Source organism: Massilia sp. CF038, assembly GCF_900129765.1.
Lineage (GTDB): Bacteria > Pseudomonadota > Gammaproteobacteria > Burkholderiales > Burkholderiaceae_D > Telluria_A.
In genome coordinates, this window is the sequence record NZ_FQWU01000002.1 from 802,138 (window position 1) to 859,555 (window position 57,418).

The 57,418-nt window shown below is 61.0% G+C and carries 52 protein-coding genes (2 of these 52 running past the window's edge); 23 read left to right on the forward strand and 29 right to left on the reverse strand.

Annotated elements, in window-relative coordinates:
* Positions 1-683: the 3' portion of an AraC family transcriptional regulator gene (locus BUC24_RS14030; RefSeq protein WP_073217175.1), read on the forward strand. The gene continues 319 nt to the left of window position 1, outside the view; 683 of the gene's 1,002 nt are visible here — the last part of the coding sequence; its start codon lies off the left edge, out of view; the stop codon is at positions 681-683.
* Between the two features lie 196 nt (positions 684-879).
* A complete protein-coding gene (locus BUC24_RS14035) occupies positions 880-1,932 on the forward strand; it encodes a M23 family metallopeptidase (protein WP_073217179.1) in 1,053 nt (350 codons plus the stop codon).
* 76 nt (positions 1,933-2,008) lie between these two features.
* Here BUC24_RS14035 and BUC24_RS14040 read toward each other — a convergent pair whose 3' ends face one another.
* The 3 genes from BUC24_RS14040 to BUC24_RS14050 all read right to left on the reverse strand — a co-directional run bounded on the left by BUC24_RS14040 (position 2,009) and on the right by BUC24_RS14050 (position 5,729).
* Positions 2,009-4,195: a metallophosphoesterase family protein gene (locus BUC24_RS14040; RefSeq protein ID WP_073217182.1), complete on the reverse strand. Its 2,187-nt coding sequence runs from the start codon at positions 4,193-4,195 to the stop codon at positions 2,009-2,011.
* Between the two features lie 141 nt (positions 4,196-4,336).
* Complete coding sequence (locus BUC24_RS14045; protein ID WP_073217185.1) at positions 4,337-4,843, reverse strand: AtaL-like protein; 507 nt, start codon at positions 4,841-4,843, stop codon at positions 4,337-4,339.
* A 10-nt stretch (positions 4,844-4,853) separates the two neighbouring features.
* Entirely contained in the window at positions 4,854-5,729 is an 876-nt protein-coding gene (locus tag BUC24_RS14050) for an SDR family oxidoreductase (protein WP_073217188.1), read from the reverse strand.
* A 100-nt stretch (positions 5,730-5,829) separates the two neighbouring features.
* Here BUC24_RS14050 and BUC24_RS14055 point away from each other — a divergent pair, with 100 nt between their 5' ends.
* Together BUC24_RS14055 and BUC24_RS14060 are read left to right on the forward strand one after the other, a co-directional pair.
* On the forward strand, positions 5,830-6,726 hold the full coding sequence (locus BUC24_RS14055) for a LysR family transcriptional regulator (protein ID WP_073217191.1): 897 nt from the start codon (positions 5,830-5,832) through the stop codon (positions 6,724-6,726).
* 95 nt (positions 6,727-6,821) lie between these two features.
* The gene (locus BUC24_RS14060; RefSeq protein WP_073217194.1) at positions 6,822-7,202 is read left to right on the forward strand and encodes a DUF3060 domain-containing protein; all 381 of its coding nucleotides are present in this window, start codon (positions 6,822-6,824) and stop codon (positions 7,200-7,202) included.
* Between the two features lie 50 nt (positions 7,203-7,252).
* On the opposite strand, the gene BUC24_RS14065 is transcribed toward BUC24_RS14060, so the two are convergent.
* Positions 7,253-7,867 carry a LysE/ArgO family amino acid transporter gene (locus tag BUC24_RS14065; RefSeq protein ID WP_307188465.1) on the reverse strand — a complete coding sequence of 205 codons (615 nt, stop codon included), beginning with the start codon at positions 7,865-7,867 and terminating at the stop codon, positions 7,253-7,255.
* A gap of 115 nt (positions 7,868-7,982) precedes the next feature.
* Here BUC24_RS14065 and argP point away from each other — a divergent pair, with 115 nt between their 5' ends.
* The gene (gene argP, locus BUC24_RS14070; protein WP_073217196.1) at positions 7,983-8,903 is read left to right on the forward strand and encodes an HTH-type transcriptional regulator ArgP; all 921 of its coding nucleotides are present in this window, start codon (positions 7,983-7,985) and stop codon (positions 8,901-8,903) included.
* Positions 8,904-8,939: 36 nt separating this feature from the next.
* On the opposite strand, the gene BUC24_RS14075 is transcribed toward argP, so the two are convergent.
* Both BUC24_RS14075 and BUC24_RS14080 read right to left on the reverse strand, forming a co-directional pair.
* Positions 8,940-9,377: a hypothetical protein gene (locus tag BUC24_RS14075; RefSeq protein ID WP_073217199.1), complete on the reverse strand. Its 438-nt coding sequence runs from the start codon at positions 9,375-9,377 to the stop codon at positions 8,940-8,942.
* A gap of 81 nt (positions 9,378-9,458) precedes the next feature.
* Positions 9,459-9,746, reverse strand: coding sequence for a hypothetical protein (locus BUC24_RS14080; RefSeq protein ID WP_073217202.1), 288 nt, complete (start codon positions 9,744-9,746; stop codon positions 9,459-9,461).
* A 191-nt stretch (positions 9,747-9,937) separates the two neighbouring features.
* Between BUC24_RS14080 and BUC24_RS14085 the strand changes: the two genes are divergently transcribed.
* Positions 9,938-12,949, forward strand: a complete 3,012-nt coding sequence (locus BUC24_RS14085) for a sensor histidine kinase (protein WP_178372545.1) — start codon at positions 9,938-9,940, stop codon at positions 12,947-12,949.
* A gap of 133 nt (positions 12,950-13,082) precedes the next feature.
* Positions 13,083-14,057 carry an alpha/beta fold hydrolase gene (locus tag BUC24_RS14090; RefSeq protein WP_073217208.1) on the forward strand — a complete coding sequence of 325 codons (975 nt, stop codon included), beginning with the start codon at positions 13,083-13,085 and terminating at the stop codon, positions 14,055-14,057.
* Positions 14,058-14,102: 45 nt separating this feature from the next.
* Here the strand turns inward: BUC24_RS14090 and BUC24_RS14095 are convergent, their stop codons facing one another.
* The gene (locus BUC24_RS14095) at positions 14,103-14,741 is read right to left on the reverse strand and encodes a response regulator transcription factor (protein WP_073220101.1); all 639 of its coding nucleotides are present in this window, start codon (positions 14,739-14,741) and stop codon (positions 14,103-14,105) included.
* Between the two features lie 269 nt (positions 14,742-15,010).
* On the opposite strand from BUC24_RS14095, the gene BUC24_RS14100 reads away from it, so the two are divergent.
* The 10 genes from BUC24_RS14100 to BUC24_RS26655 all read left to right on the forward strand — a co-directional run bounded on the left by BUC24_RS14100 (position 15,011) and on the right by BUC24_RS26655 (position 21,804).
* A complete protein-coding gene (locus BUC24_RS14100) occupies positions 15,011-15,595 on the forward strand; it encodes a PEP-CTERM sorting domain-containing protein (protein WP_143167516.1) in 585 nt (194 codons plus the stop codon).
* A gap of 349 nt (positions 15,596-15,944) precedes the next feature.
* On the forward strand, positions 15,945-16,505 hold the full coding sequence (locus BUC24_RS14105; RefSeq protein ID WP_073217211.1) for a 3'-5' exonuclease family protein: 561 nt from the start codon (positions 15,945-15,947) through the stop codon (positions 16,503-16,505).
* A gap of 345 nt (positions 16,506-16,850) precedes the next feature.
* Positions 16,851-17,261 (forward strand): DUF6006 family protein, encoded by a 411-nt coding sequence (locus tag BUC24_RS27555; RefSeq protein WP_073220107.1) that lies wholly within the window; start codon positions 16,851-16,853, stop codon positions 17,259-17,261.
* 287 nt (positions 17,262-17,548) lie between these two features.
* Complete coding sequence (locus BUC24_RS14115; protein ID WP_143167517.1) at positions 17,549-17,980, forward strand: hypothetical protein; 432 nt, start codon at positions 17,549-17,551, stop codon at positions 17,978-17,980.
* A gap of 95 nt (positions 17,981-18,075) precedes the next feature.
* On the forward strand, positions 18,076-18,366 hold the full coding sequence (locus BUC24_RS14120; protein ID WP_143167518.1) for a hypothetical protein: 291 nt from the start codon (positions 18,076-18,078) through the stop codon (positions 18,364-18,366).
* Positions 18,367-18,476: 110 nt separating this feature from the next.
* On the forward strand, positions 18,477-18,800 hold the full coding sequence (locus BUC24_RS14125) for a DUF7716 domain-containing protein (RefSeq protein ID WP_143167519.1): 324 nt from the start codon (positions 18,477-18,479) through the stop codon (positions 18,798-18,800).
* Between the two features lie 80 nt (positions 18,801-18,880).
* The gene (locus BUC24_RS14130; protein WP_083598924.1) at positions 18,881-20,059 is read left to right on the forward strand and encodes a GGDEF domain-containing protein; all 1,179 of its coding nucleotides are present in this window, start codon (positions 18,881-18,883) and stop codon (positions 20,057-20,059) included.
* Between the two features lie 414 nt (positions 20,060-20,473).
* Positions 20,474-20,719 carry a hypothetical protein gene (locus tag BUC24_RS14135; RefSeq protein ID WP_073217226.1) on the forward strand — a complete coding sequence of 82 codons (246 nt, stop codon included), beginning with the start codon at positions 20,474-20,476 and terminating at the stop codon, positions 20,717-20,719.
* Positions 20,720-20,996: 277 nt separating this feature from the next.
* Entirely contained in the window at positions 20,997-21,389 is a 393-nt protein-coding gene (locus BUC24_RS14140) for a hypothetical protein (protein ID WP_073217229.1), read from the forward strand.
* 64 nt (positions 21,390-21,453) lie between these two features.
* Positions 21,454-21,804, forward strand: coding sequence for a 4Fe-4S domain-containing protein (locus tag BUC24_RS26655; RefSeq protein WP_178372546.1), 351 nt, complete (start codon positions 21,454-21,456; stop codon positions 21,802-21,804).
* A gap of 198 nt (positions 21,805-22,002) precedes the next feature.
* Here BUC24_RS26655 and BUC24_RS14145 read toward each other — a convergent pair whose 3' ends face one another.
* Positions 22,003-22,278 (reverse strand): hypothetical protein, encoded by a 276-nt coding sequence (locus tag BUC24_RS14145; RefSeq protein ID WP_073217232.1) that lies wholly within the window; start codon positions 22,276-22,278, stop codon positions 22,003-22,005.
* A 309-nt stretch (positions 22,279-22,587) separates the two neighbouring features.
* On the opposite strand from BUC24_RS14145, the gene BUC24_RS14150 reads away from it, so the two are divergent.
* The 4 genes from BUC24_RS14150 (at position 22,588) to BUC24_RS14155 (ending at position 23,950) form a co-directional block, all read left to right on the forward strand.
* Positions 22,588-22,824, forward strand: coding sequence for a hypothetical protein (locus BUC24_RS14150; RefSeq protein WP_073217235.1), 237 nt, complete (start codon positions 22,588-22,590; stop codon positions 22,822-22,824).
* A 97-nt stretch (positions 22,825-22,921) separates the two neighbouring features.
* Positions 22,922-23,095: a hypothetical protein gene (locus tag BUC24_RS26955; RefSeq protein WP_178372547.1), complete on the forward strand. Its 174-nt coding sequence runs from the start codon at positions 22,922-22,924 to the stop codon at positions 23,093-23,095.
* A 15-nt stretch (positions 23,096-23,110) separates the two neighbouring features.
* Complete coding sequence (locus BUC24_RS26960; protein WP_178372548.1) at positions 23,111-23,284, forward strand: hypothetical protein; 174 nt, start codon at positions 23,111-23,113, stop codon at positions 23,282-23,284.
* Between the two features lie 372 nt (positions 23,285-23,656).
* A complete protein-coding gene (locus tag BUC24_RS14155) occupies positions 23,657-23,950 on the forward strand; it encodes a hypothetical protein (protein WP_073217238.1) in 294 nt (97 codons plus the stop codon).
* A gap of 13 nt (positions 23,951-23,963) precedes the next feature.
* On the opposite strand, the gene BUC24_RS14160 is transcribed toward BUC24_RS14155, so the two are convergent.
* The 19 genes from BUC24_RS14160 to BUC24_RS14245 all read right to left on the reverse strand — a co-directional run bounded on the left by BUC24_RS14160 (position 23,964) and on the right by BUC24_RS14245 (position 47,440).
* Complete coding sequence (locus tag BUC24_RS14160) at positions 23,964-24,869, reverse strand: hypothetical protein (RefSeq protein WP_143167521.1); 906 nt, start codon at positions 24,867-24,869, stop codon at positions 23,964-23,966.
* Positions 24,870-26,364: 1,495 nt separating this feature from the next.
* Entirely contained in the window at positions 26,365-27,321 is a 957-nt protein-coding gene (locus tag BUC24_RS14165) for an eCIS core domain-containing protein (RefSeq protein WP_073217243.1), read from the reverse strand.
* Positions 27,318-27,482: a hypothetical protein gene (locus tag BUC24_RS26965; protein ID WP_178372549.1), complete on the reverse strand. Its 165-nt coding sequence runs from the start codon at positions 27,480-27,482 to the stop codon at positions 27,318-27,320. Before BUC24_RS26965 ends, BUC24_RS14165 begins: the two co-directional genes overlap by 4 nt.
* Positions 27,483-27,869, reverse strand: a complete 387-nt coding sequence (locus BUC24_RS14170; RefSeq protein ID WP_073217246.1) for a DUF4280 domain-containing protein — start codon at positions 27,867-27,869, stop codon at positions 27,483-27,485. It lies immediately after the preceding gene.
* A gap of 3 nt (positions 27,870-27,872) precedes the next feature.
* Positions 27,873-28,478, reverse strand: coding sequence for a toxin-antitoxin system YwqK family antitoxin (locus BUC24_RS14175; protein ID WP_073217250.1), 606 nt, complete (start codon positions 28,476-28,478; stop codon positions 27,873-27,875).
* A gap of 1 nt (position 28,479) precedes the next feature.
* Entirely contained in the window at positions 28,480-30,522 is a 2,043-nt protein-coding gene (locus tag BUC24_RS14180; protein WP_073217254.1) for a type VI secretion system Vgr family protein, read from the reverse strand.
* Positions 30,519-33,074, reverse strand: coding sequence for a type VI secretion system ATPase TssH (tssH, locus tag BUC24_RS14185; protein ID WP_073217257.1), 2,556 nt, complete (start codon positions 33,072-33,074; stop codon positions 30,519-30,521). Before tssH ends, BUC24_RS14180 begins: the two co-directional genes overlap by 4 nt.
* Positions 33,071-34,138 carry a type VI secretion system baseplate subunit TssG gene (gene tssG, locus BUC24_RS14190; protein WP_073217260.1) on the reverse strand — a complete coding sequence of 356 codons (1,068 nt, stop codon included), beginning with the start codon at positions 34,136-34,138 and terminating at the stop codon, positions 33,071-33,073. Before tssG ends, tssH begins: the two co-directional genes overlap by 4 nt.
* A complete protein-coding gene (tssF, locus tag BUC24_RS14195; protein ID WP_073217263.1) occupies positions 34,117-35,991 on the reverse strand; it encodes a type VI secretion system baseplate subunit TssF in 1,875 nt (624 codons plus the stop codon). Before tssF ends, tssG begins: the two co-directional genes overlap by 22 nt.
* Positions 35,991-36,476 (reverse strand): type VI secretion system baseplate subunit TssE, encoded by a 486-nt coding sequence (gene tssE, locus BUC24_RS14200; protein ID WP_073217266.1) that lies wholly within the window; start codon positions 36,474-36,476, stop codon positions 35,991-35,993. Before tssE ends, tssF begins: the two co-directional genes overlap by 1 nt.
* Before the next feature lie 3 nt (positions 36,477-36,479).
* Positions 36,480-36,962 carry an Hcp family type VI secretion system effector gene (locus BUC24_RS14205; protein WP_073217271.1) on the reverse strand — a complete coding sequence of 161 codons (483 nt, stop codon included), beginning with the start codon at positions 36,960-36,962 and terminating at the stop codon, positions 36,480-36,482.
* Between the two features lie 61 nt (positions 36,963-37,023).
* Positions 37,024-38,517, reverse strand: coding sequence for a type VI secretion system contractile sheath large subunit (gene tssC / locus BUC24_RS14210; protein WP_073217274.1), 1,494 nt, complete (start codon positions 38,515-38,517; stop codon positions 37,024-37,026).
* Between the two features lie 42 nt (positions 38,518-38,559).
* Positions 38,560-39,150 (reverse strand): type VI secretion system contractile sheath small subunit, encoded by a 591-nt coding sequence (gene tssB, locus BUC24_RS14215; protein ID WP_073217278.1) that lies wholly within the window; start codon positions 39,148-39,150, stop codon positions 38,560-38,562.
* 87 nt (positions 39,151-39,237) lie between these two features.
* Positions 39,238-39,660 (reverse strand): hypothetical protein, encoded by a 423-nt coding sequence (locus BUC24_RS14220; protein WP_073217281.1) that lies wholly within the window; start codon positions 39,658-39,660, stop codon positions 39,238-39,240.
* The gene (gene tssA, locus BUC24_RS14225; protein ID WP_073217284.1) at positions 39,657-40,715 is read right to left on the reverse strand and encodes a type VI secretion system protein TssA; all 1,059 of its coding nucleotides are present in this window, start codon (positions 40,713-40,715) and stop codon (positions 39,657-39,659) included. The genes BUC24_RS14220 and tssA overlap by 4 nt, the downstream gene beginning before the upstream one ends.
* Positions 40,712-44,668, reverse strand: a complete 3,957-nt coding sequence (locus tag BUC24_RS14230) for a type VI secretion system protein (protein WP_073217287.1) — start codon at positions 44,666-44,668, stop codon at positions 40,712-40,714. The genes tssA and BUC24_RS14230 overlap by 4 nt, the downstream gene beginning before the upstream one ends.
* A complete protein-coding gene (locus tag BUC24_RS14235) occupies positions 44,665-45,429 on the reverse strand; it encodes a DotU family type IV/VI secretion system protein (protein WP_073217291.1) in 765 nt (254 codons plus the stop codon). Before BUC24_RS14235 ends, BUC24_RS14230 begins: the two co-directional genes overlap by 4 nt.
* A complete protein-coding gene (gene tssK, locus BUC24_RS14240) occupies positions 45,426-46,868 on the reverse strand; it encodes a type VI secretion system baseplate subunit TssK (RefSeq protein WP_073217293.1) in 1,443 nt (480 codons plus the stop codon). Before tssK ends, BUC24_RS14235 begins: the two co-directional genes overlap by 4 nt.
* A 32-nt stretch (positions 46,869-46,900) precedes the next feature.
* A complete protein-coding gene (locus BUC24_RS14245; RefSeq protein ID WP_073217296.1) occupies positions 46,901-47,440 on the reverse strand; it encodes a hypothetical protein in 540 nt (179 codons plus the stop codon).
* A gap of 212 nt (positions 47,441-47,652) precedes the next feature.
* Here BUC24_RS14245 and BUC24_RS14250 point away from each other — a divergent pair, with 212 nt between their 5' ends.
* Both BUC24_RS14250 and BUC24_RS14255 read left to right on the forward strand, forming a co-directional pair.
* Entirely contained in the window at positions 47,653-50,913 is a 3,261-nt protein-coding gene (locus BUC24_RS14250; protein WP_073217299.1) for an ATP-binding protein, read from the forward strand.
* Between the two features lie 22 nt (positions 50,914-50,935).
* Positions 50,936-52,207, forward strand: a complete 1,272-nt coding sequence (locus BUC24_RS14255; protein ID WP_073217303.1) for a hypothetical protein — start codon at positions 50,936-50,938, stop codon at positions 52,205-52,207.
* 1,625 nt (positions 52,208-53,832) lie between these two features.
* On the opposite strand, the gene BUC24_RS14260 is transcribed toward BUC24_RS14255, so the two are convergent.
* Together BUC24_RS14260 and BUC24_RS14265 are read right to left on the reverse strand one after the other, a co-directional pair.
* Positions 53,833-55,284, reverse strand: a complete 1,452-nt coding sequence (locus BUC24_RS14260) for a hypothetical protein (protein WP_073217306.1) — start codon at positions 55,282-55,284, stop codon at positions 53,833-53,835.
* On the reverse strand, positions 55,284-57,418 hold the 3' portion of the coding sequence (locus BUC24_RS14265) for a sensor histidine kinase (RefSeq protein WP_073217309.1). The gene runs 118 nt beyond the window's last position; the window shows 2,135 of its 2,253 coding nt (coding positions 119-2,253); the start codon falls outside the window, past its right edge — the gene reads right to left on this strand; the stop codon is at positions 55,284-55,286. Before BUC24_RS14265 ends, BUC24_RS14260 begins: the two co-directional genes overlap by 1 nt.

Genomic DNA, 57,418 nt, shown 5'->3' on the forward strand with positions numbered 1-57,418 from the left:
GCTCCGACACGGACGTGGCATCCGTACTCAGCCCGACCGACTCGACCGTGATGCGCTGGAGCGAAGACTGCGATCAATTGATGGTACGGATAGACAGGATGCTGGTCGACCGCGCCGTCGGCGCCTTGCGAGGCCGGATGGAACCGGAGACCGTGCGCTTCCAGCTGGGCTTTCGCTGGCGCGAATGCGCGCCCTGGCGCTGCCTGATTCAGTACCTGAGCGACTGTTCCAACGATCCCTTCGATGCCAGCCAGTACCGTTTGATGGTGGCACAGATCGAACAGCTGGTGGTCTCGACCTTGGTCAGCGCCCAGCCGCATGACCTGCCCGTGCGCAAAATCGCGCGCTGCCCTGCGGTATTGCCGCGCCACGTCAAACGCGTGCAGGAATACCTGCGTGCCAATGCGGGGGAGCCGGTCACCGCCGAACAGATGGCACTGCTGGCTGGCGTGAGCTTGCGCAGTCTGTACGCCGGGTTCAAGGAGTACTGTGGCGTCAGTCCGATGCAGTATCTGCGCAGCTTGCGCCTGGACGCGGCGCGCACCGCCCTGCTCAACGAGCCTGACAGCAATATCGCCAGCGTGGCAATGCGCTGGGGCTTCGGCCATCTGGGCCGCTTCAGCGCTGAATACAAGCAGCGCTTCGGCGAAACCCCCAGCCAAAGCGTGGGCCGGCTCGGCTAACACCCTGGGCGCCGCCGCGCGCGCTCATTTCCCCCTCATTTTTCGCGTTTGGCCAGTTTCTGCAGAAATTGGCCATGCCGCGCATTTTCCGGATAGTTGTCGATAAAACAATAATGCACAATGACTTATGCGTTTCCTCTTCGTGAGGTTTTGCAAACAGCAAATTCCTAAAACATCCTTTTTGAGACAAACAATCATGAAAACCACTCTGCTTAAAGTCGTCGCTCCAGTCCTGTGCATCGGCGCATCCCTCCTGTCCACTTCTGCCATCGCCGACGTATTCCCACTGAAAAGCGACGACATGGGCCTCGATCACCGCTACAAGACGAGCGACCACAAGACTGGCGCCAACCAGGGCATGGGCAAGGACATCGGCGCCGTCCGGCCCATCGGCAACAATAAATGGAGCGACCTGATCGAAGGCGCGACCGACCGCACCGTCAATTCCAACCACCTGATCTACGGCAAAAAAGTGTATGCCATGGCAGCCGGTACCGTGGTCAGCTGCTGGCGCAACGCCCCCAACAATGCCAAGGCAGGCACTATCGACCCGGACGCCGAAAGCCATCTGATTGGCGTGGGCGGTAACAACGTGGTGATCAAGACGGCCAACGGCGTGTATGTGAAGCATTCGCACATGATCCCGGGTTCGATCGCTGAAGCGATCTGCCCGAACAACAAAATCCGCTTCGACAAGCCAAGCGGCAATACGATGCCGGCTGAAGCGGCCGTGATCAACGGGGCAAAAATCGCCAAGGGTCAGTACCTGGGCCTGGCTGGCAACAGCGGCAATTCCAGTGGACCGCACTTGCATGTGCACATGTTCAAGGATGACGCCGCGTTCCCGATGAACTTCGAGCACGGCCAGACAACGCCCTTCACGGATGGCACGGCGCCCCTGTCAGGTCCATGGACGCTGCTGAATGGAAGCACCCTGCCAAGCGGACCGATCCTCATCTGGGCACCGCGGTCGCTGGGCCATTGGTATGTGAATGTGGCCGCCGCCAACATGCAGGGCTGGTTCAATCACATGAAAGACAATGGTCAGATGCCTGAAACCATGGCATGCACGAATGGTGGCGCCATCTACAACACCGAATGGGTGCCGGCGAAAGGTGCATGGTTGTCGCGCTTTGGCATGACGGCCAACGAATTGGCCAGCTTCACCAATACCTATGCCGGGCTGGGCTACTCGCAGTACAAGTCGTGGTATTGCGACTCGGTGCGCACTGCAATCTGGCGCAAGTAATCGCGATACGGTGCTGGCATTGCGCCAGCACCGACGCGACAAGGCGAGTGCCATCGCGGCACTCGCCTTTTTTTCCTTAGTTGAAGCTCAAGGCGCCGCTGTTGGCATTGCTGACCTTCTTGCCTTTCAGGTCAATCGTAAAGCGGTCGCTCGGCTTGGCCGAACCCAGGCCCTTAAAGATCGCAAACACTTGCTTGAACTGTGACTGGAATGCGACTTGCACCGCGTTCTGGTCGGACGGTTTGTCGCCAATCCGCACCAGCGCTGTTGGCGCCGCCGGGAACGCTGCCATCAAGACTTTGTACTGGCTGACGCGTTCCGGGCCCATGTCGCGCAAGGCCAGCTCGCCCGCATACACCGTGCGGTGGAAGTCGCCATAGAAATCATAGGGTGTGATCTTGGCAAAGTCATCGAGCTTCAGAGCGGCTGCCGCGGCCAGTTTGTCGGCTTTCGCGGTGGCGTCAGCCCAGTCGGCAGTCAATTGCGCAGCGGACACTGGCGTACCCGCGACCACCCCTGCCGCCGTGCAGGCCGCAGTGATCGGCAACACGCCAGGGTTATCCTTCAATTGCGCCAGCGTGACACTGCTTTGCAGCTGCGACAGTATCAGCATCTGCTTGCCGTTGAGCGTGGTGGCCGCTTCTTTCATTTCGCATGGCCAGTATTCATCCATGAAACGCAGACGCGACAGCTCGCCGAAGTATTGGCGCGTGTAGTCGCCGTAGGAACGGGTATCAAGAATGGTCCGGTCCCAGCGCTTGGCCACGTCTGCCGGCAGCGTGCTGCCCTTCAGATAATCATTTTCGACCTGGTAGTAGGGGAACAGTTCATTGAAGCGATTCACCGAACTCAAGGCCACGGTTTGCACATCGACCGTATCCAGGTCTTTGTAGGTGACGATCTTGTAGGCAGCGCCATACACAGCAAGCGAGGGCGACTGCACGTTGACGAGGTAGTTACCGTTGGCATCGGCGTAGTCGTTGGTGCCATTAAAGTGCATGTGCCCGCCCACGTGCATGCGCAAGCCAGTGGCTGCAACACCGGCTGATGTTGCCGCGTCCGGTACCCGCGCGGTCTGGAACGCGCCCGACTTGAACACGCCCTTCATCGCGTCGGTCTGGTTGGCATAAAAGTCCATGGTCGGATAGTGGGAGAAGGCCATCAACTGCTTGCCCTCGGCCTTGGCACGCGCCGTCACGGCCTTGATCCACTCGACCAGGAACATCTTGTGCGTCAGCACCTTGTTCCAGCCCGCATTGCCAGCGCCGTCGTAGCCACTGAACTTCTTTGGATTGGCCGGATCGAACTTGGCATTCGGGATGAAGACATTGGCATCAATGGAAAGCAGCCACAAGCCCTTTACTGGCTCCACCAGGTAGCTGCTGTCCACCATGCTGGTGCAGCGGGTAAATGGCTTGCCCAGCTTTGCCTCGCCTGCCGCTTTAAACGCACCGCCCGAGCCTTCGAGGCAGATTTCGAACTCGCGCTTGCTCACGGCCGATTGGGTCACTGCTTCATCGTAGCTGTATTTGTTGGCGGTGTATTTGCTGAAAGGGGTTTCCCAAAGAATGTCGGCCTTGTTGGGGTTAAAGCCAAACTCGCCCAGCTTGGTCATCAGCTTGTCGTAGCCCTGCTCCATCAACTGGTCGGTGCAAACCACGGTCGGGTCCTTGGCCACACAGGCAGCGTTGGAGGTCGCATACACTTTCTGCTCTTTGCCGTCCTTGGTCAAAAAATCGTTCTTGCCCGCTTCCATGTCGTCGAAGGGCTCGTTTGGATCATGGTTGCCCGGCGCCAGAAAGAAGCGCATGCCCTTGGCCTGGTATTCCTTGAGCACCTCGGCAATGCCGTCCACGTTCATGGGCTGGGCGTCGTCCGAGTAGTCGCCCGGAAAGGCGATGTGGCGGATGCCTTTGGCGTACGCGTCGTCCAGCGCTGCGCGGAAGGCGAAGTAGTTTTCGTTAAACAGCCGGGTCGAGGTCAGCTGCGCGTACATGGTGCGAATGGTCGCGTACTTGCCATCCTTGGTCGGAATGCCAGGAAACTGGGCATTCTTGAAATCGCCGTAAACGTTGTGAAAGTGAACGTCCGACATGAAGGCCACGCTGGTATTGGCGGCCACCACGGGCGGGCTGACTGGCTGTTGCGGCAAGGGTGCATTTTGCGCCGGCGGCGGGGAATCATCGCTGCCGCAGGCAGACAGCAAGGCCAGCACAACAGCGCCAGCAAACGGCATCAGGCGAACGCGAAACAATCGGGACATGCAGTACTCCGGTCATTGAAAGTGCCGTGATGGTAGCGATTCCAGATTACCGCTTGATTACACAATACCGTCCCGCGCGCGATTGCCATGCCGTGGAATGCCTCGCAAGGAGGCGATTCCACGCATGCAGCTGCCATTGCCTCAATGGCTTCCCGCCTGCCCAATTGCTGCGGGATGCAGCTTCCCTTCAGCAAGCAGCTCGCGCGTGCGTTTCAAGGTCGACAGCAAGGCAGTCTTGTACCCTTTTTCGCTGTCCATCCAGGCTTGCTCAGCCTGCTCTTCCGCACCGCCGGCGACCATGCCGCGCAGCCCGGTATAACAATAGAACTTGAGCTGTAGCGCCCCTGCTTCATCCTCGAACAGTTCGTTGACAATGACGCCTTCGCGCGGTCCGCTGACCTGAAAGAAGGACACCTTCGCCTCCGCTTCAAAGCCGATGATTTCCCGCAGGTCGTTCCCGGAAATCGTCGCCTCGCGCACGATGTGCGTGGCGCTCTCTTCCACCACATCACACCGGGTGCAAAGACCGGGCGGCAGGAACAAGCGTGCGTCGCGCGCCTTGCGCACCAGCCCCTCCCACACTTGCGCACGGGTCAACACGATTTCGCCCTCGGGGTTGACTGGTACTGTTGCAGTCGAATAGATCATCTTGTTCTCCTTAGTTGTGCGCAGGGGCCGCAATCTGGGCCACAAAGTCGCGGTAGGTGCGCAATGGACGGCCCAGCTTGGTAGTCAGGCGCGCCACATCGCCTTGCGCCGGCACCATGCCATCGCTGAGGAAACGTTCACCCATCATGCGCATGTCGTAAGCCATCCAGCCGGGCATGAAGTTGCGCATGTTTTGTTCGAATGCTGCGGTGTCATCGCCCGCATAGGCAATGGTCCGTCCCAACACCGCGGACCAGATGGCGGCGGCATCTGCGCCGGTCAGCGTATCGGGGCCCACCAGATTGATGCGCTCGAGCGGCATCGGCCGCGTTGCATGGTTGCGGTGCAGCAGTTCGATTGCTGCGATCTCGGCAATGTCGCGCACATCGATCATGGCCAGGCCCTTGCTGCCGACTGGCATTGGATACACGCCATAGCCTTGCACGACATCCTTGATCGTCAGCTCGTTGTCCATGAAGTAGGCAGGACGCAAGATGGTGGCGCTGAAACCCATTTGCTCGATCATGCGCTCGACGCCGTACTTGCCGGCAAAGTGAGGCACGTTGACGTAGCGGTCACTGTGCATGACCGACAGATACACCAGCCGTTCAATACCCGCTTCTTTCGCGATGTTGAGGGCAATGAGCGCCTGCGTGAACTCGTCGGCGGCAACGGCGTTCAGAAGGAACAGCGTTTTAACGCCCTGGAACGCACTGCGCAGGGAATCGGGATCGAGCAGATCGCCCTGCACAACGCTGACGCCGGCCGGGAAATCGGCCTTGGCGGGATCACGCACCAGCGCGCGCACATCGGCGCCGCGCGTGACGAGTTGCTGGATGACTTGGCGGCCGACTTGGCCAGTAGCGCCGGTAACGAGGATGGTCATGTAATTCTCCTTTGTGGTTGAGGTGTAGTGCCAATATAGGACTTCCACAGGTGGACCGAAAGACGGTATATTTAGACATACTGTCTCACTGGTGGAACACATGGACTTGCTCGCCTTAGTTGACTTCAACCTCGTTGCCCGCCACGGCGGCTTTGGCCGCGCCGCGCGCGCCTCGGGCCGCCCCAAGGCCACGCTATCGCGCCGGGTCGCTGAACTGGAAAGCAGCCTGGGCCTGCGCCTGTTCGAGCGCGGCGCGCGCATGCTCAAACTGACGCAGGAAGGACAGGCCCTGCACGCACGCACCGGCGCCCTGCTCAGCGAAATTGATGAAGCCACGTCTGCCATTGCCCTGGGCGGGGAGCAAGTGCGCGGCAGACTGAAAATCAGTGCGCCGGCACTGTTTTCGCAGGCGGCCATGGGCAAGCTGGCTGCGGGATTCGTGCGCAAGTATCCCGACATCCGACTGGAAGTCACGTCCGAAGACCGGGCCGTCGACATGGTGGAGGAAGGCTATGACTTGGCCATTCGGGTGAATCCGCATCCCGATGAAAGTCTGATCGGGCGCGTTTTTTTGCGCGACCGGCTGGTGGTGGTGGCCAGTCCGGACTTGATCCGGCCAAAGGTGGGCGTGTCCGCACCCGCCGTGGTGTATGGCGCCGGCGCAGCGACGACGGTGTGGAAGGTCAAGGGTAAAAGGGATAGCGTCAGCATTGCTGTGGAACCCGTGTTGCGCCTGTCCTCGCTGTTCATGGTGCGCGACGCGGTGCGGCTAGGGGTGGGCGCTGGCCGTCTTCCCCTGTCGCTGATCAGCCATGACCTGGCCAGCGGCAAATTGGTCGCGTGGGGCGAACTCGATGGGCCCGACACCGAGTTATGGGCGCTGTATCCCTCGCGGCGTTTGTTAAGCGCCCGCGTCTCGGCATTCCTGCAGTATTTGAAGGAAGCCTTTCCCAAGGGGATGCCGGAGGAACTAGCGCAATACATCGCAAACGATTGAGTACGCGCGCCGGCGTTTGTGAAAATTTGTAATTCTGATGACCTTGGCTGATCATTCCTATAAGATTGTCGTTCTTATAATCGGAAGGAGCAGGCATGAACTCGACGTCCCACAAATTTGCTGTTGCCGCAGCGGCCATGATCATGATGACCAGCGCCTACGCGCGCCAGGACGATGCCGTTGGCGAAGTCGAAATGACCGACAAAGTCATCAGCATCAGTGGCAGCGGACACCAGCGCACGGTCGCCTGCGATGGCCGCAAACTTGAATTGGCCGGGACCGACAACGTGATCACTGCCACGGGTGTGTGCAGCGCGGTCGAAATCCTGGGCGTGAAAAACACCGTCAGTGTGGAAGTTAAACCGAAAGGCAAGCTGGAAGTTACCGGCGCGGATCACACCGTCACCTGGAAATCGGAAGGCAAGATCACACAAAGCGTCGCCGGCGTCGGGCACAAAATCACGCGGGTAAAATAAGTCGATTGCGGCAAACTGCACTGTCGCTTTTGCCGCATCCCCATCATCGCTCACGCACTGGACGCGACAGAAACCGACAGTGCCAGCATCGTCGTTCCCGCTATCCCATCAATCCATTTCCAGGCAACGGGACGCGCAAACAGACGCGACAGCGCCTTGGCCCCATAGCCAAGCGCAGTGAACCACAGCACCGAGGCGCACATGGCGCCCGCAGCAAAGGCAGGCCGGCCCGCTGGCGCGAAGCCACCACCAATGGCGCCCAGCAGCACCACCGTATCAAGATAAACGTGCGGGTTGAGCAATGACAGCGCGAGCACGCTGAGAAAGGCCTGGCGCCGGCTTGTGCGCACCTGATCCGGCGCTAGCTGCACCGAACCGGTGGCAAATACCGAGCGCCAGCTGCGCACGCCATACCAGAACAGGAAAGCCGCACCACCCCACTTCGCGACGGCCAGCAGCGTCGGCGAGGATTGCACCAGTGTGCCGACGCCAGCCACGCCAAGCGCGATCAGCGATGCATCGACCAGAATGCAGGTGAGTACCGTCAAGCCAATGTGCTCGCGGCGCAGACCGGTCCGGAGCACGTGGATGTTTTGCGCACCAATTGCCATGATCAGGCCCGCGCCCAAGCCCAGCCCATTCAGGAAAATCCTCGATTCAAACACCGTTCACCTCGGCCAAAAAAGTCAATGCGACGATTTTGGCCCCGGCAAAGGACAAAAGACAGAGGATTTAATTTATCTCAGTATAATTAAATTTTCCTAATCTGCGAGGAACTTCATGCTGGATTCACGCAAAGGCGAGGCCCTGCTGGCCGTGATCGACAGTGGCAGTTTTGAGCAGGCTGCCGTGCGCCTGCACCTGACGCCGTCGGCTGTTTCGCAACGGGTAAGCGCCATGGAAAGCGAATTGGGCATGCCGCTGATCATCCGCAGCAAGCCATGCCGGGCCACCGCAGCGGGACAACGGCTGGTGCAATACCTGCGACGCAGCCGTTTGCTGGAAGACGAATTTCTGGCCGACAGCGGCGACGGGCCTGCCCGCCCGCTCAGCGTGGCGCTGGCGGTGAACAACGACACCCTTGCCACCTGGCTGTTGCCGGGCCTGGCACCGTTCCTGATCGCGGAACATATCCTTCTCGACATCCTGCTCGATGATCAGGACCATACCTACACGCTGCTGTCCCAGGGCCTGGCCCTGGCCGGCGTATCAAGCCAGGCAGAACCGATGCGAGGGTGCGAGGTGCAAATGCTGGGCGCGATGCGCTATCGCCTGCTGGCCGCGCCGGCTTTCGCGCAGACCTGGTTCCCGCACGGGCTGCAGCGCGACGCCGCGCGTGTGGCGCCCTTGATGACGTTTGACCGCAAGGACACCTTGCAGTCAGGATTCCTGCTGCGCGAACTGGGCTTGCCGCCAGGGAGTTATCCCAGCCATTACATGCCGGCCAGCGATGCGTTCATGAATGCGATCCGGCACGGACTGGGCTACGGGATGGTGCCCGAACTGCAATACGGGAAGCTGGTCGAGGCCGGGGAATTGATCGACCTGGCGCCGGACAAGCCGACCGATATCATGTTGTACTGGCATGCGTGGCGGGTGCAGTCGCCCAAGCTGGAACGGCTTAGTGCGCAGGTGGTGGCGGCGGCCCGTGCTGTGCTGATCCAGGTTCCCTCACTCGATCAAACGCGGATTGGCAATTGATCTGGCAGCCGACAGGAACTTCAGCGCTCCCAGGTGTTACGGGCGCTGCAACTGCAGATTCTCCACCATCCAGCTAGCCTGGCTGGCTTGCTCGTCAGTGGGCTCTTCACTCGAAATAAACGAAGCGAGGACGAAGTCTTTTCCATTGCTGAGGAACCAGATCTGGAACCACGCGGCCTCATCCGTGGAGGCCAGAACGGTCCCGTACGTTCCGATCGCGCATTCGCCTGTGGCCCGGCCTCGTATATCGGCTTCGCCGTTTCTTTCGATCACTCTCTCTGCCAGCGTCACAAGCTGCGCGGGCGTTGGATCCGGAATTACACCACCGGTATATTCGGCATGAATGGAAATCTGCAATGCAGCATCACAGTCAGAATCCGCAGGCGCAAACGTGGCGGGACCGTCCGGGTTGCCGCTGGAGATATCTTCCCAGTTAGGGGCCAGAACAAGAGACAGCCGCAATTCAGAACGCATTTCGTTTTCCAATTCAAAAGACAGCCTGAAGGAAGTGCACCGCCATGGCCCCTGGTGCAAAAATGGTGCTCGATGCCGCAATTACTCCGGCGCCGGTCCACCCGCTACGAGCGTGATCAATTCGCGCGCTTCCAGGTTACTGGCGAAGCATGGATCACACCATAGCTTCCAATCGGCGATGGCGTTTGCCGCATCACTCCACCCACGCGAACGGACCAGGGCTTCGTCGCATGTTTCACACCACGCCTGCGCCGGCTCGCCCGGCTCGGCTTCAATCAGCAAGTAAGGCAGGCCAGCGTCATTGTGCAAGTTCTGGCAGATCAATGCGTATGCTGCTGATCCGTGTACCTTGCATTCGATATTCGCCATTGCGTGCAACTCCTTGAGGAACGATTTGGAACCCTGCTGACCGGGCTTGATCGGCACTCGGCAGAATCGGCAGATGATACAGCACGCCCAGCCACCAGCAATGGCGCCTGGCGTCCCTCCGTCAACCACATTTCCTCCTAGCGAAGTATTTATCGTTAAACTGTCGTTTGCACCCCGCAATTGGAGTTTCCTTGGCTTGTATTTTGTTTTCGTTTTCCCTCCACCGCAATCGCATACTTGCCCGCGTCGCGTTTGCTCTCTGCCTTCTGTCGGTCAACGCCGCGTTTGCCTTGCCACCGCTGCTTTCGAGCTACAGCCACACCGCGTGGGGCCCGCAGCACGGCGCGCCCAATGATGTACTGAACTTCGCCCAGTCCAACGACGGCTGGCTGTGGATCGCATCGCCCAACGGCTTGTTCCGCTTTGATGGCGTGCGCTTCGAGCGCATGGACAGCGTACAGGGCCAGCCGCTTCATTCGACCAACGTGATGGGCTTGCTGGCTTCGACCGACGGCAGCCTGTGGGTGGGGCACCGCTTTGGCGGTATCAGCCATTTCAAGAACGGTCAGGTGCACCTGCACAAACCCGGCGACGGGCTGCCGGCCGGCGACGTTTACAGCATCGTGCCGGGACCGGATGGCGCTTTGTGGGCAGCCACGACGCAGGGGCTGGGCCACCTGGGGCCCGGTGCAGACAGATTCACCACGGTTGCCCCGGCGACCGGCCTGCCCTCGGGCGGCATCTATAAGGTTATGTTTGACCGCGCCGGCCGCCAATGGGTTGCCACCCTCACCGGCGTGTTCCATCGCGCGCCCGGCGAGCAGCAATACCATCGGGCCTGGCCGCAGCACCGCATGGTCGCACTGGCGCAGGCGCCCGATGGCACCGTGTGGGGTGCGGACGAAACGCGGATGCACTATCGGCTGCGCGAGATGGCACCGCCCGACAATGCGCGCGCCGAAGCAGTCGCGGGCGGGGCTGACCTGCATATCGACCGCGCCGGCACCATGTGGGTGCTCAAGCTCGATGCCGTGGAACGGCGCACGGCGCCCTACCTTGCTTTGCCGCGCAGTGAAGCCGCAAGCCAGCAAGTGGGCCAGAACACCGGCATCAGCGGCCCGCTGCCGCAAGCGTGGTATCAAGACCGGGAGGGCAATATCTGGGTGGGCACCTCGTCGGGGATTGACCGCTTGCGGCCAAATCGCGTGCACACCTTGCCGGTCAAGGACGTTCTTGACCACCCTGGCGTGATTGCCGATGCCGGCGATGGTGTACTGGTGGGCGACATCCAGGGCGTGTTACGCAGCGCGGGAAGCGAAGGCACGCGCAAGGAAGTCGGCCGGATTACCCTCACCGCCGGCTACCGCGCGCCCGACGGTGCGATCTGGATCGGCGACTTGAACGCACGCTGGCTGCGCCAGCCCGACGGCAGCTGGCAGCGCTACCCGCACCCGGCCCGGCTGCACGGTTATGCCACCCACGCCATGCTGCAGAACCGCGATGGCAGCATGTGGGTGGCCATGCAGACCTTTGGCCTGTTCCGGGTCGAAGGCACAGAGTGGCAGGCAAACGGCAATCTGCAAGGTATGCCCGCTTCGGCCGCACGCGCCCTGGCAGCCGGTGCGTCCGGCCAGGTCTGGGTGGGCCACCGCGATGGCTTGATCAGCCGCATAGACGGCAAGCGGATACGGATTTTTGGCCCGGCCGACGGCATCAACATCGGTCCGGTGCAGATTTTGTTCGCTGACGGAGCGCGCATCTGGGCCGGTGGGGAACAGGGTGTGCGCTGCTTCGACAATGGGCGCTGGCTCGCGGTGAACGCGCCGCTGCGTGGCATTGCCGGCATGGCGCGCACGGCCGACGGCGAGCTTTGGCTGCATGGGAGCGAGGGCATTACCCGCATCACGGCCGCCGAAGTCGCGCGCCTGCTGCGCGAGCCCGATGCGCCTGTGGCGTATGAACGCTTCGATGCGCTGGACGGCTTGCGTGGCAGCGCCGAGCAGATCCGCCCTCTTCCCACGCTGACCCAGGCACTGGATGGGCGCTTATGGTTCGCCAGCGCCAGCCACGTCGCGAGCATGGACCCGCGCCATATCCCGCGCAACCCGCTGCCGCCACCGGTCGAGATTCTTGCGCTGCATGCCAACGGCAAGACCCTGGCCGGTCCCGCCCTCAAACTCCCCACCGGCACCAGCCAGCTGCAATTCGACTACACGGCGCTGAGCCTATCAATGCCGGAACGGGTGCGCTTTCGCTACCGCCTGCACGGCGTTGACAGCGACTGGCGCGAGGCGGGCCAACGCCGCGAAGCCTACTACACCAACCTGGCGCCTGGATCCTACCGCTTTGAAGTGACGGCGGCCAACGAGGACGGCCTGTGGAACACTGCCGGCGCCCGCATGACCGTGACGATACCGCCGCGATTTGTACAAACTGGCTGGTTCATTGCTCTGCTGGCGGGCCTGGCAGCGGCGGCCCTGTACTGGCTGTACCGCCTGCGTGTGCAGCGTCTGACCCGGCGCATGGACGACCTGATGCACGCGCGTCTGGCCGAACGCGCCCGCATTGCGCGCGGCCTGCACGACACACTGCTGCAAAGCGTGCAAGGCTTGATCATGTTCTTCAATCAGCAGTCGCGCCGACAGCGCCAGGACGCGGAAGAGCGCCGCAAAATTGATCAGACGCTCGAGCTGGCCGACCAATTGATGCACGAAAGCCGCGACTACATCGCCGACTTGCGCGCGGTCGGCACACCACAGGAACTGGGCGCTGCCTTGCAGGACTATGGGCAGGTGATGCTGCAAGAGCGCCTGGCTGTGTCGATTGTTGGCCGCCCACACGCCTTGACGGCACTGGTGCGCGACGAATTGAATGTGATCGGACGCGAAGCCCTGTTTAACTGTGCCCGCCATGCCAATGCCACCGAGGTGACGCTGATGCTTGAGTATGGCCCCGACCAGCTGCGCCTTCTGGTTCGCGACAACGGTTGTGGCACCGCGGCTGACCGCGAAGGTCACTATGGCCTGGCGTGCATGCGCGAGCGCGCGCAGGCCATTGGCGCGCTCTACCGCTTCAGTTCACGTCCTGCCGACGGCACCGTGGTCGATGTGGTGATTGATGCGGCGCTGGCCTATGCGGTGCATCGGCCCGAGCCATGGCTGACGCGCTTGCGCCGCCGCTGGTCACGATCCGGGACGGCTTGACGCCGCTGCCCTACCTCGATCGAGGTAGGACCCGCGCCCTCTTCTGGGTGATGCTTTCGGTGCGGCGGCGCTTTACGCTGTTGCCTGTTGAGACGCAATCCATGCATCCCATTCATCAACCCGAAAGCACATCATGCCATCTACTCCCGCGGGCGATTCGCCCAACCTGAGCCGCCGCAATGTTCTGGCCACGGCCGCCAGCGCGGCGGTTGCCGCATCCACTTTGACTGTACCTGCTGCCGCCAGCGCAGCGCCGACCAATAAAGGAAACAATACCGTGGCTACCCTGACTACCCGTGACGGCGTCGAACTCTATTACAAAGACTGGGGCCCGCGCACTGGCCAGCCGATCGTGTTCTCGCACGGCTGGCCGCTGAACTCGGACAGCTGGGAATCGCAGATGCTGTTCCTGGCCGACCATGGCTACCGCTGCATCGCCCACGACCGCCGCGGCCACGGCCGCTCCAGCCAGCCATGGGACGGCAACGACATGGATCACTACGCAGATGATCTGGCCCAGCTGATCGAAAAACTGGATTTGAAAAATGCAGTGCTGATCGGCTTTTCGACTGGCGGCGGTGAAGTGGCTCGCTACGTTGGCCGCCATGGCACCAAGCGGGTGGCCAAGCTGGCGCTGATTTCAGCGGTGCCGCCACAGATGATGAAGACGGCCGACTATCCGGACGGCCTGCCAAAAGAAGTATTTGACGGCATTCGCGCCGGCTCGCTGCAGGACCGCTCGCAGTTCTACCTGAACCTGGCGTCGGGCCCGTTCTACGGCTTCAACCGCCCTGGTGCCAAAGTATCGCAAGGCTTGATCAATGCATGGTGGATGCAGGGCATGATGGCCGGGCACAAAAACACCTACGACTGCATCAAGCAGTTTTCGGAGACCGACTTCCGCGGCGATCTGGCCAAGTTTGACCGTCCGACCCTGGTGATCCACGGTGACGACGATCAGATCGTGCCGATCAATGCGTCGGCGCGTGCGGCTGCGCGCCTGGTCAAGCAGTCGACCTTGCTGGTGTACCCCGGTGCGCCGCATGGCTTGTGCGATACCCACAAGGATCGCGTGAATAACGATCTGCTGGCCTTCATCAAAGGCTGATGCCGGCCCTTTATCCAGGCGCAGGTTTGACCGCGCATGGATACATCACAGCACAATAATGCCGCGTTTGAGCGCGATCGTCACCGCGTGGGTGCGGTCGCGCGCATCGAGTTTGGCGAGGATGGTGCGCATGTGCGCCTTGACCGTTTCTTCGGCAATCTCCAGCTGCTGGGCCACGCGCTTGTTGGCATTGCCCAGCGCGACACAGCGCAACACCGCGATCTCCCGCTCGCTGAGCGCGCTTTCACCGAGGTGCTGCGTCAATGCCTGCGCCACGTCCGGCGCGATGCAGCGTTTGCCCGCATGGACATCACGGATTGTGTCGAGCAAGTCCTTGCGCACACTGCTTTTCAGAAGAAACCCCGCCGCACCCGCGTCGATCGCGCGCCGGATCTGCACGTCGCCAACGTATGTTGTGAGCATGATGATTTTCGCGCCCGGATGCACCGCCCGTATCGCGCGTAACGCTTGCACGCCGTCCATGCCTGGCATGGCAATGTCCATGATGGTGACGTCGGGACGGACGCTGTTGAACTGCTGCACCGCCTCTTCCCCGGTGGCGGCCTCGCCGAGCACGCGCATATCGAGTTGGTCGACAATCGTATCGAGCAGCCCGGCGCGCAGCAAAGGATGGTCGTCCACGACCAGTACCCCAATCCGATCAGGGCTGGCAGGAAGATCGATGCTGCTCAATACGGCTCTCCAGGAGGAATTGGGGCACCGAATGGTGCACTTAGGAAACAATGCGATTATTTTAACGAGGACTGCGGGATGGGGCAAGGCGGCGCGGTCCTGCCCTGAAAACCCGCTGCGCATGTCGAGGAAATTTACACCTAGCGTTATGCAACTTGCATATTCGACAAATTTTACAATTCAATCAAATGCTTAAGCAGCACCATTTTGCGCGGCATGATCATTGCTTACTCCATCGGTCCACACTACCTGGAGATATCATGTCCTTAAGTTCATGGAATAAACTGTTGGTCAGCCTGTCGTTTTTTGCATGCACTTCGCTATTCGCCGCGCCGATTACCATTGATGTCAGTGGCATTGAAAGCTATGGCGAACTGGGCGATGCTGGAAACACCGTCCTCAATTTCGACGTGGGCGCCAGCGGGACCGTCACCAGCATCAGCTATTCATTCAACCTGACCGCGATCGATCCAAGCTGGCTGTCTGAAATTGGCTTATCGTTTACGAATTCGAAGGGAACCGAAGGCGTCGTCTTCAATCCAGGCGTGGGCGATGCCTTCCCAGGTACGGACACCTACTCCGGTTCGGCCAATCTGGCTGATCTGGGCCTGTCGTTCACGGTCGGCAGCGACGGCATTCTGCGGCTTGAATTCTATGAAGACTACGACGATTTCGGCGGCCCGGACGGCATTTGGAACTTCGGCTCGATCACCTTCAACATCGAACCGCAAGTCATCGACGTTCCCGAACCGTCGACTGCCTTGCTGCTGGGTGCGGGCGTCATGTTGATCGGTTACAGCCGCCGCAAGGGCGCGCAGAAGAAAAACCAGGCCAGCACGCACTAAGCCTGCTTGCAATCGTTCCTGGCGTGCCATTCGGCGTTGCCAGGAACGGCGCACGATTTTGCACCACAAGTGCGGCGCAGTACACCAGCTGCGCGTCGCCGGCGCCATCACACTCCCCCACCCGTTCCACACTGCTCGTCCACACATTGCCGAGTTATCGTCGACTGAAGCTCCCATGCGGAGAGCAATATCGTCACGCTGACTAGATGACAGCGGGACGTCTTCAAATAGCCAGCAGACCTCGGCAACGGCATAATGCTCGATGCACGGAAATGACCACGTCAGTGATCAGCAGACGAATTCCGCTGGTCCCCACCTTTTATGCGTCGCAAAACGCGCGCAAATCCATATGAGCGAAATCTATATCAGTACCGACGTCGAAACCGACGGCCCCATACCCGGACCACATTCCATGCTGAGCTTCGGCTCAGCGGCTTACACGGCAGACAAAACGCTTGTTTCCACCTTCTCCGCCAATCTGACGACATTGGACGGTGCTACGGCGCATCCCAAAACAGCGGAATGGTGGGCAACCCAACCCGACGCCTGGGCTGCATGCCGAAAAGATCTGCAAGATCCGCACATCGCCATGCACGCGTACGTCGAATGGATCAAGGCACTCAAAGGCAAACCAGTATTCGTCGCCTACCCGGCTGGCTTCGATTTTTTGTTTATCTACTGGTACCTGATGCGCTTCGTTGGAACCAGTCCATTCAGTCACTCGGCCCTGGACATGAAGTCGTATGCCATGGCAGTGCTCAAGAGCGAGTATCGCGAAAGCACGAAGCGCAATATGCCAAAGCAATGGTTCGATAAATTCCCTCACACGCACGTTGCGCTCGACGACGCAATCGAACAAGGTGCCCTGTTCTGCAATATGCTGCGATTCAATCTTGGGCAAGATCGTTAGTCCACGTCCCGACTCGGCAAAATCGTTTCGGTCGACGGACCCGGCTGACAAAAGAACGTTCGTCAGGCCTTGCATACAAAAACGCCGCCGTATCGCAGAGTAAATACATAGGCGTCGTTTGAAGCGATCTGCATTCCCGATAAGAGCCGCAAGCTTTGTCAACAGCGGGAAGCGGTCGCATGAGATGCGCGCTGACTTGCAGCGTTGTATTTAAGGCATCGTTACAATTCAATAGACTGTTCGTGCCTGCGCAGGACTAAGTTGAAGGTAAGCGAAAACGCGACGTCGTGCGCTGGCCCGAAAAGTATCGGAGCGCTGCGCTTCATTAACAATGCAGAGGCGATCATGAATACAAAACCGTTGTGGCGTCATCAGGCAGTATTCTTCTTCCTTATACAAGCGGCACTGAACGTGCCCGCAACAGCCAGTACGGTTTCCGGCTGGTGGGGCGGCACATGGAGTTGCACAATTGATGGACGGCCCGCCAAAATGAAGTGGGCACCGGCCAGCACGGATGAGGGAAGCTGCGACGGGGAAACGTGCTCCTCAGCCAGCGGCGCGACCTGGAAGGGATCGTTTTCCGATAACGGCTCTGCCTGGGTACCGCTGACAAACGCGCGCCCCGGAACAAAAGGCGGCCTGTACTTCAATCATGCCGATGGGAATCGCTGGTACCTCCCCCCTCCCACGCGCGGGCGTTCAACTGGATGGACGACGTGGCAGAACAAGCGCTACAAGCTGGCTTGCTGGAAGTAGGACCGACGCGCGGCCAACTTGCGCCTGCGGCTTGGGATCATTTCCCGAACAGACAGCAGAATGGGCCGTGAATAGCGCTGGCTAGCTTTTTTGGCAACAAGGGGTATTGGATGCTGTATTCTTGAGATCATTATTCTGAATGATGCGATCCCCGATGACCATTTCCAAATTTTTTTTACGCCCTGCCGCTGTTCTTAATCGTGAATGTCGCTGCCGCCCAATCGAATCCAACTGTCACCATTGAGCCGATGTCCGTTGTCCCGCCAGCGGGCAATGGATGGCAGATCATGCGCAAGGAAACCGGGATCACTTATCAAAAGGTTGATCCGGTCGCGAAGGAGCAACGGACCGCATATGCCAGTGTCATCAAATTCCAGGCTTCGAATGATGTGGCGAAGATTGAGGCGGAGCTCAAATCCGAACTCGCCGGCGCCTTTCCGCGCGAGCTGGTCCTCGGCAAGGTGACTTATGAAACCAGCCGCAAGCGCGGGTATCCTTGTATAACGGCCTTTTCGGAAGCGACGCAATCGGTGCCGCTTCCGCAGGAGAATCGGGTTATCGCCTTGCCCGTTTCGCTGGCTATCATGGCTTGTCGCAATGCCGGCGCGGTCCCATTGGGATTTCTGACGGGGTACTCCTATGCAGCCATGCAGCGGTCCAAACTGGCGCAACAGGAAGCCCGGGCGTTTTTCGACGGCGTGCAGCTGGACATGCGATAAGGTCACGCTTTTCTTTCCCGTGCATGTCACACCTGAGTCAGAGTGGGTCTGGAGTGGGTCTGGACAGGGGATGACGAGCCAGCAAAGGTAGAAAAGTGTCCACAGCACGGCGTCTATCTCAATTCGGCTGGGTGCTGGCTGTGTCATCGCACCTGATCATGCAGGCATTAAAGGAACATATGGAAATTACGCACGAAGCGCTGCACGAACTGCTGAAAACGGCGGCAGATCAGCTGGAAACTGCAGCTGAGCTAATCAGGGATCTTGACCTTGCGCCCGATTCCAACATCCCGAAGGTCGGTGCCTCTCTCGTCAATATCTTTGAAATTCAGGACGACATCTACGCTGTTCGACCGGATCTTCAAGCCAACTTCCTAAAAAATTAGGCCGACTTGTTAATGAGGTTCGTTAAATCGATTTTAAGACGAAGGTACTCGATGTCTGGTCCCGTTTTCTCCCGTAGCTCTTCTGCCCCAGGCGCCGAATGAAGAGCAGCATGGGAATCACCAAATTCTCCGGAGGAGCGGTGACGCTTGGCGACATACTGGCAAAAGTCGGAGAAATTTCCGATGAAGAGACGATCCTATCTCGCCGTCCTTGGCAAACCGACGGAGATGTTTTGTTGATCCGATTGGATGAAGAATGTCGCGTTCCCCTTCCAGCGAAGAACGCGGGATGGGAATATTTCATGGAGATAGCCACTGCAAAGGAGGTTCTGGAAGTATTCGTCGGCGCGCCACCGGCGCCTGAGGAGCGTGTTCAGCTCCTGCTTTTCTACGGCGAAAATGATGCATTCCCAGACTGGGTGTTCGAGCGTTAGATTTTTCGGCGGTATCCCGCACGGTTGCAAATGTACTTACCACGCAGGTTTCAGTAGAATGGGCCGCACTCGGTTGAACGATGAAAGCGGTTAACGGGATGCTCAATGCAAATCAAAACGGATTCACCGTCGCCGACAAATCGCGCCTTCGCTTGCGCTTATCCAAGCTGATATTCACTGACGATTTCAAACAAGGTCGTCGCGTCGCGATTGTGCTGATGACAGCTGCCGTTTATGCAGTTTGCGCTGCATTACTGTACTTCGGCGCCGCGAAAGGGATGTTCGACCCAATGGCGAAAGCACTTGCTGCAGTCGCATTAACGGTCGCGACGGTATTCTTCCTGATTATCCGAAGCGGCTTCAATCTCAGGTTTGAGCACCCGTCGCTCGCCCTCCCCCAAGCGCTCTGTGCGCAATTTGTCGTCGTCGCCGGTTATGCAGTTCTTGGCGCGGCCCACTCCGCCGCGCTCGCGCTGCTTGCGATGGTGATGGTGTTTGGAATGTTCGAGATGGATACCAAACGGGTCTGGATACTGCTGGGCTGCACGCTCTGTCTGACCGTAGCAATTATGCTTTACTGCGTGGCGATCAATCCGTCAGTCTACGATTATCGCGTCGAGCTGGTTCACTTCATTGTAATGGCTGCCGTGCTGACCTCCATCGCCTCGCTATCCATACAACTTGGTAATTTGCGCCAGCGCATGCGCCGGCAAAAGGTCGAACTCGAATCGGCGATGGAACAATTGCGCAACGTCGCAACGCACGACGAGCTGACCGGCCTGCCGAACCGGCGCCAGATGCTGACGCTGCTGGCCGAGCACATCGCGCGGCACACCCGCGGCGGCGCCTCATTTTCCATCGCACTGGCAGACCTGGACCATTTCAAGACTGTGAATGATCAGTTTGGCCATCGGGTTGGCGATGATGCATTGCGGTGTTTCGCGCGCCAGGCCCGCACCCACCTGCGCAGTACCGACATTGCCGGTCGCTGGGGTGGCGAAGAATTTCTGCTGCTGTTGCCCGAGTCGCGTGCCGGCGATCCAAACATTGGTATCGAACGGTTGCGCGGGGCGCTGACGGTTGCGCAAATCAATCCGCAAGCGCCACATCTGCGGATTGCTTTCTCGACGGGCATGACCTCCTATATCGATGGAGAGTCCGTTGATGATTTGGTGGAGCGGGCGGACAAGGCGCTGTATCTGGCGAAAAGCGGCGGTCGCAATCAGACCAAAATTATCAGTGGTGAGCAGAAGGTGTAATAGCGCCAGCCCGCTTTAGGACCGGAGCGTCGGGGTCAGGTGCATCTACAGCTTTTCTTGTTCGCCTTGATATAGGCTTATGGGAGCCCATCCCGGCAAAAGGCCGACTGCTTGCACCTCCAAAAAATGCCATACCGTTGAAATCTCGAGGGTAGTCGAACAGATTGGCTTCGAATTTGAGGTGCGCGGCGACGTCCTCAGGATCTGGGGTTGCATGCCCAAATCGTACGAGGGCTTCCCGCCCGTCTAACACCAATCTGATCTGATCTGAAGATTTTCGTGGCAACTGGCTCTGTTTTCTCACTTGCAAGAGCGCGATACTGGCGCGGCGCAACTATTCCGCCGGTTCCAAAGCATCAAAGCAGTTAGCGCCTGTCGTATTGCCCGTAGGTTCAAGAGCAGGAAACACCCACAATGATCGATCTGATTCCCGTCGTCTTAGTTATATTCAAGCTATTCGTGCTCGGCACGGGCATGTTCTTCGCCATCAAATGGCATTACGATCAAGGGCCGAAGGCGCACGAGAAAAAGAAGGAAAAACGCGCCGTGCTAAGCGCGGCCGTCAAGTTGAGTGCAGTCTTCGTGCTTTTGCTTTTGGGGCTGTTGTTCTTCACCTTCGTCCTGAGCAGAAGGCTTGGTTTGGATTTGTCCATCCCGTAACACTGTCCATACTTATTTCCAAAGCAAGGGTGCAAGCCTAGCCATGGCGCCGTATGGTACCCGTCTAGTACAATCAGCCACGATCGGCGAGGCGAATACGGTCGATGAACCTTTGATGTTAATGGTGCGTCTTGATAGGAATGGACGAACGGAATGAAAAAATATGCGCTAAGCGCTGATCAGCTGAAGCCCCTTGCAACTGGTCGCGGCGAGTGTATTGCGACGGACAGAATCACTGTTGACGGAATGTCTGTTATGCCTCCAGCGATAGAACCACATGATTAGCTATCTCACCCATTTCGCCGTCATCGCTTGCCTGATTGTCTTTTTTCGGTTTTTAAAATACATCTGGACGGCGCCGATCTGTGTCGTAGGAACCGACATTGAACTTGAGCGCACCATTCCTCGGACAATGATGTATCTTTTGAATTTTCCTGGCGAAACCAATGCGCGTCGGGCATCTGGATTTCTCGGCTATTTTTTTTCAGATGTAGAATCGGAAGCGCTTCTGAACGGCCGCTGGAATGTCGAATGCAAACGCCGAGTCAAGCCCAGAAGGTCAACTTTTTTGATGCTGAATCTGGTCGCAAACTTTGCTGCCATTGTTTACCAAGGTAGTTTGACATTCGTCGGGGTACAAATGGAAAGCCTGGAATCGCATCCCTCTTAACCACCAACGAAATAAAGCGCCGTCCCTTGCACCAAGAACTATGCCGCTCTTAGAGTCGCCACAAATGACAAGCACAAGATTTCCATTTCCTGAAAACGCGCCTGGCGCTTTCTATGTCGAAGATGGTTGCTGTACTTCCTGCGGAATGCCATCCAAAGTGGCACCGGGACTTTTTTCATATGCCAAAGATGGTCACTGTTTCGTTAGCAAGCAACCGTCAAATGGAAAAGAAATTTTTCAAATGATTCAGGCATTTGAGGTGCAAGATATTGGCTGTATTCGTTACAAGGGAGCGAATCGCGTCATCAAGATCAAGCTTATTGCAATAGGTGAAGGTGACCAATGCGATCAACTGGAACCGGATCTGCAAGCGCTGAATCAAGAAGTCCAGACGGATCGTCTTGGACTCCGTTAGCCTGGCCTTGCAATGCACATTCGCTTAGCGCACGAGCGCAGCAGCAACTAATGGCGGAGATTCAGTGTCTCCTCAAGAAGTGCGCAAAGAGCGAACTCGAAAATTAGAACGAGCCGTTCTGGCGATTGCAGTCAAACGACGCGTTCTGGATTTTCCCAACGTCCACTGTTCGACTGCCGCTTTCAGCCAGTGCCGTTTTCATTTTCCGAAAATTGCGGTGGCAATGAAAGCCATCCCGATTACCGTAGCGAAGCAAAACAATATAGACAGAATACCGATAAAGATTCTGGAAATCGAAACATCGCCGGGGTGCGCCGCCGCAGGTTCTTTGCCTCGAATCACCCGATAACCGCCGACGGCAAAAAATGCGTACGCAATCAGGCCAGGAACGAGGAAGAACCTGGATGCAGACTTAGTTGTCACGACCAAGCCAAAACTGATCGCCACGCAAAACATGCCGATCAGGACGCACATCAAGCCGTCATCCGAATCGAACGCGCCGATCCTGTGGCTGGGGGAGAAAACGAGTGCGAGACCGAATCGAGCGACTTTTCAAACAGGGTGCGGAGCGATTTAAGAAAATCCATGTTCTTTCACAATTCTGATGGGGGACATGCGCGCAGCGACAGTGTAAATATGACGCCTGATGTTTAGCAGCGCGTTTGACTTCCGAACCTATTAGCGCGACTACAACGATGTAGAATGCGTAGCTCCGGTGGGCCTGTTCGCCCAGACCCAAGTGTTCGCATCATATTTACGCTCCCAGAAATAGAAAAAATTTAGATGAACGATAGAGAAAAAACAGTGAATGCCGAGTTAGTTTTTCAGCTGGGCAAAGCAACACGACGCGCCATCGATGACGCTGGCAACAACCTCGCCCCGGCTGATCTGACGATGATTGCCACCAATTTACTCGAGGCGGGACACGAGAAGGTGGCGAGCGACTTGTTGATGTTGTTTGTTGCTGGTTTTGAGGAGGGTTCCCCTCCTGAACGACGTACTGATCCAGAAAATCGCTAGCAGGCAGATCAAGGGGCCCACCATCCTATCGGCACGACGCTGTGCGCGCAACATATCCTGAGGGCGGCCCGGCTTGCATCCATAAAGAGGTGACTACGTGAGCTTAAACGAACTGGAATCGCTATTGCAGGACGCGCTCGGTCACGCTCCAAGCGATCTCGTGGCGTATTTTGAGGAAATGACGAGCGAAGCTTTCATCGTGTCCGACGCTATGGAATGTGGCAACTTGTTGACCGCCGACGCTGCCATATCGCTGACGCGGCAGTTGTAAGGCGCCCATCCTTTAATGTCCATGCTCGGTGCACTGGTACTGGACGAATCGAATACCAGCGATTACCAGGTGTATCTGGCAAACCCGCCGCTCCAGGGATGCATCATGTACCTGTCACATGACGGGGATAGCCGCATCGTCTACGACTCGCCCCAGGCACTGCCGCTCGCATTTGAGGCCGGCAGATAGCCTGGACTGACGGCGCACTTCTCGTTGACACCGGAGACAGGTGGCGCAACGGCCCGCGCGATTGGTCTGGATAATCGCTAGATTTTGCCTGGAACGGTACGACTTTCATGGCGAGTACACGACCGGCATTCAGTTGGAATCCAGCGGGAGGAAAAGGTCGTTGGGGCTTGTTCATCAGCGGTAACCTCTCATTCTAAGAATTTACGAACGCGTTCGATGAAACCGACATGACCCCGAAATATGCGGGGTCAAAGTATACAGGGTCAGGTTGCGGCAAACCGACACCGGACCTTGGCCCCGCGCATCAAGGCCCGCGGCTGCGATCGAGTTGGGAGACCGCCGCATAGCTTGCGTAGATCAGATCGTGTACGATTGCCGCACCTGACCCTGGCGCTCACGGATCGGCTTCGAAAACTGCAGCATCGTTTGGTAAATCACGCCATGGCGCAAAAGCTCCCCGAGACAACGGCCCCCATGTCGGCGATTCACCACGCGACGGGGATCACGCTTAAGAGCGAATTGAGCTTTGTGCAAACGATGGCTGCTGCGAAGGATGTTGCCCTCGCTGTTCCGCACACTTCGGAATTGCTGCTTGAACTTAATCTGATGCAAACTGCACCGCCGTCGGGAGGCTATGCCATCGCTACCAGCCGAAAAATCATCTAAGTTAAACGGCAAGTCAGGCGTTTTCGGCCCCCACAGGCACTGGCTGCGGTGCCGAGGAACGCGTCGCATTCTTGATTGCCACGAGCAATTCGTAGAATTCATAATGCCAGCCGCTAGGCAAGAATACGTATTTTCCGCCCGACCAGCTCAACTCGACTGCGAGTTGAACAAACGAGATCGTAACGAAGGCGCCATTCCGCATATGGGGCTTGAACTTTGATTCTCTCCTCCTTTCGGCCCCACGAACGTCGTATGCCCACTTGAAGAGTCGCGCTACCAAAGTGCCTATACTGCCGAGCCGACTTGCGGCGGAGACCCATGCCGGCATACTGAAGGTGATGAAGGTAGCACCGATCGTAACGATTGCGCCGACACCAAGCGTCAAGCCGATCATCTTGGCTGCATATGCGAGGTTCGCACTACTTTCCGGGCCCATCTGTTGTTCGACATTCTCCATCGTGGGTTGGCGTGCAATACTTTGCACACTTGAAATCGCGCTTTCAAGCAAAGGACTTTGGGCGGTAGCGGCGTTAAATAGGGTCTTACGTTCCCAGACGCCGTATGTGCCGCTAAAAATCCAGCCATTTCCGGGTTTCGTTTCCTGCACTCTAGTCATCAAATCAATCCGCTCTTTCCAGATTCTCGTGACGGGACCGGTGTGCCATATATACGCACCCTGTGGCGTTCTCTCCCAAAACTTGGCCTGTATCGCCGTTTGTGCCGGCAGGCCATGTTGCTGTCGGCGCTCTTTCGCATGCTGCGGCGCGCGTGTCCTTGCGCTCATGACATTCGCATGCGCTCCTAGTTCCTTATTGTGGTTCGTCCCTATCCCGCTCTTAGGCTGAATGGTCAAATTGAGCCGCTCCTGCTGTTTCGATGCGGGTGGAAATGTCATTCTTACCGGTGTATCGTTTGCCATTTTTGATTGCGTCAAAGTCGCTCGCGTTGGAGGCCGGCAGAAAGCCTGCACTGGCGGCGCACTCCGTGTTGACACCGGAGACAGGTTGCACAACGGCCCACGCAATCCGTCAGGATGATTGCTGGATTTGGCCTGGAGCGGTACGAATGGCATGGCGAGTGCACGACCGGCGTACGGTTGGAATACGCCGGGCGAAAAAGATCGTTGGGGCTTGTTCATTAGCGGTACCCCTTTCATTCTAAGAAATTACGAACGCGTGCAATTGAACCGACCTTCGGCAAGCCGACATCTGGCTTTGGAAGTCTGCATCGACGCCCGCGGCTGCGATCGAGTTGGGAGACTGCAGCAAACCTGCATAAATCAGATTTAGTACGGTTGCCGCACCTGACATTGGCGCCCACGATTGCCGCATCTGCTCTAACGCCCAATTAGACTTCGCATTCATCCGGGCCCGGACATTTCCCTGTGTGTGTCACGTTTGTATATAACCCCTTGGCACCGCTCTTGCTTGAGTTGCACTGGGTGCACGACCAGCGTAAGTTGGCGAGGTCGTTGTACGCTGTCTTGACAACGTCGAGCGGTACACCCTCCCAATGATCGTTCCCGTCGCAATATTCCACGGGCTCCAATCCCGCCGAAACAGTCGCAAAATCATCTATATGGTCAATCCCATCTGCTTTTCCGGTGCAAATACTTGATGAAATTTGACATCCGCTACCCTTACTCTGGTTCATGTGATTTTGGGTTGCGGTAGTCCAGCCCAATCCGTTGCGAAAACCCGTCCAGTATTTGTTACCGGCCTTGTCAGTATGTTGCGGCGATGGTTTAACGCCTTTTGCTGCAAGCCGTTCCGACTTCTTGACCCCGCCAGCTGCGGCCGACGCCTGCAGAACGGGTGATCGCGAGAGCTGTGCATACTGGCCAGCGGAATTGAGTTGACGGGCTTTGAACACGGGCGGGGCGGGCCGATACAATGGCGGCTGCGGGGTAGTTCCTTTTGCCCTCATGCTCTGGCTTAATTTTTCAGACGGTCCTGTTCTTCCACCAACCAGAGTCTTCAAGTGCTTTTGCGGCGGAACATAGAGGCCGAATTGGTGTTTCCCTTGCAACGCCCTCATTTCGCTCAGTGCCCCGTATCCCGGGCCGAGTATTCCCCTAGCGGGCGGCACTGTCTTCGGCCTCGATTGCTCTACTATATTGCGACTCGACTGGAAAGAGGGAGGTATCGGCGGAAGTGTGCGATTCCCCCTTCCTTGATCGGCCTGAGGACCATTAGATCGAAATCCTGGATGCGGTGGCAAAACGACGGTATTCTTGCGACCATGGATCGACACCTGTTGCGCGATAATGTTTAGTTTCCGACCTTGAATTGGCTTGTACATTAAATCCTCGCATGTTTAGATGTAATTCGTCGGCCCGCTTACAGTTCCAATTTAACCGGCCACTCGGAATTCAATCCTCAGTGACAAAATTGGGGCTAATTTTTATTCTGAGCTCACACTTTGCGATACAAGTCACTTGGCAGCTTGCCGCTCACCGCGCCATCGACGTGGGCGGCACGCAGCACATCGCTAGCAAACGTGGTGCACTGGCGTGACTGCGCGCTGAATTTGTACTGCCGCGTCTTGTATTCATCGATCTTCGCCATTGCCGCCTTCGCCTGCGCCGGCGTCAGCGTGTAGCTGCGCGTTTTTACGCCCGGCTTGGAAAACGCCTGATCATCGCGATGCACCAGCCCCGGCACCCCGGTGCGTAACTTGCCGATGTCCGTCTGCGGATTGTAGCGACCATAATTGGCTGGCGAAAAGCCCCAAGTCTCCTGCTTCCCTGTAGGACTTTGCACCGACACGAAAGCGTGCCCGGCCAAGTCAGGCGGCACGCCACCACCGGCAGCCCCCTGGTGCATGTATGCGCCGATGACCAGCTTGTGCGACGCCGGTTTCGCCTGCACGCTCGGTCGCACGGGCGCCGCCATCTTCGCCTGCACCGGCGGGCGAAACGACGCGGCGATGACACCCATGCGATCGGCCTCCGCCTCCAGCGCGTGATCGTTAACCACCACCATCCCGCCGCCGGCCGGCGTGCGCACCCGCCCGCTGCGTTGCTGCAACACATGCGCCAATTCGTGTCCAAGCAGTTGCTGCCCTCGCGCAGTGTCCGGCGAATACTGACCCGGCGCGAAGTAGATGCGCGACCCCATGGTGAACGCATGCGCGCCGATCGACCCCGCCTGCGGTCCCTGGTAAATGCGCACATCGGAAAAGTCGGCCTTGAACACTTGCTCCATCTTGCGCAAGACGCCTTCGGGCATGCTGCGTCCAACGCTGCCGGCCAGATTCAGGCGGCCGGGATCGAGCGCGAAGTTCTCGCTCGCCCCTGCGGGATGGCCCGGCTTGCACTGGAGCTGCCCGAACCCATGGGTAAAAAAGGCCTGAATGACTGTGGAACTCATTTCGCCACTCCCTTCGCTTGCTGCTTGAGCACAGGCGCCGCAGGCACCGCGCGCGACTGTTCCACCACCATTCCGAGACCGAAACTGAGCCCCATCAGCAGCGCCAGCACCACGCCAAGCATCAGGAGCATCCGCCCGTTAAACGAAAATGTGTAATCCATTCAGGCCACCTGCACGGTTGCTTGCCCGGCAAACGAAAACGCGATCATGCCGCCCCACATGCAGGTCAGTTTGCAGGTATTGTTCAGGGCGGGCATATTCCCGATCATCACAGTCGGCGAACCTGGCGCCCATGGCGCCACCGTCGCCGGAATGCAAGGCATGGGCGTCGGCACCCCAAGCGCCGCCGCCGTCGCCGCAATCACCATGGGGTTGGCCATGCTGGTGCACATTCCAAACGTGGGCACATTGACCATCGGCGCGTGATCCATAATGGTCGCCGCCGGCGTGCCAGTCAGCACGGCGTTGGCCGGCAGTACGGCCAGCGGACCCGGCGCCACCCCGAAGCTGCACTGCATGAGCGCTCCCGCGCACACCTGTTCACCCATGATCTACCCCTCGATTAGTTTGTCCAGCCATGTCATCTTGCGCCCAGGCTTGCCGTTCGGGCCGTATTTGCGTACCTCGCCCACAGGTTTGCCGTCCACAAAATGCGCTTCCTCCCGCACCCGCCCATTGGCGTGGTATTGGACCGCCACGCCGTGCTTTTTACCCATCTTGTAGACGGTGCGGGCCAGCAGCGCACCATCGGGCGCGTAATCGCAGGCTTCGCCGTCAAGCAAGCCGGCCACATGATGAACGCTGCGCACCAGCGCGCCGCCGGGCAAAAAGTAGTTCGCAGGGCCGTCCGGTTTGCCCGCGCGGTAGCGCACTTCGCTGCTGGCCGCGCCATCGGGTCCGAACACGACAAACTGCCCCTCGCGCAGCCCGCCCACGTACTCGGCCCGCGCCAGCAAGGCGCCTTCGACGTAGGTCGTCATCGTCCCTTCGATCAAGCCGGCGTTGTACGGAACCGATTGCTCCAAGCGCCCGGCGGCGTCATAGCGTTCGGTCACGCCGTCCAGCAGGCCGTCGACAAAATGGGCGCGGCAGGTCAGCGCGCCCTGCGCGTTCCGGGTGCAGACCTCGCCCTGCAAAGTGGTGACAGCTTGGCTCATCTCAATTGATCTTGACGATCCCTCCCTTGATAGTCAGGGCGCCGCCGCCATCGATCGTTTGCGAGGCGCTGCCCTTGTTGGTCAGGCTGACCCCGGCGTCGTTGAGCATTGTGGTCCCCGCCTTGTTTTCGAACGCGGTGCCGGCGCTGTTATTGATGGTGGTACCGGCCTTGCATGCCATGCTGGTCGCCGCTTCGATCGCGACATCCTTGTCCGACTTGATGCTCAGCGAGCCGGTCACCGTGATGGTCAGGTTACCGTCCACCTTGAGCTCATAGTTCTTGGTCACTGTGTGGGTAAAATTGGCTTTGCTGGTGTGGGTCTCGTCCGCCTCCACCGTCACGCTGCGGGTGCCCTTTTCCACCAGCAGCACCTCATTGCCTTCCGTGACCGTGCAACTGCGATTGCCCTTGCTCACGACCAGCGTGTCGTTGCCTTCCCCGACCGTGCAGCTGCGATTGCCCTTGCTGACAACCAGCGTGTCATTGCCCTCTCCGACCGTGCAGCTGCGATTGCCCTTTTCCACCAGCATCGTGTCGTTGCCCTTGGCGACGGTGCAGCTGCGGTCGTTCTCGACCAGGGTCAACATGTCCTTTTGCGCATGCAGGTACAACTCCTCGGCGTCCTTCTTGTCCTCGAAGCGCAGCTCGTTGGACCCGCCCCCGCCCTTGGACGACTGACTGCGGATGCCGCTGCGGGTCTGGTTGGCCGGCAGCGGCTCGGGATAGGTCTGGGTGGCGTTGTAGACGCCGCCGGTGACAATCGGCCGGTCCGGATCGCCATCGAGGAAGCTGACCAATACTTCCTGCCCCATACGGGGCAAGAAAAAGGCCCCGAAGCCCAGTCCCGCCGAGCCGTGAGCGACCCGGATCCAGCACGAGCTGTCTTCATCGCGCTTGCCGCGCTGGTCCCAATGAAACTGGACCTTGACGCGCCCAAATTCATCGGTCCAGATTTCCTCGCCGCTCTTGCCCACCACCGTCGCGGTCTGGGTTCCGACAATGCGCGCCTTCGGCGTTCTCAGCGGCGCCCGGAATGGCAACGCCAACGGGAACGCCTCGAAGCTGTTGCTGTAGTCCTCGGCGCTCAGCTCATGGGCCACGCGCCGCAGCACATAGCTGCTGTTCAAGTCGTCGCGGAAGTGTCCACTCAGATCGAACTTGCCGCCAGCGGTGAACGCGCGGCAGGTGCTGGCGCCACGCAGCGCCCGGCTTGGCTGCGCCAGCGCCTGCATGCGCAAGCTGGCCAAGGCAGTGCCGCCGCCCGCGTCCATGTACCCGCCCGGATACTGGTACACACGCGTGTCCCCGCCCGCGCCTTCCGCGCTGGCGCTCAGCGCGGCCGCCGGCGTCTTGAAGTGAAAATCGCCCGACGCGTATTTGCCGGGCACGGCGCTCTGCTCCATCTCGCAGCGAAACACCAGGTCGAGCCGGTCGCGCGAACTGCTGGTGTCCTGATAGCGCGCCTGCGCCAGTCCCGTACACGGGCGGTAATGGTCCGCGTCGTCCAGCAGCACCATGGTATGGCTGGCGCCTTCATGCTCGAAGCAATAGAAAATACCTTCTTCTTCCATCAGGCGCGAAACGAAGTCGAATGCGCTCTCGTTGTACTGCACGCAGTAGTCGCGCTCGGCATAAGTGCCGCTCAAGGCATTCTTGAAGCCCGAGAAGCCCAGCTCGGCGAACAGCGCGCAGATAATGTCCGGCACCGTTTTGCGCTGGTAGATGCGCGCATCGGCGTCCAGCGTCAACCACCATAGCCAGGGCCGCAATTCGGCCCGGTAGGTGGCGCTGCCCGCGCTGCCCCCCGTCTGCACGAAGCGCGTCACCACCCCGTTGAAGGTGCGCAGCGCGCCGTCAGCCAGCGCGACCGACACCGTGGCCGCCTTGCCGACCATGGCCTGGAGGTCGATGGCGACATCGGCCGAATGCAGCTCGAGGTGGTACACGAACAATTCACTGAGCGCCTCTTCGCCGTGCATGCGGGACAATTGCAGCTGGTCGGCTCCCAGCGCCGTGCTGAGCGAAACAACATTGGTCGTCATGCCGTCACCTCGCTGTCGAAGCTGTAGTCGAACGCGACGCCATCGCCTGCCCCCACCCGCACACTGGCGAAGGGGCGTTGACACGCCAACCGCTCGAGCACCCGTTCAGCCAGTTCCGGCAACAAGGTCTGGGTCAGGATCTGGTCGATATGGCGCGCCCCGCCGAGCGCAGCACCGCAGCGCTGCCCGATCAGTGGCGCCAGCGACGTATCGTAGTGCAAGCGGGCGCCGTGGCTGCGCTCGAAACGCAGGCGGATCCGCTCCAGCTTGAGTGCGACAATGCGCGCGATCTGTACCGCTCCCAACGCAGCGTAGGGAACGACCACCATGCGCGCCAGCAGGGCCGGCGCGAAGTGGGCCTGCAATGCCGCTTGCAGCGCGTCGCCCGCGGCGCCTTCGCCTGGCTGCGCGTGTCCCAGGTTCGATGTCATCAGGATCACCGCATTCCTGAAATCGACCGCCAGACCCTGCCCGTCCTCCATGCTGCCTTTGTCGAATACCTTGTAAAACAGCTCCATCACATCGGCATGGGCCTTTTCTACCTCGTCGAGCAGCAGCACGCAATACGGGCGGCGCCGCACCGCCTCGGTGAGCACCCCGCCGCGCCCGTAGCCAACATAGCCGGGCGGCGCGCCCTGCAGGCGGGCCACGCTGTGGGCTTCCTGGAATTCCGACATATTGACCACTATCATGTTGCGTTCGCCGCCGTACAGCAGATCGGCCAGGGCCCCCGCCGTCTCGCTCTTGCCAACGCCGGACGGGCCGACCAGCAGGAACACCCCAACCGGCTTGTGCGGATCGTCCAGCTCCGCATGAAAGGTGCGCAGGCGGCGCGCAATGGTGTCGAGCGCGCTGTCCTGCCCCACCACGCGTTCGGCCAGGCGGTCCTTCAAATGCAGCATGGTATGCAGCTCGTCGCTGAGCATCTTCCCGACCGGCACCCCGGTCCAGGCGCCCACCACGGCCGCCACCGCCGCCGAATCGACGCACAGCGGCACCATCGGCTGCTCGTTCTGGATCACGGCCAAGCCAGTCTCTAGGCGTTCGAGCTCGATCGACAGCCGCGCAACGCTGTCGGGCGCGTCATCCTCGTCATGATCGCCATCGTCGGCCGCCAGCTGCAATTGCGCGCGCTTGTCCAGCACCGCCTGCACGGCGCTGCGTTCGAGCGTCAGGCGCGGCCCCAGTTCGGCTTCGCGTGCGCGGCTGTGCGCCAGGCGCGCGCGCAACTCGTCGATGCGTGCGGCGTAGTCGGTCCCGGCCAGCGCCTCGCGGCCCAGGGCACGCAATTCGAGCTCGCACGCTCCAATCGTGTGCCGCAGCGTTTCCAGTTCCGCCGGGGCGCCGGTCTGCCCCAGGCCCACCCGCGCGCACGCGGTGTCGAGTACATTGATCGCCTTGTCGGGCAACTTGCGTTCGCTGATGTAGCGCTGCGACAGGCGCACCGCGTCGCGCACGGCGGCGTCGAGCACTGTGACGCCATGGTGGCGCTCCAGCGTGGCGACCACGCCGCGCAGCATCGTCACGGCCGCCTCTTCGTCCGGCTCATCGACGCGGATCACCTGGAAGCGGCGCGCCAGCGCCGCATCCCTGTCGACATACTGCTTGTATTCACTCCAGGTGGTGGCAGCGATGGTGCGCAGTTCGCCCCGCGCCAGGGCCGGCTTGAGCAGGTTGGCAGCGTCGCCCTGCCCTTCGGCGCCGCCAGCGCCGATCAGCTGGTGCGCCTCGTCGATAAACAGGATCACCGCGCCGCGCGCCGCGGCCACCTCGCCGATCACCTGCTTGAGCCGGCTCTCGAACTCGCCGCGCATGCCTGCACCGGCCTGCAACAGGCCCAGGTCGAGCGCCAGGACGGCGACCCCGGCCAGCGCGGGCGGCACGTCGCCAGCGGCCACGCGAGCGGCGAAGCCCTCGACGACGGCGGTTTTGCCCACACCGGGCTCGCCGACGAGCATCGGGTTATTCTGGCGCCGGCGCATCAGGATATCGATAATCTGGCGCACTTCCGCTTCGCGCCCGCTGATCGGGTCGTAGCCACGCGCGCGCGCCTGCGCGGTCAAGTCGACGGTGAAACGCTCCAGCGGCGACGTGCCGGCGCCGCTGTTGCAAAGCTCGCCCAGGCGCGCCCGATCGATTGCCGCCAGCGCGGGCGCGGCACGCAGCAGAGCGGCGCACTGGTCGCCTTCGCGCAGCAGCGCGGCCAGCAAAATAGGCGGCGTCACCTGCGCCTCGTTGTGCTCGAGCGACGCGATCAGCCAGGCGTTTTGCAGCCATGGCAGGATAGCGGGCGCCATGGCGGGAATGCACGGTGCGCCCGCGCCCATGCCGTCGATGGCCAGCCGCAACTGGCCAAGCGCCGCCGCGTGGCCAACGTTCAAGCGCATCAGAATTGCCTTCAACGGGCACGCATCGGCCGCCAGCATCCGTTCCAGCACGTGTTCCACCTGCACCGCGGCATGACGGCGCTGCTGGCACGCATCCGCCGCCTGCTCGAAGGCCAGACGCGCGGGGCCATCGAGCCGCCCGATCAAGGTGCGCAGCGCGATCATCGGTCTTCCCATCGGCCCAGCGCGAAGCGGGTGGTACGCGCGCTCCCGCTATGCTGCCCGAGCCACGCAGTGCGCGACAGCACCCCCAGCGCTTCCTCGCGCACCGCATCGGGCGCCAACGTCAACACGATGTCGACGTCGACATCGTCGCGCAGGTAGAAGCGGGTCATGAAGGTCAGCCGGGGGGCATCGGCCCCGCCAGGCATCAGGGCCTGATAGGCGGCCATCGACAGGGGCCCGAACGTGAGCACGATCTTGCCCCTGGCATCCCAGGCGCGCCGGCCAAGCATGGTTTGCTGGCCCAGCACGCAATTCCGGCCGCGCGCACCAAGCACGCTCTGGAATGCGGCGTCCACCGGCATCCAGCACCCATGATGCTGGCTGCCGCGCACGCCGGTGCCGAAGGCATCGCTCAGCATGGTCTCCAGGCCGGCCATCGCGCGGTTGCGCCTGGCCAGGATGCCGGCGTAGCGCAGCAGGCAACGCGGATCGACTTGCGGTTGCGGGAGCGATCCGCCCTGCTGGCGCACGCCCTCGTTGTAGCCGATCAGCTGAAACAGAATGCGCTCGAGCAGTGCCGTGCGGTGGCGCGATTCAGCCCCCAGCGCGATGCTGTGCTTGCGCCGGCCCCGATAGAAATACGACAGCAGGCGGTGATTGAAGATGTCGAGGAAGTCGCGCGCGTCGTCGTCCGCCTGGCCGGGCGCGGGCCGGTGCAACTGGTGCGCGCCCGCCGGGCGCGCGCGCTGCAACACCATTTCGGAATATGGCTGCGGCAGCGGCCCCTCGTTGCCGGCCAACCCCATGAACGCGACTTCAACCTGGGTGCCGCCCAGCGCCGAGAGCCTGGCCGCCCCGAGCACATCGCTGGTCGAGAACGCAAAGCCGACCTTGGCCCGAAAGCGCACCGCTTCGTGCGCCGGTTCGGCCCCGCCGCCGATCTCGGTGGCTCCCGGCACCGCCCGCTCCAGCAGGCGCACGAGTTGCACGAATTCATAGCGATCGGCCTGCTCGCGCAGATGCGATGGCAGCGTATGCGTGTTTAATTGATCGAAGGCGCCCATGCTTTCACCTTGTTGAGTCCATCCATCACGGTCACGCTGGCGAAGGAATTGACCGACACGTACATCGGCAAGAAGCGCTGCAGCACAGCGGCCAGCATGAGCGGCGTGCCTTCACTGAAGTCGCCCCGCTTGAACGCCAACACCAGCTCAATCCCGCGCCGGAACCCGGGTGCCGGTCCGCTGCGCACCGCACGCACCACCGACTTGTACTCGACGCTCTTGAGCGCCCGGATCTGGCGCGCGCCCGCCACGCTGTCGCCGCTGTTGCACAGATCGAGCAACTGCTGCAGTGCCGCGCAAGCGTCGTTCTGCCCGGGGTCATGATTGAGCGAGAGCTGGTTCAGATTGAGCAAGGACGCCAGGCGCCACAGCGACTCGCCGTCCAGCGGCGGTGCAATCTGGCGCGTGGGCTGGTACAGGCAGGCCGCGGGCAGCACGCCGATGCTGGCGTCGGCCTGGAAGCAGGCCCGCGCGGGCGGCGTGTCGATCTGGTCGGGGCGGATCGCCGCCGCCAGGTCGCGGTTGGTACACAGGACCGTGGCGCTGATCAGGGGCGCCGCCTCGGCCACACCGTCGATGCCGACCGCACCGACAAACGACAGGAACATGTCGGTGCCGCTGTGCCCTGCGGCCAGCGCATGGTCGCGCCGCGCCACCCAGAACGGCGCCTGGGCCGCCGCACCCAGCTGCGCTGCCAGGGCGTACGCGGTGAGCGGCTTGCCGCGCTGGCCGTCCGCGTAGCCAGCCTGCAGCGCCAGGACGGAATGAATTTCCGTGCTCGCTTCGCGCCGTTGATCGGCCACCAGGCGGTATTCGACGCTGCGCTGGTCGAGCCGGATCGCTTCGCTGGTGCGCTCGAACAAGTTGACGGCGGGCGTGCAGCCAAGCTGAAACTGGCTGGCCCGGATCTGCATCGATTGGTCGGCCTGGCCGCTGAACAGGATCAGCAGCTCGACGCAGTCGCGCAGCGGTTCCGGGGCCAGCATGTCGAGCGCGGTGCCGAAGCCGCTCGCGTTGAAGAACATGAACTTGCGCGGAAAGCAAAAGTACTCCTGCAGCAGGCGATAAGCCGGATCGCCGTTGGCGGCAGCAGGCAGCAGCGCTTCATCGGGCCCGAAGCCGACCTCCTGCCAGCCGATGCGGGCGCCGCGCGCCGCGGCGAATCCGCCCCTGGCCACCACTTGCACCTCCGTCAAATTACACAACAGCATGTCATACAGCGGATTGACCTGCCCCCAGTCGCCATACAGATGAAAACGCAGATCGTCCGGCGCGATCTGTCCTTCCTGGCGTCCAAAGCCGGTGCCGCTGCATTGCAGGCGCACGCGCAGCACCTGGGTCACGTCGGACCGCTCCTTGATGGCCGGGTGCAGGCGCGCATCTTCCATCGTCGCTTCGGTCACCGCAATCGGCCAGACGTCGACCGGATAGCAGGTGCGGAACTGGCACGGCACGTCGGCCAGGTCCGGGGTGCGCTCGCGCCGTCCGAACGCGTGCAAGGGCGTGCCGCGTGCCACCGTGCGGCGGGCGCTGGCCAGCCCCTGGCTCAGGTCCGGCGCGAAACGCACCACCGTCATGGCCGGCAAGGGCGCCATGAAGCCCGGCTGCAGCGCTTCGAGCAGCGCCCCGGCGATTTGCGGAAATTCGCTGTCGAGATCGCGCCGCAGGCGGCCGGTGAGGAAGGCGAACGACTCGATCAGTCGTTCCACATGCGGATCGGGTGACTCCAGCCCGCCCAGCTCCAGCCGGCCCGCCATTTCCGGATGCTTGCGCGCGAACTCGCGTCCGGCGTTGCGCAGGTAGTCCAGCTCGCGCCGGTAGTAGGCAAGCGGATCGTCGGCGCTGCGGCTCATCACGCCGCCAGCCCGGCGCCATCGCCATTCGCGCTCAGATTAAAGCGCACCGGCTCGAGCCGGCCGTTGACCAGCACCGCGCCGCGTATGCCCACCTGCAGCGCATGGCGGCAATTGGGCAGCAGCGCGATCTCGACCTCCACCTGGCGCAGGCGCGGCTCGAAGGCGACGATGGTGTCGCGCACCAGCGACACCAGGCGTGCCCGGTCGGCGCTGCTGCCGCTGCACAGGGCCGAGTAATCGGGCAGCCCATAGTCGATCACCGACCGTTCGCGCGTGGCCAGCACCGCCAGCGGGCAGGCGCAGCGCGTGTTGAGCAAGCGCGTGAGCTCCTGCTCGATCGAACACTCCAGCGGTGACAGGTTCACCTCGGTGCCGTCCTGGCGCGCTCCATGCCAGGCCAGCACCGAGGCGTCGCCGCCGCGCGCGTGGAAGCGCTCGAACAGGGGCACGCGGCCGCCCAGGACGTGGTTGAGCGTGCCCATCGCTTAGGCCGCCGTATTGGTCTTCATGTCCCAAATCCCCGGCGCCACGCCCTGCTTGGTCGAATCGGGGTTTTGCGACGTGTAGTCCCACTGGATGCCGGTGAAGTTGAGCGTCATCGTCTCGGACGGCTTGTCGCCTCCCGACGAGGCCGCGCTGATGCTCGACACCATGGCGTCGCGCAGCTTGTAGATCATCAGCGGCATGACAGCGCCGTTCTCGTTGCGGCCGATGGTCACGGTCGCGTCGCCGATCTTCTTGCCTTCGCAGCAGGTCTGGTTGAGCACCGGTGACGCTTGGTCCATGTACTTGGAAATCGTCATGTCCTGGACGTTGGGCTTGCCCGACGTGCGTTCGCGGTTGCTGGGGTCGCTGGTCAGCTGCATGGCGACGGCGTGGCTGAACGACAGACATTCGATCTTGTCTTCAAAGCCTTTGAGCAGGCATTCGCCTTTGATGCCTGGCAAGTCAAGGATAATCACATCCACGGTAATTCCTTTCAATAGTCGTTGTTGTGGCGCGGCCTGCAACAGGCCGCAGTCGGGTCGGTTACGCCGTCACGGGCTGGGGCAGCTCGGCCACCAGGCGGATCGACGCCGTCAGTTCTTCGAGCTGGAAATGCGGCCGCAGGAACACGGTGGCGCGAAATACCCCTGGCTTGGCCGCGTCTTCGGTCACGTCGATGCGCGCTTCGCGCAAGGGGTACTGGGCCTTGAGCGATTGCGACGCATTGTCATTGACCAGTACGTAGTCGGCAATCCAGGTATTGAGGTAGTTCGACACGCTTTCGCGCGAGGCGAAGCTGCCGATCTTGTCGCGCATGATGACCTTGATGTAATGGGCAAAGCGCGAAGCGGCCAGAATGCACGGCAGCTGGGCCGACAGGCGCGCATTGGCGGTGGCCAGCGGCTTGTTGTAGACGGCTGGCTTGTTGACGGTCTGGCCGCCGAAGAAGGCCGCGAAATTTTCGTTCTTCTTGTGGACCACCGCGATGAAGCCCAGGTCATTGAGCTCCTTTTCGCGCCGGTCCGTGATCAACACTTCGGTCGGGCACTTGGCGGCGATATCGCCTTCGGCGGTGTCGAAGGTGTGGATCGGCAGCCCGGCCACGACGCCGCCGCCTTCGACCCCGCGAATGGCGGCCGACCAGCCGTACTGGGCGAATGCCTCGGTGATCCGCTGCGTGAGCAGATAAGCCGAATTACCCCACAGGTAAGCGTCGTGGGCCATGCCTTCGCACGTTTCTTCATACCTGAAGGTGGGAACCGGAACCGTCTTTTCGCCGTACGGCAGGCGCAGCAGGTAGCGCGGCAGCGTCAACGCGACATAGCGTGCATCTTCGGTCTCGCGGAAAGCGCGCCAGGCCGACAGTTCGGCACTCTCGAACGTCTTGGCCAGGTCGCGCGGCACGCCCAGACCGGTAAACGACGCCATGTCGAACAGCTCAGGCGCGGCCGCGGTGATGAATGGCGCGTGCGCCATGGCGGCCACGCCGGCGATTTTGGCCAGCATGCCCAGGTCGGCCACGCTGCGGCTGATGTGGTAATCGCCCACCAGCACGCTGAACGGATTGCCACCGAAGGTGCCGTATTCGTCTTCGTACACCTTCTTGAACATATTGCTTTGATCGTGATCGACCGCCTTCTTGAGGTCGGTGGCCAGCTCCTCCTTGGTCATGTTAATGACGCGCAATTTGAGGCGGGTGCTGGTCTCGCTGTTCTGCACCAGGTCGTGCAAGCCGCGCCAGGATTGTTCCAGCGCCTGGAACTGCGGGGCATGCATGATCTGGTTCAGGCTCTCGGTCAGCTTGGCGTCGATCGCATCGATGCGTTCCTGCAGCGTCTGCATCAAGCTCTTTTCGGCAGGCCGTGGGACGATTTCTCCTTTGACCGACTGGTCGACAAAGCGCTCAAGTAATTTCTTGGCGACCGGATGCTGTTCCTTTTGCAGCGCCATGCGGCCTTCGGTGATGATATCGTCCAGCAAATCCCAGTTGGCAGCGCTGGCGGCCGGCGCGCCGGCCGATGTCTGTGTCTCATTCATGTCGATTCCTCTTGTCGTGGTGTTGATCGTGGGCAGCGTTTATTACGGCGCCTCGGGCGTGGCGGGCGGTGCCTCAGGCGTGGCGGGCGGCGCCGCTTCGGTGGCAGCGCCGGCATCGCGCTTGAGCATGCTGTCCAGGGTGGCCGCGTCGGCGCCCTTGAGCAGGGCGGTGCCGTTGGCATCGGTATACAGCGCGGTCAGGCGCCCTTCCAGCTTGGCATTGCCATCGAGCTTGGCCATCAGGTCGCGCAATTCATTGCGCGTGTCGAACAGTTCGCTCAAGCCGGCGATGGAACGGACGATATGTTCCGGCTCGAAGTCATCAATCTTGTTGAAAGAGATCGTCCCGCCCAGCTCCACGCCTTCGACCGGCCGCATGCGCAGCCTGGCCACGTCCAGGCGCGGGCCGATCTTGGCTAGCACCTGGTCGAAATTGTCGCGGTCGATCTCGACGAAACGGCGCTCATGGATCGGCACCACCGTTTCCGGCATGCCCGACAGGTCGGCGAAAATGCCCACTACCAGCGGCAATTCCTTCTTTTCGATTGCCCCGGCTGTCTCCACATCGTAAGAAATCTGGACCCGGGGCGGGCGATTCCGTTCCAACCACTTCTGTTTGCTTGGCGTATGCATTGCTGCCTCCTCATTCGATGAACCTGATGGACCCACAAACCGGCACGAGACCGGCGCAAAAAACGACTGACCTGCTGTGTCTGGCGGTTAGGGTGGCGCCTGCGCGGCGGGCCGGCTACCGCGCCGCACCACGTCATCCCAGGTGCGGAACAAGGCCATCGGCAGGCCGGCCTGAGGCGCATGGTCGGGGTCGGGCCGGTAATGGCCGGAGCCGTTGCTCCACCAACGCAGGCTGCCGCATTCGAAATACGCTTCACCCGCATACATCACCGCCGCGCCCTGTGCCAGGACGGGATGGCGCAGGCGCGGGTGCATGCGCGTTTCGCCCTCGCGCGTGCGCACGAACAGGTAGCGCGCGTTCGGTACGTAGTGGCCGCGCCCGCCGCGCCCGCGCAAGCCGTAGTGACCGTACCAGTGCTGCAGGGTGAAAATCTGTTCGCGTCCAGTATCGGGCTGGGCCAACGGGCGCAAGTTGGGGTACAGACGCGTCTGGGTCGCAGGCGCGCTCATGGCCGATCGGTTCCCAGCAGGCGGAACACCTGCTTCAAATGCGATTCGTTGTCGAGCAATTCGGTCAGCAATTCTTCGAGCGGCATGTCGCCCCAGGCGCAGGCGCGCCGCACCAGGTAGGGCACAGGGCTGTGCGGCTCGGTGTGGTGCAGGTAGTCGGCCACTTCTTCGAGCAGCAGATAGGCCTGGGCGCGACTGACTATCCCGTGCTGAGCCGGCGCGCTCGGCGCGGGCATGCCGTCGGCGTACGGCAGGTCCGGGGCCAGGTTGCTCCCCAGTTCGGCCAGCGCGTCACCGCAGGCACCCAACACATCCCACAGTGCGCTCAGCGACGGCGCCTCCTTGCCGAGCAAGGCCTCGAGCGACTGGGCCAGCCGCTGCCCGTTCTGCGCGGCGCGCGCCAGCTCCTGTTCCAGCTGCGGGTAATAATCGTGCGCGGCCAGAGCGGCAGCGGCGGCAAAGTGAATCCGTCCGGTCTGCGCGCCCGCGGCTGCCGGCGCCGGGCCCGTCCGCCCGGGCCGGGCGGCGGCCGTGGCGAGCTGGCGTTCGGCGCGCAGCATCGCATCCCATTCGGCCAGCGTGTAGCGGTTGCCGCCCGGCCCCTCGCCCGGGGCCAGTTGCGCCGCGCGCAGGGCCAGCGGCAAATTCCGGTTTAGCCATTCGAACGGCGCGCTGCGAAACCCCAGGTCGCCGCCCTCGGGCAAGGGATGCACCGCGTCCCAGTAGTGGGTGAGCATGGCGTCCATCAGGCACAGGCCGTCGGCCAGCCCCGCCAGGCCGCGCCGGTGGATCCACGCTTCGCACAGCCAGCCGCAAACATTGAGGTCCTTGCTCTCCTCGCGCAGGCAGGTTGTGCACAGCTGCTCGGCCTGGTCCCAGGCGGCGCGTTTGGCTACCGGCTTTTCCCACACGCCCTGGTTGGGGCCGTCGGCCCGGCGCGCCTCGCGGATGCTGGCGTAGGTCATGCCGCCGTTGATGTCGGCGCCGCACGGCTGCGCTGCCGAGATTGGGGCCAGCAGGTCGTCGAGTCCGGCTTGGTCCAGTACGTCGTTCATTTGGCGAGTCCCGTCTGTAAGAGAGGCGGCCTGGCGCGCCGCGCGCCGTCGGCCAGTACCGTGTTCTCGAAGGCCGGCGCGTCCAGCGGGAAAGCGGGATAGGCCAGCAGTGTCTTTTTGTTGGCGGGACTGAGCGCCAGGCGCAGGAACACGCGGGCCGCGCCGGACGCGGGCGCGCCCGTGAGCGGTATCCTCAACTGCAGCGTGTCGTCTTGCGCACCGTTGACCCGGTAGCTGCCCAGCAGGCGCAGCAAGGACCAGGTTTCGTCGAACTCGTACTGCACTTCGCGTCCGGCCACGCGCATATGGGGATCGCCGGGATCGGCCAACGGCAAGGCCGGCGCATTGTCGGCCCAGCGCAGCGTCAGGCGGATCTTCATGCCGATACGCCAGCGCAGTGTGGGCGCCTCGCCTGGCTCGCCATTGCCCGAACGCACAGTCCGGTCGCCGATCTGCAGCGTCCAGGCGCCGATCCGGTTGCCGCCGATTTCACCGGGCAGCGCATTGTTGGCATTGCTCTGGCCCAGTTCGCTGACCCGGAAACGGACCCGTACGTCGTACCCGGCTTCGGCGCCGGGCTCGGGCGCCACCAGCGGTGTCAGGAATGCCACCACCTTGTCGCCACTGGCGAGGAAGCGGCGCGCGCCGATCAGGGCGGCGCTGTCGTCCGCCTCGGCGCGCTCGGTGCGCTGGCGCGCCGCCACGCCCAGCCGGTCCCAGTTCTGGACAAAACTGGCCACCGCCTCGGCTGTGGCCGCCGTGCCCTGACGCTCGCCCACCGGGGCGAACGGGAACCGGTTGGCCAGGTCGGTGCGAAATGCGCGCGCCAGCTCGCCGTAGGCGGATGCGCCGCTGCTGCGCACCAGTTCGCGGCAGCGCATCCCGATGCGCTGGCTCAGCTCGCGCAGGCGGCCGCTGAAGAAATCGTTCCCTGGCCCCGCGGCATGCGACGGCATGTGCGCTTGGCAATTTTGCTGATCCCATTCGGCCAGCTCGGTGCGGATGAAGCTGTGCAGTTTGGCAGCATGGGAGCCCGGTATCTTTTGTGCGAACTGCTGGAGCTCCTTGTCGATCGCGTTCCATTGCTGCGCAAGCCGCACGTCGGCGTGCGCGCCGCTTTCCGTCAGGAGCAGCACGAGCGGCCGCGCCAGCGCCGCGTGCTTTTCCACCACGGCCAGCTGGGCCTGGAGGTAGTCGTCGAGCGTCGCCGAATCGCCCCCGCCGAACAGTTGGGCGAACGGATGGCGGCGTCCATCCCAGCGGCTGAAATCACGGCCTTCGGGCAAATACACGGCCCCGTTCTTGAATGCCTCGTCAATCCCGGCCAACGCCAGATTGGCCTGCTCGCCCAGGCGGGCGGCCAGCAGCTCGCGTTCGGCGTCGCCGTCGAGCCGCTTCAATTCTTCCAGCAGGGCGACCAGGTCCGGCTGGGCCTGTCCCAGGCGCAGATAGGCCTGCGGGAGGTCATTCGTGGCGGACTGGGCGCGTTCGATTTCCGTGATCAGCAGCGCCTTCAGGCGCGCATTGGCGAACTTGCGCAAGCCGAGTTGGAAGTCCGGTGGAAATGCCCCCAGGGACTGGGCCTGATAGGCGTGCCAATCGGCGGCCAGGACGCGCAATCCGGCCAGGGCATTCACATCCCACAACGGCAGTCCCGCCTGGTCCGGGCGCTCGGCCGGGACGGCGGCTTTCTGCATGAAACGTTGTTGCATCAAGGAACTCAGCGATTGTTCCATGTGGGCTAACGCTGGCGTCATTTCCAGATGCGCGCCGTCGGCGCTGCGCTGCAAGACCGCGCTGCCCGTGCCAGCTGCGCCGGTCAGCACCAGGCCAACGGCGTCATGCGCCTCCCGGGCCTTCTTTTTCAACGCGTCCGTGCGCTGGTCACCCAGTATGCCGAGCGCATCGATGCGTCCCATCAGCGCGATATACGGGGCGCTCAGCTGCAACTTCGCGGGATGGAGCCAGGCGCTGCCCGATCCAGCCAGCCATTGCTTCACGTTCGCGAGGTCCGTTTGCAGCGAGCCAAAGCCGTCTTCCGGGCTCGAGGCGCGCAATTGCGCCTGGACCAGGGCGACCCGGGCCGACAGCGGATGCTCCTCAAACACGGTCGACAGCAGCCGGCTGTGACGCGCATCGAGACCGCAGTTGAAGGCCACCTGGTAACCTTCGACCGAGGGCAAGCCTTTGACTTGCTCCACCTTGTGCAGAGCCTGCTTGAGATAGTAGGTGTTCAAGCCGCTGTCCGGCACCGTAAAGGCGCCGGTGAAACGCGCCATGTCTGCGAGCTGTTCCGGCTCGCCTTTGCCGCGCTGCTGGAACTGTGCCAACGCGTCCAGGTGGTGGGTAATCTGCTCCATCTCGCCAACATAGCTGGCCAGATCGAGAAAGGCCGGCAACTGCTCGACGACGTCGTTGGGCTGTATCGCCGGGTCGCCCACGACTTCCGCCGGTCTGTCGCAAGCCCCTTTTTTCAAGCGCAGCGTCACTTCATTGATCGGCGCCCCGGTCAATTTCGCCACCTGCGCGCTGAGCTTCTTGCCGATCGCCGGCAACAAGATTCGGCGCAAGGCGTCGGCGAAACGTTGTTCGATCTGTTCGTCGAGATTGTCATCCGTCCAATGCCAGGACGCGGGAACGGCAAGCAGAAGCAAGGTATCCGAAAAGCGGCTGATCGAAGCCATGCTGTGCTCAGCGGCGGCGCTGTAAAAGGCGGGCCGGACTGATTTCCCTTCCTGGTGCATGCGCGCGACGATATCGACATTTTTCTGGATGCCCACCAGCGCCTTATCCATGTCGGGCACCAGACGAGCAAGCCGGTAATTCGACCAGGCCAGTGCCGGCACCCACACGGCCAGCAAGATGACGGTGGCGAGACGCCATTGGCGCACCTGGCGGTCGCGCGCCCAGACCTGGCCTGGCAAGGGCGCAGCAATCCCGGTTTCGGCAAATAGTTTGGACACCAGCAAGTCGCGCGTGAACACGACACGCTCGCCATCGCTCCCGCACAGATACACACCGCGCAGCAAGGGACTGCGCTGCGAGTCAGGCGTAGCCATCACTTGCGCGATGAAGGCGCTGGCGGGCGCACGCAGATCGGCCAGCGCCGCGCCGAGCCCGAGCAGACCGCCATGCGCTGGCGACGGCGTGCCCGCGGCCAGGATTTCGCAGCTCAGCTCGGCGACGGTGCTGCCGATGGCGTCGAATGCGTCGTCCACCCAGCGCGCGTGGAAGGTGGCGCCGCCCTGCGGGTTGGACCACCCCAGCATGCCGCAGCGCAGCGCGGGCGGCAGGGAATCGGCCAGCGCCGCGAAGCCGGGCACCAGATCGGCCTTGGTCACCAGGACGTATAAAGGCAGACGCAAGCCGAACTGCCACTGCAGATGGGCCACGCGGCGCTGCAGGTGCTCGGCCAAGCGTTCAAGCGCGTCGCGCGGCCCCGACAGGACGTCGGCCCCGACCGCGATCACGATGGCGTCGAGTGGACGGCGCGGGCGATAACGCTGGATGGCCTCGGCCAGCGCATCCCACGCCCGGGCCGGCGCGCCGGGCCGCTGCGCCAGGTCCAGATAGTCGGCGCCTACTTCGAGCACCACGCCGCGGTCAAAAGCGTGCCAGGTCAGCGCGCCGCCGCCAGGGCTGTGCTGCGCCGTGGCCCGCTCCAGGCCACAGGTGGCCAGCAAGTGACTCTTGCCGCTGGCGTTGTCGCCGGCCAGCAAGACCAGCGGCACATCGTAGCGTTGCGCCGTTTCCGGCAGCAGCGCGCCCAGCCCGGAAAAGGCGGCGCTGGCCGCGTGGCGTGTGAGCGCGGCAGGTGCGCCGGTCTCGCTGGCGCCGCCGGGTGCGCCCTCGGTCCCGCGCTGAGCCCGCCTGCGGGCCGCGCGCAGCAGCAGCCACAGCAGCAATAAGCTCAGCACCAGCGCCGCGCCCAGCAGTATGGCAATGGTGCTCATGGACGCGACTCCGCGACCTCATCGGGCGCTTCCAGATGCATGCGCAGCCCATGCGTGTGGACTACCCAGATCAGGTGGCCGGCCGCCAGCATGAGCAGAAAGGCGAACACGAAGCGCGTGCGCCAGCGATTCGGACTGGGCAACAGCACCGGCGCCCCGCCGGCGGCGATGGTCTGATACGGGCGGAACATCACGCGCCGCGCCGCGTTGGAGTCCAGATCGTCGCGCGCCTCGCCAAAGGCCGGATCGGGATTGCGCTCCTGGACCAGCTGAAAGAGCGCATGGCGCAGCCGTTCCAGCTCGCGGTCGCCCTGGGTTCCGCTGGGGACGCTGCCGCGAAAGCCCAGCGCCAGCGCGCACAGATAGGGCAAGGCCATGGGGCGCCGCCGCGCCGCGCCGCCGTGCAGCACGGCGGCAATGCAGTCGAACACGCGCTCGCCCGCGTGACGGCTGCCGAACAGCGCATCCTCCACCAGCCAATCGAGCCAGCACGCGCGGTGCGGCCAGTCGCGCCTGAGCAGGATCTCATCGGCGAAGGCGGCCAACAGGTAGCGCAGCTCGCTGGCCTGGTCGGCTTGCGGACCGCCGCGCCCGGGCGCGGCCAGCGTATCGATGCGGGCCACGATGTCGGCGCGGATCAGGGCCGGTGCGCGCAAGGCGGGATCGGCGTCGGACAGTGCACACAAGGTGCCCATCAATTGATCGAGCCAGGTGTGGAACACGCTGAACTGGTCAATTGGGCTGCGGGCAAGCGCGTTCATGCGTGTTCCTGGTGCCGGAACAGCACTGCGTCGATGGCCCCGTTGCGGGTGCCGTTTTCGAGCACAATGTCGGTGTCGCCCGGATAGTCGCGCTCGGGATCGATGGCGAACAGGGTCAGACCGGGCGTGGACATGCCATGCAACTGGACCTTGCGTCCGCTGTCGCGCAGTGCGTCCGACAGCGGCGCCAGGCTGCCGTCGGAGCGGATCAGGCTGCGTGCAGCGCCAACCCGGCGCCCGGCGCGCCAGTCGGCCTGGCGGCAGGCGGCCGTGATGACGGCGCGCTCCATCCAGCGCACCGCCTGCTCTTCGGACAAACCGCGCAGGCCGATGATGAGGACGCTGCCCGTGTCCCCGGTCAGCGGCCAGCGGTACCGCGCCTGTTCCTGGAATGGATGCAGATAGTATTGTTCCTGCTCCTGGAAGGTGAACGCACTTTCGGTGAACGGCAAGTCGGCCATGCGCAGCAGCGCCTCGGCGCGGGCAAAGATGGCGTCGAAGGTGGCGGCCGGATCGAGGTGGCGGTAGACCGGGAGCGGCTGGCCGAGCACGGCGCCCGCTGCGTCGAGCGCGCCCAGTGCGCCGAGCGCGGCGCACCAGGCCAGATACAGGTCCACCGGGGCGGCCGCGTCGAGCCCGAGCACCCCGCGCAGCGGCGCGATGGCGGCGCCAAAGGCGCACACGCGCTGGCGCAACTCGAGCCAGCGCAACTGGTCTTCAAGGCCGACCGGGCGCACACGGGTAGCCACCAGCAGGTAATTGAGCGTGCGTTGCATGGCATCGGCCAACGCCGCGCTACGCGCGTGGAACGATAGGCCGTCCGGCCACGGCGGCGCCACCCGGCTGTCCAGCGCGGGCGGCATGAAGCGCTCGATCGTGCAACGCCCCTCCACACAGCGAATACGCGCCAGCGGCAGCACGGCATCGCTGGCTTGCTTGGCCAATTCACTGTCGAGTGCCAGACGCATCTGCGGCCGCACCCGTGCCAGGCCGGTCAGCGCTTCGTCGTCGCCGTCGCCGGGCAGCGGCACTGGCATCGAACGGGCACTCCTGCCGCTGCGGTCCATGGCGTCGTTGAGCGGGACGGCCAGGCAAATGGTGGCGTGCTGGGCGCTGGCGCTAAGCTGGGCGCGCAAGGCTTCCGACAGCACCAGTTCCAGGCTGCCGGTGCCAGGACGGTGCGCCACCAGCAGGCCGTCCGGCATGATCGCTTCGAGCGCACTGAGCGAAAAGACGTTGGTGGCCAGCGTCCTGTCGCCGATGACCAACTGACGCACGCCCCAGTTGTACGGGGCCGCGCTGCGCACATGATAGGACACCAATTGTTCCTGGCGCTGGCACATTTGCTGGAAATGGGTGGGTTCGAGCAACAGCCCGTCGTGCCACAGCAAGGCCGCGTCCGGCTGCGCCACCAGGCGCCCCTCGTTCAACTCGCTCATGCAAAATCCTTGTCAGTGATGGGACGCGGGTGTCACGACGCGCGTGTGCCGCAATGCATATCGGGCGGACCGTTCTTTTTGTTGGCAGGCGCCGTTGCCGGCGCCGCCGTCCAGTCCTCGCGCGCGACCGCGACCGCGCCGCCGCCGCGCCATTGGTCGATGCGGGCGCGTCGTTCTTCGGCGCCGAGCACCGTAAACAGGAAGACCGCATGCGCACGCCGGTCAGCCAGCAAGGTGCGCGGCAGGCGCATTTCCTGGCCAGGACTGAATTCGCAGTAGAAGGCTTGCAGCACGGACGGGTAGGTCGCGGCCAGATCGGCGCCGGCGGCGAACCATTTCAGCTCGGGGCTGGCCAGCCGCGCGACCAGCGCCGGGTCGGACACCATCACCACCGCCAGGGTCACCGGACTGTTGTAATTGGCGTCGGCGCTGGCAGCCACCCGGATCTCGCCGATATGCACGGCGGGTACGCCCGCGCTGAACATGCTGCAGGCACACATAGCGCCGCCCACAAGCCAGGCGGCCAGCAGGCGCAGCGACGCGCGCAATAGGTTCAACTGAGCGATTGCCATGACAGATCTCCTGGTGACACCGACAATATGCTGCTGGCGGCGGGTTTATGCCGCGAGCTGGTAGTCACCATTTTGGCCAGTCTATGGACATCCTGACAGCTCAGTTCGGGCTCACCTCAGGATCAGACCGGGATCAGGCGGTGCCTGGCGGCGGCTGTGCCACAGGCAAAAATACCCAAATCTAGATTTTTAACAATGTTATATTGGATACAATGGAAACCGATCCCGCCCTGCTCGCGACCCCGCCCGGCATTCCGGCCGACGGCCGGGTTTTGCTGGACGCGGTGCTATTGAAGCGCTTGCGCAAGGGGCGCGCGTTGAGCCAGGAAGCGCTGGCCAGTCTGTGCTTCGGGCGCCAGCTGTGCGTCTCGATCGCCTCCATCAAACGTGCCGAGGCCGGCAAGCACGTGCTGTATCGCACGGCCCGCCATTTGGCGACCGTGTTCGACATAGATCCCGAGCAACTGCGCTGTTCCACGGCGCCCGGCGCAGTGGCGCCGCCACCGACAGGTCCGCTTGCCGGTTTGGAGCCGGCGCTCGGTGCCGACCACGGCGCCGCGCGCTATGTGATCGAAGTGCACGCGGAATTGGCGGCGTCGCCTGACGAGCGCGACACCAGCACGCTGGTGCTGCGCGTTAGCCAGTTCGGGGGACGGGTGTCGATCTGCCAAGACGGGCGTTTGATCGCCGTGTTCGGGTTGCCCCAGGCCTATCTGAGCGATGCCGAACGGGCCATGCGCTGCGCGCTCGAGCTGGCACGCCATCCGGCCCTGGAAGGCAGCGCCAGCGTTGCCGTGCAACTGGCGCGCTGGGCCGATGCCACCGAGCCGGCAGCCGAGCGCATCCGTCTCCCGCTGTCGGTCAAGGCCGGCGAACCGAGCATCTGGGTCGCGCATGCGCTCGCACTACAGTTACGCAACACCTTCGTCTTTGCGCCAGCGCCGCCGCGGGCCGCGCAGTACCAGCGCTTCGTCGCCATGGCCGCTGGCGCCGCCGGCGCGGCCGGTCCGATGATCGGGCGCTACGCTGAAATGCGTCAGTTCAAGGGCGTGATCGAAACCTTGCACGAGTTTCAGAGCGGTCACATCATCTATGTGCGCGGCCAGGCGGGCATCGGAAAGAGCCGTCTGTTGCAAGAATTCGCCGATGTGGGCCGCCAGGCCGGTAGCGCTTGCCACCACTGCGCGGTGCAAGACCTGGCGCTGCACGGCGCCAGTGCCACGCTGAGCCAGCTGGCGCGTACCCTGCTGGGCGCGGCCGGCGGCAGCGCTGCCATCGACACCGTCATCGGCGCCACCGTGCAGCGCCTGCAGTTGGCGGCCCCAACGGCGTTGTTCCTGAGTTTGCTGACCGACGCGTCGATGCGCAGCGACGATATGGCGCTTCTGGCCGCGATGTCGGTGGCCTCGCGCGAAAACGGCATGCTGCACGCGCTGCAAGACTTGATCGTGGGATCGTCCATCAGCGCCCCCTTGCTCATCACGGTGGAAGACATCCATTGGGGCGACAGCGCGCTGTGCGCCGCCTTGGGCGCGCTTATCACCGGCACGCGCGACGCACCGGTGGTGTGGGTCCTTAGTGCGCGCAGCGAATGCGATATGCTGGAAACGTCCTTGCGGCCGTATCTCGACGAGCTGCCATTGAGCGTGTTCGAACTGGCGCCCCTGTGCGAACGCGAAGCGGCGGTGCTGGCCAACCAGTTTGCGGCGGTCGACCAGGAGCATCAGCGCCATTGCGTGGTGCTGGCACGCGGCAATCCCCTGTTCCTGACCCAGCTGCTGACCAATCCCGGCCATGGTTTGCCGGACAGCCTCATGCACCTGATCCAGATCCGCATGGATGCGCTCAATGCCGAACACCGGCAAGCGCTGCGCATGGCTGCCGTGATCGGGCCCCGGTTCACGCTGTCGATGCTGCGCGCGGCCTTGCGCCAATCCGCTTACCTGCCCGAGAGTGCCGGCCGCCACTGTCTGGTACGGCGCTGCGGCGCCGACAGCTATACCTTCGTGCACGACCTGCTGCGGCGCTGCATTTATGATGCGATCGAACCGGCCCAGCGTCGGCGCCTGCATGGCACGGTGGCCGACCTGTATCGCGACAGCGATTCGGCCCTGCATGCGCATCATTTGTGGTGCGCCAACGATGCCAGCGCGTTCGAAGTTGCGCTGGGCGCCTTGCGCGACAATCTGGCGGCACGGCGCTTTGGCGCCGCGCTTGACTTGAGCGCGCGCTGGCTCCCCACCCAGGCCACCAGCTTCGCGCTGGCACGCCTGCATGCGGACGCGCTGCACGGGACGGGCCAGATTGCCGATGCCCGTCGGGCCTACGAGCAGGCGCTCAGATTGGCGTGCTCGGCCGAGGAACGGATCGACGCGACCGTGGGCCTGGCGCGCGTGCTTAATATCCTGGAAATGCTCGACGAAGCGCAACATGTGCTCGAAGCGGTCTTGCCCGATGCGCTAGCACTCAAGAGCGACATTGCCCTGGCCCAGCTGCTGCACTTGAAGGGGAATATCTATTTCCCGCGAGGTAACTACGTCGCATGCCGCCACTACCAGGAACAATCGGTCTACCATGCGCGCGCGGGCAAGCATGTCGAAACCGAGATTTGCGCCTTGAGCGGCATGGGCGATTCGTACTACGCGCAAGGCGACATGCACCATGCGCGCGCGCTGTACGGTCAATGCTTGGACATCGCGTCGCAGCAACGCCTGCTGCAATATGACGCGCCCAACCGCAGCGCGCTGGCCTCGACCTTGCACTATCTGGGCCAGAGCGCCGCGGCCGACAGCGGCGCGCGCGAAGCGGCCGCCCTGGCCAAGCAGCTCGGCAATCGGCGCGCGGAAATTTTCGCGCGCATGACCTCGGGCTGGATTTTGCTAGGATGCGGCAATACCGACGCGGCACAGGAAGAAGTGGCGACGGCGCTGGACGTGAGCCGCAGCATGGGCGCCGCCCGCTTCGAACCCTTTCTCATGGAAAGCATGGCGCGCATCTCGTGGGCCCAGGGCGACAGTGCGCTGGCGCGGCGGCAAATCCAGTGGGCCGCCGACCAGATCACGCCGCTGCAGCTGCAGGGTTTCCTCGGCGCCTGGCTGCTGGGGACCCTGGCCCTGTTCTCGGACCGGCCGGCAGTGCGCAAAAAGGCGCTGCGCCAGGGCGAGACCATGCTGGCCGGCGACTGCCTGGCGCACAACAGCTACCGCTTCCGCGTGGCAGCGGCGGAAGTGGCCTTACTCGACGGCGACCTGCGCGCCGCACAGCGCCACGCGGGCCACCTAAGCACGATGAACACGACAGGCGCCTGTGCCTGGCTTAACCATCATGCCGCTCTGATCGAGACCTACACGCGCTGGCTGCTCACGCCGGGCGACCAGGTACGCACGCAGTTGCAGCAGTTGCGTGAGCGCGCGCTCGACTTCGGTTTCAGCCACACCATGCCGCGCCTGCACAATGTGCTGGCGCCCCTTTGAGCTTCCTGTTCGGAGCATGCCCATGTCCGTAGCCCAGCCGCACCGCGCCACCGTCGACCAGCATTTGGCGTTGGCCGAGAAAAAACTTGCGCGCCTGCGTGCGCTGACCCCGATATTGCTGGATGTATCTCTGCGCGAGCCCTGCTTCGCGGCACCGATCGGCCATACCTTGCAAAACAAACTGGACTTGTTGCGCCTGGTTGACGAATTTGGCGTGCAAGACAAGATCATCGCCACGCTCGATTACCAGTTCGCACAGCATCCGCAAGTGGAAGACGATTTTTGCCGCCACCTGCAGCAGCATGGCTACGACCGGCGGCGCTGTTACGCGATGACGGCGATCGGCACGCACGCGGCTGGCGCGTTCGTGCCCGGCGCGGGCATGTGCAAACTGGTCGAGTACGGCATTCCCAACACCATCCTGGAATTGGAATTGCTGCCCCGCCACAGCGATCCGGACCAGATGTGGGCCGACCTTGCGGCGAGCGCCGCATGGCTGCGGGCTCGGCTGGCGCCAGTCGATGGCAAGCCGGGACGCATTCTTGTCAATATCGTGGACTTGGTCGACACCTTCATGCAAGAGCGCGATCTGGCTTGCGCGGCGCTGGCACTGCTGGCCACGCTGGCGCTCGATGGTGTGTCGTTCGAGGATGACCGCGGCACCTATTTCCCGTTCCAGGTTGGTGCCGTCGCCGCGGCCGCCAAGGCGATGCTGCGCGCGGACCAGCAAGTGCTGTGCCACGTCCACACCGGCAATGGCATGGAAAACGCCTCGGTGATTGAGGCCTTGCTGCAAGGGGCCGATGGCTACTGGGGCGGGCTGGAACGCACATCGTCGACAATCGGCCACGCCAGTCTGGGCGAGCTGATCGCCAACTTGACGCGCGCAGGCAATCGGCACATGGGTCGCCAGTATCGGATGGAGCGGCTGGCGCCGATCTGCGCCGAGATGCATGAGATCAACACCGGCGCGCCCGTGCCGGACAATTGGCCCATCTTTGGTGCCAGCGCGTACCGTTCGGTGCTGTCCGACTTCGATCAATGCAGCGAGCGCGCCATGGACCTGGCGCCGGAAGCGATCGGCGCCCGCTACCTGCACCGCGTTGCCCCAGTGGGCAGCGACATTCCGGTATTGCAGGCGCGGGTATGGGAAGCGCTGCAGATCACGATCGACGCGGACATGGCGCGCAAGATGATCTTGCTGATGCGCGCTGATCTGCGCGAGAACCGGCGCATTGTCTACGACGAAGTGCCGCAATTGCGCGAACTGCACCGGCGTGCCAGTGCAGCTTGAGGCCGAACGTGAGGGGCAGATTCAGGCGCAGCAAGCGGCGTGGCGCACAGGATGAAGCGAAGTGAGCGTCGTCGCAGTACCGACGTGCGCCGTCCATCGCCTTGCGTGTTAAACGTGCTGCGATGCTGGGATGTCGATCTGTGCTCCTCCCATCGCAAACCTCGTATCAGGGCGGCGAGTAGCTGCCCGACGGTGGGTCAGTTTCCGTCGCGCACCCTGGGTTAATTCGGCGCCTGGGCCAACGAATGAAGATTAAAAAGAACTTCCTGGCTACCGCCCTGCCCGCGAAAATCCCGCAATCAGGGCGGCCTCAGGTCGAACCGAAAGTCCTGGCAAGAGCGCCAGCTTAAATCCGGCGGATTGGGTCAGAAGGAGGTTACACATTTTTAACACGGCCATGCTATCTCCGTCACAAGGGGCTTGATGCCTTGGGCACTGGCGTCAGTACTGCTGGGCTTTGGTGTAGTAGGTATATCGAGAGCTTATAAATGTATCCTGGGCGGAAGCGGTGTCCGCCGAGCACAAACATAAGCCGTTGTTTTTATTGATTTTATTTTTCCCTCAAAAAGCCAACCCACAAGCCCACCCCCGCGTGTTCAATAAGTCCCTTTGGTCAATTTACTGAACGTAAAAACGACGCCCATGCGTTAGAGTCTTCATAGGGAGAGAGGTTCAATTGTTTTTTCGGGCACTTCGCCTGCGTTGACAGCGTTCAATGTCCGGAAAGAATATCGAGCATTGACCAGTTGCAACATGATTCAAGAAAATTAAAACTCGGAAATCACAATATTGCAAAACTTAAGCCAATCTCCAATGCCTGGATCGATGCCTCGACCATCGGCAACTGGATTCGAACTGTCAAATTATTGGGCACTGCGGATTAACAATATAGATGCCAGTCTGCAAAGTCAAACCGCCTTCAGATAGGTTGTAGCCCCTTAAATCCGAGTTGACATCACAGAGTTGTGGAAAGCGGGCGGTCCGACGGAGCACGATGTTTTCGAGTTCGAGGGTGCTGGTGTCAGCCCCGGCTCGATATAAGCCGTTGATTTTAAAGCCCCATTTTATTTATTTCGCTTTTTCCACCCACAAAACTACCCCTGTTTCTATAACTCTCTTGTTGAGCAAATTACGCCCGCCCTTCGTTGATGAACGAAAATGACCAAAGAGTTGGATTCAGTCCAACGTCCTCGGCGCAAACAATTTCTTTTAACGCCTACTTTTCATCTAACACGATTCGGCAATGCAACAATACGACAGTTCGTCCTCTCAAATCAGCTTAGCAAACCGCTGGCGGCTTTCAAATTCAGATGCCTCCGTCGCGTACGGTGTCTCCTGAAGTAGCCTACGGCACAAAGTTCAATGGTCGGCACTCCACGGCAGCCCTTGTCTCTTTATAACGGCTGTGCAAGCCGCTGGCTGCCTTTTGCGATGAAACCGCTGCGCTTCTACCTCGCAGGAGACAGCGCCGCGATTAACCGTTTGCGCACTCGCGGACCAAGGACTCATGAAAGTCTCGTAGAGAAAGTATCATGCTTGCTCATGCAGCATAAATTCGTGGTTTTTCATTCAGAAAGTGAAAAACTTCTGCAGCCATCGATGAATTCGGGCGCTCAGGATCTGAATCATTCCGGCTTTGGGCGTTTACTATCGATCTCCCCTTGCCCCTTAACGCCTTGGTCAGGGAGCACGTCCATACCTGCTCGTTCATCTCCACGCTTTTCGGCAGCTACAATATTGCCAATCACTTCTCGGTCAATGAGTATTGAGCTACGGCCTGCGGGCATCGCTGCGGGCGTCGGCACCTCGTCGGAATTCGCCTTGACACTCGGCTCTCGTGCTGCGGATTCGGCCACGCGCACTAGGTCTACGGGCATGGCCGCCTTAGGGATTTTGGGAAGCCCGGGTCGTTGTAGGTAACCCGCATAACGCTGCTGCACGCGAGTCAAAAACGGCGCAAGTAAACGCCCGATGCGATTACCTTTCATACCAGCCCACGGCAAGACATGTATTTCCTTAAGTTTGAAACACACGGAAGCGCCGTCATACATCGCAAAAACGACCACTTCATCTTCCCGCTCAGAAAAATTTCCCCTCTCGACACTTAAATTTTTTGCAATTTCGCCATTGCTAACCCTAGCCCCCTTTAAAAGGTAGAGATCCAAATCCCCCTCATCTCCTCGAACGACGCAGTCGCAATCGGGTCTTATGTTGATCCAGTAATTCTTGCCATCTTTGAAAACGTCTCCAGGGGCAATGGAGTCGTCGTGGAGTCCTTCCTTTCTAACGAACCGTTCCCCTTCGAGCACTTGAAGAAGCGTTTTTCTATAGGCCTCAGGATCGCTCTTCTGTTGGCGATTCATCTCGTCAGAAAAGGAATCTAATTCGAGGTGAAAAGGGGTCATTCGAGAGAACAAATTCCGGGTGATAACACGTCCCAACTCATCCGAAGCAGGAATTCCGTCGGCATCAAATGTTCCCCAGAGAATTGCAGGCCAATATACGCTACGGCTATAAAAATCAGAAAACATCGAATTCTTGGCCCGCTCGTACTCCTGCTCCCACGTTTTAAGTACCAAAACAGAAGGCGTGGACTGAATCCACTCATTTAGTACTACGAATACACCTTTTTTTAAAACATCGTCTTTACTGTAAACGAAGATGTGAGAGGGCTGATCTCTCTGATACAGATGAGCAAATTTATGCAACGCGTCCTTAACCACATCCGGATCGTCATTTGTAAAGATGAACACCGGTGCCAACCTGCTATTCTTCAGCTTTACAAGAAACTCAACTTTCTCGTTGAGTTGTTGCTTCGCGAGCTGCGACGGAATTTTTACAGGGTTACCAGTTTCCGCATCAATTGGTATTACATGGAGCTGCCAATCCATAATGAAAAACGCGGCACCACTAAAATTCTGAAAATCAATATCGGCCGCGGGTAATGCATTAAGACCAACAACGTGTCCCCCGTGCCCTTTTATCGACTCGATAATTTCCTCAATCTCAGAGCCTGCCTGCGCCAGTTCATCATCGATTACAACAGCCAACCCTTTAAATAAGCCTTGTGCGGACATTATTCTTCTTCCTTAACAAAAGAAACGAGAAAATTAGCTCCGGACAAAAGTCTCTGCGATTTTAGATCACAGTATTCTATGGAATACTCGTGACGTTCGAGCAGCTGCCGTGCGATGTACAATCCCAGGCCGCGCCCATCTTGTCCCTTGCCAGAGAAGAAAGGGTCAAAGATATAAGGTACATCATCGGACTTTATTCCAGGACCATTATCTGAGAATATTAAAGTTCCTTCCTCGCCATCCATCGATATCAGGATTTTCCGTTCCCCGATTTTACTTTCAAGCCAATAAGCAGCATTGTCAAACAAATTCAAGAAAAGCTGTAGCAATACGGCATCGGTAGTTTTAGCCACAAGAGGCGTTGCAGTCTCGTCAATTTCCAAGTCAATTTTCGCCGCATCCAATGCCGATTGGAATAAACGGACAACCTTGTCGAGAACGTCAGAAACTCGAATATCTTTACGGCGTTGCTTAGTCGACTTAAACAACAGCTGCAAATCTTTCATTTGTGCTTGAATAAAGGAGAGAGTGCCGCGAACCATGGAGAGATCCCGAACAACAATCTCTTTGTCGAGCTCGCCCGGGCGTTGACTCTCGGAAATGAGCGAATCGACAACAGCCAATGTACGGTGCATTGCAACCATCAGGTCATGCGATGCTGTCTCGACGGAAAGTCCCACACCTGCCAAGTGCTCGGTCGTTTCTGCCCGTTGCACCAGATATTTGCGCTCTGCCTTGTATAGCTTCGCGGCAGTTGCAATGTCTTGCTGAACCTTTTGCGGCGCGGCCAAGGCACTAACGGCAGCCACATCCAAAGCGGTCTGGACTTGCTCTTTCTTGAATACCTCTACTTCGCGCACGACACTAGATTTCTTGCGATACAGTTCAAATGGGCCCTTACGAACCCAAGCTAAAATGAGCCGCAGTAGCGCAACAAAATCGGCCGTGGCATAACCCGTATCGATTAACCCTTCTCGACTTGTTTTGTCTTTTAAATCAGGATTGGCTTTTTGAGTAATATTAACGTAGCCGACAACTTGATCGTTACTTAGAAATTCACTCGCACGGATAGTGCCTCGCGTGACATCAATCTGCAGCCAATCGTCCTCTGGATCCCCATATGGATACACCCGAATTCCGTCGCGATAAAGATATATACGGTGCTCTTTGATTAACTTCTTCTGCTCACCATCAAGCTCATACCGGCCTTTAGCATCATTACTAAAATCAAATACATAAAAAGCAAACGAAAAGGGACCGCAGTTGACACCACGCTGCTCCAACACGCCGCCATCCTTTCCGAAGTAATTTCGGAAGGCAGTCATTCCGGACAACTCTGCATCTTTTAAACTGAGGACAGTCGGCACTCCATCGAGTTCAAAATCGAATTGCAGTCGCTCTTGATCAAACCCCCCTACTACCTTAAGTACGGTTTGATTTTCAATTATATTTTCGAGCTTTTCCTTGTGAGCCACAGAAAATGGCTGATACTCCTCATCTCGGAAAATAGAGACCACAAATTCATCACTGGACTCTCTATCCGTGAGATTGTCGCTCCCTACGGCTTCGTTACCAACAAATATCGACTGCAACCTAGTCAAATCTTCGTAGACTTTTGCTACCTTAGCCCGAGACCACGCGCTTGCAAGAGCAGAAATTTGGATGCGCGTCCCATGATTGGCTCGCGTAACCCTACGAGTACCAATCGATATTTGTGCAGGCTTTATATATGCTGGAGTCTCTGTTGAAGACAGCGTAATTCCGATGTCATCTAAGAAAAGCGCCGACTCAGTTTTGCCTAAAAAATTCTCGTCATACGAAGAGACATCAAGCGTGAGGGATTGCTCTGACTTTTGCCGCACCGCGCGAGTGCTGATTTCAATTTTACGGCCAAGCTTGAGTAGCGCAAAGCGACCTATTCCTTTCTCTCCCTGGATCACTCGACCCTTTTTTGTAACCGGACTGCCTTGTTTCCCGATGAACTTTAATGGGGTCGCGGGGTTGACCCAGTGGTCCTCGATAATAGATTCGGTCATGCCAATGCCGTCATCTTCGATAATTATCCTCGACGTACTATTGGCTCCAAAATCCGGATCAAATCCCTCGAACGTGACCTTTACCCATGAGGCGTCCG

What these genes read in the sequence shown, in the direction of transcription:
- BUC24_RS14035 (WP_073217179.1), top strand. Translation starts at nt 880, where the DNA reads ATGAAAACCACTCTGCTTAAAGTCGTCGCTCCAGTCCTGTGCATCGGC.
- BUC24_RS14040 (WP_073217182.1), bottom strand. Translation starts at nt 4,195, where the DNA reads ATGTCCCGATTGTTTCGCGTTCGCCTGATGCCGTTTGCTGGCGCTGTT.
- BUC24_RS14045 (WP_073217185.1), bottom strand. Translation starts at nt 4,843, where the DNA reads ATGATCTATTCGACTGCAACAGTACCAGTCAACCCCGAGGGCGAAATC.
- BUC24_RS14050 (WP_073217188.1), bottom strand. Translation starts at nt 5,729, where the DNA reads ATGACCATCCTCGTTACCGGCGCTACTGGCCAAGTCGGCCGCCAAGTC.
- BUC24_RS14055 (WP_073217191.1), top strand. Translation starts at nt 5,830, where the DNA reads ATGGACTTGCTCGCCTTAGTTGACTTCAACCTCGTTGCCCGCCACGGC.
- BUC24_RS14060 (WP_073217194.1), top strand. Translation starts at nt 6,822, where the DNA reads ATGAACTCGACGTCCCACAAATTTGCTGTTGCCGCAGCGGCCATGATC.
- argP (WP_073217196.1), top strand. Translation starts at nt 7,983, where the DNA reads ATGCTGGATTCACGCAAAGGCGAGGCCCTGCTGGCCGTGATCGACAGT.
- BUC24_RS14075 (WP_073217199.1), bottom strand. Translation starts at nt 9,377, where the DNA reads ATGCGTTCTGAATTGCGGCTGTCTCTTGTTCTGGCCCCTAACTGGGAA.
- BUC24_RS14080 (WP_073217202.1), bottom strand. Translation starts at nt 9,746, where the DNA reads ATGGCGAATATCGAATGCAAGGTACACGGATCAGCAGCATACGCATTG.
- BUC24_RS14090 (WP_073217208.1), top strand. Translation starts at nt 13,083, where the DNA reads ATGCCATCTACTCCCGCGGGCGATTCGCCCAACCTGAGCCGCCGCAAT.
- BUC24_RS14100 (WP_143167516.1), top strand. Translation starts at nt 15,011, where the DNA reads ATGTCCTTAAGTTCATGGAATAAACTGTTGGTCAGCCTGTCGTTTTTT.
- BUC24_RS14105 (WP_073217211.1), top strand. Translation starts at nt 15,945, where the DNA reads ATGAGCGAAATCTATATCAGTACCGACGTCGAAACCGACGGCCCCATA.
- BUC24_RS27555 (WP_073220107.1), top strand. Translation starts at nt 16,851, where the DNA reads ATGAATACAAAACCGTTGTGGCGTCATCAGGCAGTATTCTTCTTCCTT.
- BUC24_RS14115 (WP_143167517.1), top strand. Translation starts at nt 17,549, where the DNA reads ATGCGCAAGGAAACCGGGATCACTTATCAAAAGGTTGATCCGGTCGCG.
- BUC24_RS14125 (WP_143167519.1), top strand. Translation starts at nt 18,477, where the DNA reads ATGGGAATCACCAAATTCTCCGGAGGAGCGGTGACGCTTGGCGACATA.
- BUC24_RS14130 (WP_083598924.1), top strand. Translation starts at nt 18,881, where the DNA reads ATGAAAGCGGTTAACGGGATGCTCAATGCAAATCAAAACGGATTCACC.
- BUC24_RS14135 (WP_073217226.1), top strand. Translation starts at nt 20,474, where the DNA reads ATGATCGATCTGATTCCCGTCGTCTTAGTTATATTCAAGCTATTCGTG.
- BUC24_RS14140 (WP_073217229.1), top strand. Translation starts at nt 20,997, where the DNA reads ATGATTAGCTATCTCACCCATTTCGCCGTCATCGCTTGCCTGATTGTC.
- BUC24_RS26655 (WP_178372546.1), top strand. Translation starts at nt 21,454, where the DNA reads ATGACAAGCACAAGATTTCCATTTCCTGAAAACGCGCCTGGCGCTTTC.
- BUC24_RS14145 (WP_073217232.1), bottom strand. Translation starts at nt 22,278, where the DNA reads ATGTGCGTCCTGATCGGCATGTTTTGCGTGGCGATCAGTTTTGGCTTG.
- BUC24_RS14150 (WP_073217235.1), top strand. Translation starts at nt 22,588, where the DNA reads ATGAACGATAGAGAAAAAACAGTGAATGCCGAGTTAGTTTTTCAGCTG.
- BUC24_RS26960 (WP_178372548.1), top strand. Translation starts at nt 23,111, where the DNA reads ATGTCCATGCTCGGTGCACTGGTACTGGACGAATCGAATACCAGCGAT.
- BUC24_RS14160 (WP_143167521.1), bottom strand. Translation starts at nt 24,869, where the DNA reads ATGGCAAACGATACACCGGTAAGAATGACATTTCCACCCGCATCGAAA.
- BUC24_RS14165 (WP_073217243.1), bottom strand. Translation starts at nt 27,321, where the DNA reads ATGAGTTCCACAGTCATTCAGGCCTTTTTTACCCATGGGTTCGGGCAG.
- BUC24_RS26965 (WP_178372549.1), bottom strand. Translation starts at nt 27,482, where the DNA reads ATGGATTACACATTTTCGTTTAACGGGCGGATGCTCCTGATGCTTGGC.
- BUC24_RS14170 (WP_073217246.1), bottom strand. Translation starts at nt 27,869, where the DNA reads ATGGGTGAACAGGTGTGCGCGGGAGCGCTCATGCAGTGCAGCTTCGGG.
- BUC24_RS14175 (WP_073217250.1), bottom strand. Translation starts at nt 28,478, where the DNA reads ATGAGCCAAGCTGTCACCACTTTGCAGGGCGAGGTCTGCACCCGGAAC.
- BUC24_RS14180 (WP_073217254.1), bottom strand. Translation starts at nt 30,522, where the DNA reads ATGACGACCAATGTTGTTTCGCTCAGCACGGCGCTGGGAGCCGACCAG.
- tssH (WP_073217257.1), bottom strand. Translation starts at nt 33,074, where the DNA reads ATGATCGCGCTGCGCACCTTGATCGGGCGGCTCGATGGCCCCGCGCGT.
- tssG (WP_073217260.1), bottom strand. Translation starts at nt 34,138, where the DNA reads ATGGGCGCCTTCGATCAATTAAACACGCATACGCTGCCATCGCATCTG.
- tssF (WP_073217263.1), bottom strand. Translation starts at nt 35,991, where the DNA reads ATGAGCCGCAGCGCCGACGATCCGCTTGCCTACTACCGGCGCGAGCTG.
- tssE (WP_073217266.1), bottom strand. Translation starts at nt 36,476, where the DNA reads ATGGGCACGCTCAACCACGTCCTGGGCGGCCGCGTGCCCCTGTTCGAG.
- tssC (WP_073217274.1), bottom strand. Translation starts at nt 38,517, where the DNA reads ATGAATGAGACACAGACATCGGCCGGCGCGCCGGCCGCCAGCGCTGCC.
- tssB (WP_073217278.1), bottom strand. Translation starts at nt 39,150, where the DNA reads ATGCATACGCCAAGCAAACAGAAGTGGTTGGAACGGAATCGCCCGCCC.
- BUC24_RS14220 (WP_073217281.1), bottom strand. Translation starts at nt 39,660, where the DNA reads ATGAGCGCGCCTGCGACCCAGACGCGTCTGTACCCCAACTTGCGCCCG.
- tssA (WP_073217284.1), bottom strand. Translation starts at nt 40,715, where the DNA reads ATGAACGACGTACTGGACCAAGCCGGACTCGACGACCTGCTGGCCCCA.
- BUC24_RS14230 (WP_073217287.1), bottom strand. Translation starts at nt 44,668, where the DNA reads ATGAGCACCATTGCCATACTGCTGGGCGCGGCGCTGGTGCTGAGCTTA.
- BUC24_RS14235 (WP_073217291.1), bottom strand. Translation starts at nt 45,429, where the DNA reads ATGAACGCGCTTGCCCGCAGCCCAATTGACCAGTTCAGCGTGTTCCAC.
- tssK (WP_073217293.1), bottom strand. Translation starts at nt 46,868, where the DNA reads ATGAGCGAGTTGAACGAGGGGCGCCTGGTGGCGCAGCCGGACGCGGCC.
- BUC24_RS14245 (WP_073217296.1), bottom strand. Translation starts at nt 47,440, where the DNA reads ATGGCAATCGCTCAGTTGAACCTATTGCGCGCGTCGCTGCGCCTGCTG.
- BUC24_RS14250 (WP_073217299.1), top strand. Translation starts at nt 47,653, where the DNA reads ATGGAAACCGATCCCGCCCTGCTCGCGACCCCGCCCGGCATTCCGGCC.
- BUC24_RS14255 (WP_073217303.1), top strand. Translation starts at nt 50,936, where the DNA reads ATGTCCGTAGCCCAGCCGCACCGCGCCACCGTCGACCAGCATTTGGCG.
- BUC24_RS14260 (WP_073217306.1), bottom strand. Translation starts at nt 55,284, where the DNA reads ATGTCCGCACAAGGCTTATTTAAAGGGTTGGCTGTTGTAATCGATGAT.